43 protein-coding genes and 6 pseudogenes (2 of these 49 cut by a window edge) are annotated in these 57,671 nt (G+C 69.4%); 25 read left to right on the top strand and 24 right to left on the bottom strand.

Going from position 1 to position 57,671, the window contains the following annotated elements:
• A protein-coding gene (locus ACZ69M_RS39110; RefSeq protein ID WP_470057584.1) for a hypothetical protein crosses the window boundary here: on the top strand, positions 1–385 show its 3' portion. It extends 80 nt beyond the left edge of the window; 385 of the gene's 465 nt are visible here — the last part of the coding sequence; the start codon falls outside the window, past its left edge; its stop codon occupies positions 383–385.
• 994 nt (positions 386–1,379) lie between these two features.
• The gene (locus tag ACZ69M_RS39115; protein WP_470057586.1) at positions 1,380–2,069 is read left to right on the top strand and encodes a ribonuclease FAU-1 family protein; all 690 of its coding nucleotides are present in this window, start codon (positions 1,380–1,382) and stop codon (positions 2,067–2,069) included.
• Positions 2,070–3,574: 1,505 nt separating this feature from the next.
• Here ACZ69M_RS39115 and ACZ69M_RS39120 read toward each other — a convergent pair.
• On the bottom strand, positions 3,575–4,039 hold the full coding sequence (locus ACZ69M_RS39120) for a MarR family winged helix-turn-helix transcriptional regulator (RefSeq protein ID WP_470057588.1): 465 nt from the start codon (positions 4,037–4,039) through the stop codon (positions 3,575–3,577).
• Between the two features lie 354 nt (positions 4,040–4,393).
• Here ACZ69M_RS39120 and ACZ69M_RS39125 point away from each other — a divergent pair.
• Positions 4,394–5,392: pseudogene (locus tag ACZ69M_RS39125) on the top strand (MFS transporter); the annotation flags it as partial.
• A gap of 234 nt (positions 5,393–5,626) precedes the next feature.
• Here the strand turns inward: ACZ69M_RS39125 and ACZ69M_RS39130 are convergent.
• Both ACZ69M_RS39130 and ACZ69M_RS39135 read right to left on the bottom strand, forming a co-directional pair.
• Positions 5,627–6,406 carry a hypothetical protein gene (locus tag ACZ69M_RS39130; protein WP_470057590.1) on the bottom strand — a complete coding sequence of 260 codons (780 nt, stop codon included), beginning with the start codon at positions 6,404–6,406 and terminating at the stop codon, positions 5,627–5,629.
• A gap of 374 nt (positions 6,407–6,780) precedes the next feature.
• Positions 6,781–6,957: a hypothetical protein gene (locus ACZ69M_RS39135; RefSeq protein ID WP_470057592.1), complete on the bottom strand. Its 177-nt coding sequence runs from the start codon at positions 6,955–6,957 to the stop codon at positions 6,781–6,783.
• A 902-nt stretch (positions 6,958–7,859) separates the two neighbouring features.
• On the opposite strand from ACZ69M_RS39135, the gene ACZ69M_RS39140 reads away from it, so the two are divergent.
• Entirely contained in the window at positions 7,860–9,029 is a 1,170-nt protein-coding gene (locus tag ACZ69M_RS39140; protein ID WP_470057713.1) for an RNA-guided endonuclease InsQ/TnpB family protein, read from the top strand.
• 93 nt (positions 9,030–9,122) lie between these two features.
• Here the strand turns inward: ACZ69M_RS39140 and ACZ69M_RS39145 are convergent, their stop codons facing one another.
• On the bottom strand, positions 9,123–9,743 hold the full coding sequence (locus ACZ69M_RS39145; RefSeq protein ID WP_470057593.1) for a TetR/AcrR family transcriptional regulator: 621 nt from the start codon (positions 9,741–9,743) through the stop codon (positions 9,123–9,125).
• 436 nt (positions 9,744–10,179) lie between these two features.
• On the opposite strand from ACZ69M_RS39145, the gene ACZ69M_RS39150 reads away from it, so the two are divergent.
• The 3 genes from ACZ69M_RS39150 to ACZ69M_RS39160 all read left to right on the top strand — a co-directional run bounded on the left by ACZ69M_RS39150 (position 10,180) and on the right by ACZ69M_RS39160 (position 13,694).
• The gene (locus tag ACZ69M_RS39150; RefSeq protein WP_470057595.1) at positions 10,180–11,616 is read left to right on the top strand and encodes an aldehyde dehydrogenase; all 1,437 of its coding nucleotides are present in this window, start codon (positions 10,180–10,182) and stop codon (positions 11,614–11,616) included.
• Between the two features lie 127 nt (positions 11,617–11,743).
• Positions 11,744–13,345 carry a GMC family oxidoreductase gene (locus ACZ69M_RS39155; protein ID WP_470057596.1) on the top strand — a complete coding sequence of 534 codons (1,602 nt, stop codon included), beginning with the start codon at positions 11,744–11,746 and terminating at the stop codon, positions 13,343–13,345.
• A gap of 16 nt (positions 13,346–13,361) precedes the next feature.
• Complete coding sequence (locus ACZ69M_RS39160) at positions 13,362–13,694, top strand: hypothetical protein (protein ID WP_470057597.1); 333 nt, start codon at positions 13,362–13,364, stop codon at positions 13,692–13,694.
• 492 nt (positions 13,695–14,186) lie between these two features.
• Here the strand turns inward: ACZ69M_RS39160 and ACZ69M_RS39165 are convergent, their stop codons facing one another.
• Positions 14,187–14,735 carry a DUF1062 domain-containing protein gene (locus ACZ69M_RS39165; RefSeq protein WP_470057598.1) on the bottom strand — a complete coding sequence of 183 codons (549 nt, stop codon included), beginning with the start codon at positions 14,733–14,735 and terminating at the stop codon, positions 14,187–14,189.
• A gap of 467 nt (positions 14,736–15,202) precedes the next feature.
• Positions 15,203–15,778 carry an AMIN-like domain-containing (lipo)protein gene (locus ACZ69M_RS39170; protein ID WP_470057715.1) on the bottom strand — a complete coding sequence of 192 codons (576 nt, stop codon included), beginning with the start codon at positions 15,776–15,778 and terminating at the stop codon, positions 15,203–15,205.
• Positions 15,779–15,815: 37 nt separating this feature from the next.
• On the opposite strand from ACZ69M_RS39170, the gene ACZ69M_RS39175 reads away from it, so the two are divergent.
• Positions 15,816–16,052 carry a hypothetical protein gene (locus ACZ69M_RS39175; RefSeq protein ID WP_470057600.1) on the top strand — a complete coding sequence of 79 codons (237 nt, stop codon included), beginning with the start codon at positions 15,816–15,818 and terminating at the stop codon, positions 16,050–16,052.
• A gap of 288 nt (positions 16,053–16,340) precedes the next feature.
• On the opposite strand, the pseudogene ACZ69M_RS39180 reads toward ACZ69M_RS39175, so the two are convergent.
• The 3 genes and pseudogenes from ACZ69M_RS39180 to ACZ69M_RS39190 form a co-directional block, all read right to left on the bottom strand.
• Positions 16,341–17,420: pseudogene (locus ACZ69M_RS39180) on the bottom strand (IS630 family transposase); the annotation flags it as partial.
• A 40-nt stretch (positions 17,421–17,460) separates the two neighbouring features.
• Positions 17,461–17,997 (bottom strand): AAA family ATPase, encoded by a 537-nt coding sequence (locus ACZ69M_RS39185; protein WP_470057601.1) that lies wholly within the window; start codon positions 17,995–17,997, stop codon positions 17,461–17,463.
• A gap of 143 nt (positions 17,998–18,140) precedes the next feature.
• On the bottom strand, positions 18,141–18,713 hold the full coding sequence (locus ACZ69M_RS39190) for a hypothetical protein (RefSeq protein ID WP_470057602.1): 573 nt from the start codon (positions 18,711–18,713) through the stop codon (positions 18,141–18,143).
• A 188-nt stretch (positions 18,714–18,901) separates the two neighbouring features.
• Here ACZ69M_RS39190 and ACZ69M_RS39195 point away from each other — a divergent pair.
• Positions 18,902–19,323, top strand: a pseudogene (locus tag ACZ69M_RS39195) (IS6 family transposase); the annotation flags it as partial.
• A gap of 202 nt (positions 19,324–19,525) precedes the next feature.
• A pseudogene (locus tag ACZ69M_RS39200) lies at positions 19,526–20,390 on the top strand (IS110 family RNA-guided transposase); the annotation flags it as partial.
• A gap of 249 nt (positions 20,391–20,639) precedes the next feature.
• Here the strand turns inward: ACZ69M_RS39200 and ACZ69M_RS39205 are convergent.
• Entirely contained in the window at positions 20,640–21,752 is a 1,113-nt protein-coding gene (locus ACZ69M_RS39205; protein ID WP_470057603.1) for an aminotransferase class V-fold PLP-dependent enzyme, read from the bottom strand.
• A gap of 736 nt (positions 21,753–22,488) precedes the next feature.
• Here ACZ69M_RS39205 and ACZ69M_RS39210 point away from each other — a divergent pair.
• From ACZ69M_RS39210 to gap, 6 genes are all read left to right on the top strand, one after another.
• Positions 22,489–25,038 carry a glycoside hydrolase family 127 protein gene (locus tag ACZ69M_RS39210; protein WP_470057605.1) on the top strand — a complete coding sequence of 850 codons (2,550 nt, stop codon included), beginning with the start codon at positions 22,489–22,491 and terminating at the stop codon, positions 25,036–25,038.
• A gap of 62 nt (positions 25,039–25,100) precedes the next feature.
• Positions 25,101–28,511, top strand: coding sequence for a glycosyl hydrolase (locus tag ACZ69M_RS39215; RefSeq protein ID WP_470057606.1), 3,411 nt, complete (start codon positions 25,101–25,103; stop codon positions 28,509–28,511).
• 28 nt (positions 28,512–28,539) lie between these two features.
• Positions 28,540–31,800: a family 78 glycoside hydrolase catalytic domain gene (locus tag ACZ69M_RS39220; protein ID WP_470057608.1), complete on the top strand. Its 3,261-nt coding sequence runs from the start codon at positions 28,540–28,542 to the stop codon at positions 31,798–31,800.
• Positions 31,801–32,316: 516 nt separating this feature from the next.
• On the top strand, positions 32,317–32,493 hold the full coding sequence (locus tag ACZ69M_RS39225) for a hypothetical protein (RefSeq protein WP_470057610.1): 177 nt from the start codon (positions 32,317–32,319) through the stop codon (positions 32,491–32,493).
• A 156-nt stretch (positions 32,494–32,649) separates the two neighbouring features.
• On the top strand, positions 32,650–33,606 hold the full coding sequence (locus ACZ69M_RS39230; RefSeq protein WP_470057612.1) for a GlxA family transcriptional regulator: 957 nt from the start codon (positions 32,650–32,652) through the stop codon (positions 33,604–33,606).
• Between the two features lie 114 nt (positions 33,607–33,720).
• Positions 33,721–34,719: a type I glyceraldehyde-3-phosphate dehydrogenase gene (gene gap / locus ACZ69M_RS39235; RefSeq protein ID WP_470057614.1), complete on the top strand. Its 999-nt coding sequence runs from the start codon at positions 33,721–33,723 to the stop codon at positions 34,717–34,719.
• Between the two features lie 141 nt (positions 34,720–34,860).
• Here gap and ACZ69M_RS39240 read toward each other — a convergent pair whose 3' ends face one another.
• Both ACZ69M_RS39240 and ACZ69M_RS39245 read right to left on the bottom strand, forming a co-directional pair.
• The gene (locus ACZ69M_RS39240) at positions 34,861–35,502 is read right to left on the bottom strand and encodes a DedA family protein (protein WP_470057615.1); all 642 of its coding nucleotides are present in this window, start codon (positions 35,500–35,502) and stop codon (positions 34,861–34,863) included.
• Positions 35,499–36,224, bottom strand: coding sequence for a class I SAM-dependent methyltransferase (locus ACZ69M_RS39245; protein ID WP_470057617.1), 726 nt, complete (start codon positions 36,222–36,224; stop codon positions 35,499–35,501). Before ACZ69M_RS39245 ends, ACZ69M_RS39240 begins: the two co-directional genes overlap by 4 nt.
• Before the next feature lie 132 nt (positions 36,225–36,356).
• On the opposite strand from ACZ69M_RS39245, the gene ACZ69M_RS39250 reads away from it, so the two are divergent.
• Both ACZ69M_RS39250 and ACZ69M_RS39255 read left to right on the top strand, forming a co-directional pair.
• On the top strand, positions 36,357–37,505 hold the full coding sequence (locus ACZ69M_RS39250) for a sensor histidine kinase (protein WP_470057619.1): 1,149 nt from the start codon (positions 36,357–36,359) through the stop codon (positions 37,503–37,505).
• Positions 37,502–38,152, top strand: coding sequence for a response regulator (locus ACZ69M_RS39255; protein WP_470057621.1), 651 nt, complete (start codon positions 37,502–37,504; stop codon positions 38,150–38,152). The genes ACZ69M_RS39250 and ACZ69M_RS39255 overlap by 4 nt, the downstream gene beginning before the upstream one ends.
• 798 nt (positions 38,153–38,950) lie before the next feature.
• Here the strand turns inward: ACZ69M_RS39255 and ACZ69M_RS39260 are convergent.
• Positions 38,951–40,444: an MFS transporter gene (locus tag ACZ69M_RS39260; protein WP_470057622.1), complete on the bottom strand. Its 1,494-nt coding sequence runs from the start codon at positions 40,442–40,444 to the stop codon at positions 38,951–38,953.
• A 97-nt stretch (positions 40,445–40,541) separates the two neighbouring features.
• Between ACZ69M_RS39260 and ACZ69M_RS39265 the strand changes: the two genes are divergently transcribed.
• A complete protein-coding gene (locus ACZ69M_RS39265) occupies positions 40,542–41,081 on the top strand; it encodes a winged helix-turn-helix transcriptional regulator (RefSeq protein ID WP_470057624.1) in 540 nt (179 codons plus the stop codon).
• A 175-nt stretch (positions 41,082–41,256) separates the two neighbouring features.
• On the opposite strand, the pseudogene ACZ69M_RS39270 reads toward ACZ69M_RS39265, so the two are convergent.
• Positions 41,257–41,349 (bottom strand): annotated as a pseudogene (locus tag ACZ69M_RS39270) (zinc-binding dehydrogenase); the annotation flags it as partial.
• Positions 41,350–41,974: 625 nt separating this feature from the next.
• Here ACZ69M_RS39270 and rox point away from each other — a divergent pair.
• Positions 41,975–43,519, top strand: coding sequence for a rifampin monooxygenase (gene rox, locus ACZ69M_RS39275; RefSeq protein ID WP_470057626.1), 1,545 nt, complete (start codon positions 41,975–41,977; stop codon positions 43,517–43,519).
• A 293-nt stretch (positions 43,520–43,812) separates the two neighbouring features.
• Positions 43,813–43,968, top strand: a complete 156-nt coding sequence (locus tag ACZ69M_RS39280; RefSeq protein ID WP_470057717.1) for a Z1 domain-containing protein — start codon at positions 43,813–43,815, stop codon at positions 43,966–43,968.
• A gap of 261 nt (positions 43,969–44,229) precedes the next feature.
• Here ACZ69M_RS39280 and ACZ69M_RS39285 read toward each other — a convergent pair whose 3' ends face one another.
• The 3 genes from ACZ69M_RS39285 to ACZ69M_RS39295 form a co-directional block, all read right to left on the bottom strand.
• The gene (locus ACZ69M_RS39285) at positions 44,230–45,165 is read right to left on the bottom strand and encodes a UTP--glucose-1-phosphate uridylyltransferase (RefSeq protein ID WP_470057628.1); all 936 of its coding nucleotides are present in this window, start codon (positions 45,163–45,165) and stop codon (positions 44,230–44,232) included.
• A 114-nt stretch (positions 45,166–45,279) separates the two neighbouring features.
• The gene (locus ACZ69M_RS39290) at positions 45,280–45,603 is read right to left on the bottom strand and encodes a hypothetical protein (RefSeq protein WP_470057629.1); all 324 of its coding nucleotides are present in this window, start codon (positions 45,601–45,603) and stop codon (positions 45,280–45,282) included.
• Positions 45,604–45,608: 5 nt separating this feature from the next.
• Positions 45,609–46,001 (bottom strand): class I SAM-dependent methyltransferase, encoded by a 393-nt coding sequence (locus ACZ69M_RS39295; RefSeq protein WP_470057631.1) that lies wholly within the window; start codon positions 45,999–46,001, stop codon positions 45,609–45,611.
• Between the two features lie 39 nt (positions 46,002–46,040).
• On the opposite strand from ACZ69M_RS39295, the gene ACZ69M_RS39300 reads away from it, so the two are divergent.
• Entirely contained in the window at positions 46,041–46,337 is a 297-nt protein-coding gene (locus ACZ69M_RS39300; protein ID WP_470057632.1) for a hypothetical protein, read from the top strand.
• A gap of 13 nt (positions 46,338–46,350) precedes the next feature.
• Here ACZ69M_RS39300 and ACZ69M_RS39305 read toward each other — a convergent pair whose 3' ends face one another.
• The 5 genes from ACZ69M_RS39305 to ACZ69M_RS39325 all read right to left on the bottom strand — a co-directional run bounded on the left by ACZ69M_RS39305 (position 46,351) and on the right by ACZ69M_RS39325 (position 52,911).
• Entirely contained in the window at positions 46,351–47,442 is a 1,092-nt protein-coding gene (locus ACZ69M_RS39305) for an integrase core domain-containing protein (RefSeq protein WP_470057634.1), read from the bottom strand.
• 983 nt (positions 47,443–48,425) lie between these two features.
• Positions 48,426–48,809: a fic family toxin-antitoxin system, toxin component gene (locus tag ACZ69M_RS39310; protein ID WP_470057635.1), complete on the bottom strand. Its 384-nt coding sequence runs from the start codon at positions 48,807–48,809 to the stop codon at positions 48,426–48,428.
• Positions 48,806–49,084: a hypothetical protein gene (locus ACZ69M_RS39315; protein ID WP_470057637.1), complete on the bottom strand. Its 279-nt coding sequence runs from the start codon at positions 49,082–49,084 to the stop codon at positions 48,806–48,808. The genes ACZ69M_RS39310 and ACZ69M_RS39315 overlap by 4 nt, the downstream gene beginning before the upstream one ends.
• Before the next feature lie 164 nt (positions 49,085–49,248).
• Complete coding sequence (locus ACZ69M_RS39320; RefSeq protein WP_470057639.1) at positions 49,249–49,428, bottom strand: DUF3761 domain-containing protein; 180 nt, start codon at positions 49,426–49,428, stop codon at positions 49,249–49,251.
• A gap of 639 nt (positions 49,429–50,067) precedes the next feature.
• Entirely contained in the window at positions 50,068–52,911 is a 2,844-nt protein-coding gene (locus ACZ69M_RS39325) for a tetratricopeptide repeat protein (RefSeq protein WP_470057641.1), read from the bottom strand.
• A gap of 130 nt (positions 52,912–53,041) precedes the next feature.
• Between ACZ69M_RS39325 and ACZ69M_RS39330 the strand changes: the two genes are divergently transcribed.
• Positions 53,042–53,692: a hypothetical protein gene (locus tag ACZ69M_RS39330; RefSeq protein ID WP_470057642.1), complete on the top strand. Its 651-nt coding sequence runs from the start codon at positions 53,042–53,044 to the stop codon at positions 53,690–53,692.
• A 389-nt stretch (positions 53,693–54,081) separates the two neighbouring features.
• Here ACZ69M_RS39330 and ACZ69M_RS39335 read toward each other — a convergent pair.
• Both ACZ69M_RS39335 and ACZ69M_RS39340 read right to left on the bottom strand, forming a co-directional pair.
• A pseudogene (locus tag ACZ69M_RS39335) lies at positions 54,082–54,510 on the bottom strand (GNAT family N-acetyltransferase); the annotation flags it as partial.
• Between the two features lie 284 nt (positions 54,511–54,794).
• Positions 54,795–55,505, bottom strand: a complete 711-nt coding sequence (locus ACZ69M_RS39340; protein ID WP_470057644.1) for a TetR/AcrR family transcriptional regulator — start codon at positions 55,503–55,505, stop codon at positions 54,795–54,797.
• Positions 55,506–55,717: 212 nt separating this feature from the next.
• Between ACZ69M_RS39340 and ACZ69M_RS39345 the strand changes: the two genes are divergently transcribed.
• Both ACZ69M_RS39345 and ACZ69M_RS39350 read left to right on the top strand, forming a co-directional pair.
• On the top strand, positions 55,718–57,151 hold the full coding sequence (locus ACZ69M_RS39345; RefSeq protein ID WP_470057646.1) for an MFS transporter: 1,434 nt from the start codon (positions 55,718–55,720) through the stop codon (positions 57,149–57,151).
• A 48-nt stretch (positions 57,152–57,199) separates the two neighbouring features.
• A protein-coding gene (locus tag ACZ69M_RS39350; protein ID WP_470057647.1) for a CocE/NonD family hydrolase crosses the window boundary here: on the top strand, positions 57,200–57,671 show its beginning. It continues 1,193 nt past the right edge of the window; only the first 472 of its 1,665 coding nucleotides appear in the window; the start codon lies at positions 57,200–57,202; its stop codon lies off the right edge, out of view.

Genomic DNA, 57,671 nt, shown 5'->3' on the forward strand with positions numbered 1-57,671 from the left:
GGCACAGGCTCAGGTGCCCGGTGGGCCCATCACGTACTCGATCGTGTTCTCCAACCCCCGGGAGAGCGACGACAACGACCTGCCCGAGCCCTACGGTGAAGTCGTGGTGAGGGCCCCGTGGGGCCAGCAGACCGCCTTGTGGGAACACCCGGACCGGGACATCAACACCCCCACCCTGCCCCGCTATCCGCTGTTCGGCGGTGCCGAACACCGGTTCGTCCCGCATCCCGTCACCGAGGTGTGCGCCTTCGTGGGCGAGGACGACACCGGCATCAACGACGACGACATCCTCGCCGACGGCTGCGTGCCCTACACGGGCCCCGGCGAATACACCATCAGCGCCGAAGGCGGGTCAGTGACCGTCACCGTGTACAACTTCGGCTGACGTTCCAGCACACCGATGCTCTGGTGCCCCGGGGAGACGTGTCTACCTCGGGGTACCAGGCCAGTCGGGCGACGAATCCGGCCGACACCCGGGAGGCCGCGCCCTTGGCCCGGGCGTCAGGATCACGAAGCCCGGTTCGCTCTTTGGCCTGCTTACGGTCTTGACCGCTGGAAATGGACGCGCACGGCCGAAGCCATCGGCCACCGGTCTGGCCAGTCCGCCCCTGGGCGCGTAGCCGTGACGGGCGGCCGGATGAGCACGGCGGACTCGTCTCCGCGCAGGAGACGAGCACGGTGCGCGAGCGGCTGATGGAACGTACCTGCGAGTGGTGTGGCGCCCCGATTGCGTACGCGGGCAGTGGCCGGCCGTCGCGCTACTGCCGTCCCGCGCACCGCCGACGCGCTGGGAGATGCGCACGGCGCGGGAGCGCGTGGCCCGGCCGGTCGGCGAGGGAGGCCAGGTTCAGCAGCCGGTGCGCGAGGCGTGGCACGCGCTGTAACGGTCGTACGCACCGTTGCGCGGCAGGGTCGGATGCAGGTCCCCAAGTTGCCCGCACAGAGACTGAGCGGACAGCCCTCGCGTATGTGCGCCGCGCGGCGGGCGATCCGCAGATGCACCGAGGAGTAGCCCTGCGCCGACACCTTCTCCCACGCGATAGCGAAGCAAGAGGTGTTCTTCGGTCTCGCGTGGTCGGCGCGATGGTCGGCGTGCGCTGTCCCCGTGGTCGGGTTGGCCAGGCCGATCATGGGAAGGGACGAGGAACGCTCGCCGGTCCTACGCGTGGGTCCGGCGGGTTCCTCGAGGAGGCCCGCGGCATCACCATCGTGGTCCTCGCCACCCCGCTGCCCGGTGTGCAACGCGGCGATCCCTGGTATGAGATCGGTGTCGATGATCCGTCCCGCAGGCGTGAGCGCGACCCAGAACCGGCCGGACGCTGAGTCCGTGCGCAACTGGGCAAGCCTTCCTGTGGGCTTGCCCAGCGCAGCATGTCGGGGTGAGGGAACGAGGTGACCAGGTGCGGGTGTTCGACGCCGGGGAGACAGTCGTGCGGCGGGACGTCTACCGCGGACGGGTGTGGAGCGCGCAGGCGCTGCGCGTCATCGAGGACACCGACGTGGCGTTGGTCACCGCGTGCTGCCCGGGTGCCCAGGTGGTGTGGCCGTCTCCGTACCTCAGGGCCCGTAGTGACGGCGACCGTTCGGCGCGCATGGAGGCGTTCGATGTGATGGCGACGGGGGAGTGGGAGCTAGCCCCAGGGCTGTGGCAGGACACGGAGTTGCTGCTGTGGAAGCCGCCCGGGGCCTGGTTCAGTGTCAACGCCTTCTATGTTCCCGACGGGGAGGGGCGCCGGCTGCGGAACTGGTACGTGAACTTCGAACACCCCACAACCCGCGCTCCGGGCGGGTTCGACACCTTCGACCTGGCCGTGGATCTCGTCATCGCCCCCGACCTGACCACGATCGAGTGGAAGGACGTGGACGAGTACGCCCACGCGCGGCGCCTGGGCATCGTCTCCGACACCGAGCACCAGGCAGTGGAGCTCGCCCGCACCCAGGTGCTCGCCCTGATCGAGGACCGGGCGGGGCCGTTCGCGCATGCCGACCGGTGGACGGCCTGGCACTGGGACGCCGCCTGGCCGCCTCCCCGCCTGCTCCAGCGCCCGCTGGAAGAGTTGCTCCCCTAGTGTGCTGGACCGTTGGCCGGAGGGTTCTCTCCGGTGGGGGACCGAAAGGCGCACCGAAGGCAGGACCCCTACGCCGGACACCGCTCGATGACGCGCAGCTGACCCGGGAGTTGGCTACCAGTGCAACGTGATGCTGCCGTTGGTGATCGCGTCCACTACAGCCCGAACCCGCTGCTTCGGCGTCATCAGGCCAGGTTCATCCCATGCCGCCGGCCACTGCTCCGTCGGCAATGGCATCGCTGGGCTCTCGTCTTGGCGTCGCTGCCACCACATCTGGCACCCCCCACCCTCTCTGTGATCGAGAGCCGATGTGTGCTCCGATCCGGCCCGGATTCCGAGAGCCTCACTGCCGCGGTCGCCGCCTTGGGTACGATCGGCTTGATCCCGTGACCGCAGTGATCGTTCCTCTCGTCGGCCTCCCGCGTACTCGTCGACCACGCTCCCTCTCGAAACTCATTGCTGGACCACCAAAATCGGCCGGGCTATCCCGGATTTGCCGAATGCGAGTGACTCAGGCCCGGCGCGTGCCGCGTAAGGTGCAGCGAATGGCCTGGTGGCCTGTTGATCCAGATGGCAGGCTCTTCCCCCTCGTGAAGGGAGTGCCGCGGTGAGCGGGAAGCAGGGACGGAACGCCTGTGACCTGGGGGCAGTAGTGGCGCTCGCGGGATGCATCGTGGTGATCGTTGCCACCCGGCGGACCCGGGCGGTCACCCGATGACCGGCCCCACTCGTTTGCGGCGGCATACATGGTCGCTCACGGTCTGGTGGCTGCTGCTCGCCCTTGCTTTATGGCTCCTTGGGCAGGCCGTCGACCAGGCTGCTTCTTTCACCGCGTGCGCCGCATCCTCCGCGTTCCTGGTCGGAATCGGGGAGACCGGTGACTGGTTGCGCCGACGCTGGGCAGCTCGCCGTGAGCAGGCAGGGACCGCTGCGAAGAGGTCTCGTTCGCGGCACATGCGGGGATAAGCCGGTGCTTTCTCGTTGGTGGCATGCCCTGAATCAGCGTTGTGTGCCTGCTGGGATTCCTTCGTTGCCGCGAGCGTGCAGGCCTGGGCCGGTGGGTGGAAGATCGGCTGGTGGACTTCCGGCTGCATTGCCGGCGGGGGTGCCATGTTGGGCGTCGGGCTGGTCATGGCGGGCCGGGCCCTTGTCCCCGGTCGGCCACGGCGGACGATGTTCCGAGTGCCTCCTCCCGAAGGACGGCACCGACGACCGGGTCAGCCCCGCTGAACTGCCCGCAACGGCGGGCGCGGGAAGGTTCGCTGTTGAGCGACCGCGCTGGCACGCGGTCGCGGCGGCCGGCTCTGTTCACCAGACTCCGCGGACGGCCCCGCATCACGCGCATCCGTGATCCCGACCAGCCGCAGGCGCGGAACGCCGCCCCTGTCCATGCGGCCACCATACGTACACCTGCCTCATCCGCCCACCACGGGACAGCACGGTAAGAAGAAGCTCACTGTGCGGCAGATCGCGCTGATGACGAGCGGCTCTGGTCCGTCCGTCGGTCAGTCCGGCTGCTTCTCCATGTGCTCCAGCACGCGGTTCGAGAGCTGGGCGAGCGTGCTGAGTTCCTCTGGTGTCAAGGCGTCGATGAAGAGTCGGCGGACGTGCTCGACATGGAGGGGGGCGGCGGCTTCGATCGCCGCGTATCCGGCCGGGGTGGCGACGATGAACGCTCCGCGTCCGTCGTCGGGGCATTCCTCCCTGGCCACCAGTCCGCGCTTGGTCATTCGTGTGACCTGGTGGGACATCCGGCTCTTCTCCCACTCCACCAGATTGGCCAGTTCCAGGAAGCGCAGCCGTCCGCCGGCTTCGGTGAGCTTGGCGAGCACGATGTAGTCGGCGGCGGACATCTTGGAGTCGGTCTGCACCCGGCGGGACAGCCGGCCGATGAGCTTCTCCTGCATGCGGATGAAACTGTCCCAGGCAGCCTTCTGCTCGGGGTCGAGCCAGCGCTGTGTCTCCTTCATGGACCGAGTGTAACGAAATGGTTGACAGCTCATCTATTTGTCTCGCTCGGAAGCCGGCGCCGTTGACGTGGCCGACCGACCACAGACCGGGCCGGCCACCGAAGAAGCACACCATGAGCAGGGTGTGCAGCGCTTCGGTAAGAGTGGTGTCCTCGGGGTCGAATGGTTCGGACTGTAGGGCGATCGCGCCGGACAGGAGACTGCGGGCGGTGTCGATGTCGTCGGCGCCGTTGAGCAGGTAGGCCGATCCGGCCACCGCCGCGGCCAGTGATCCCGGCCCGGGGGCAGCGCGGCGGGCGTCGTCCAGCAGGCGCGGCACGTCCCGCAGGTCGCCGGTGAGGTTGGCGCCGGACCGAGGAGAAACACACCGCGCCCGAGACGATCCTCGCCGCCCTGCACGCCGGCGGCCGCTATGTGCGCTATGCCCCGGGCGTACGCCGGATCCTGTTGCGGGCCGCCCTGTTCGTCGTACCGGCCAGCGTCCTGTGGGCCCTGCTGCCCGTGATCGCCAGTGAGCACCTGCATCAGGGCTCTGGCGGCTACGGCCTGTTGCTGGCGGCGCTCGGGGCAGGCGCGGTCGGCGGAGCGCTGGGCATGGGGCGGTTGCGCAAGGCACTGACGGCTAATCAACTCCTGCTGTTCTCAGGTCTGTTCTACGGCGCTGGTGCCCTGGTCACCGCTCTGTCCACGAGCCTGCCCATCGTCGCCGCGGTGTCCGTCGCCACCGGAGCGGGCTGGCTTGTCACCCTGTCGACACTCAACACCTCCATGCAACTGACCCTTCCCGCCTGGGTCCGGGCCCGCGCGGCCTACCTGATCGTCTTCCTCGGCGGCCAGGGTCTCGGCTCACTGCTCTGGGGTCTCGTCGAGCGCCCGCTCGGCACCCAGGGAACGCTGGTGCTGGCCGTCTCTCTGCTGGTGGTGGGTGCGGCGAGCCTCCCGTTGCTCCCGCTGCTGTCCGACACCGGTACGCTCGACCGGACCGTCTCGGCCCACTGGCCGGAGCCGGCCCTGGTCTTCGACGCCGTCGGCGACACGGGACCCGTCCTGGTGGAGATCGTCTACGAGGTGGCCCCGGAGGATCTGCCCGAGTTCCTGGAGGCGACCCAGCGGCTGTCCCGCTTCTGCCTCCGTACCGGTGCGACCCGCTGGCGCCTGTAACAGGACACGTCGGACCCGGCGAAGCTGTACGAGGTCTTCGAAGTGCCCACCTGGGACAAGCACCTCAGGCAGCATCACGAGCGCACCACCGGCTTCGACCAGCAGGTCCTGGACCGGGTGCGGGCCCTGTCGCGCACCGAGCCCCGGTCGCGCCATCTGCTTCTGGCCCGCTCGGCGGCGGCTCGCTACTGACCCCGGCCGGGACGCCGGGGTCGACAGCGGGGCGAGGTCCGGGGCTCGGCGGCGCAAGCGGTGGTGGCTTTTCTACGTGTCCCCTACGGGGCCTCGCCGGTGGACGAGTGGCGCTTTGCAGTTGCTCGGCCCCCCGACAGGTACGCCCCCGAGCACGATCGCGACTGCCAGGTGGACCAGTACCCCCGCGCGTCACGTCCCTCACACGAGCACACCGACATTCACCGGGGCTTGTCATACTCCGCCTGCGGCTCGGGGCCGTAGGCGGTTCTGCATGAGCCCCGCCGCGCCCACGACCAGGGGTACGGCGACGGCGGGCACCGTCCACCATGGGACGCCGATCCACGTCGCCGGCAGGCCCACCCCGAAACAGACCGCGGTGATGGCGATGAGCAGCCGCTTGCCGTACGGATTCCACGTGAAGGGCTCATAGTCACGTGGCCGGACAAAACGCACCGCACCGAACACGAAGGTCTGAGCCGCGACGAGCGCGGCGAGCACGCCGATGACAGCGTTCATCTGGAGCTCGTCACGGGGCGCCTCCGAGGCGTTCTGCCGTACGCCGTCCTTGCTGAGCACCACGATGTCGCGGCGCCAGGCGATGGCCGTGACCTGGTCGCCGGGTGTGAGCCGCTCCAGGAGAGGCCCCGGGTCGCCGAAGGACACGGTTCCCCGCCAGTCCCGATCCGTCAGGGTTGCCTCGTAGGAGGAGTTCTTCCCCGAGGTCTTGTTCACCGTCTTCTCCACCGTGAGGTGCCAGGTACTCAGGCAGTCCGTCTCCCCCCGCTCCATCGCCCGGGAGGAGCACGCCTCGGCCGCGTGGTAGTCCCGATAACGCTCGCTGTCGGAGGGTAACCACCAGGAGAACACCAAGTAGCAGCCTGCCGCCGATATCAGGGACAGCAGGATCAGCAGCATGCCCATGAACCGCGCCCGACCGGTCGACCGCCGGTCGGCATCGCCCTTGCGCGGCAGTCCGCCCGTGCTGTGAGCCCTCGCCCGCGCTGTTGTCATCGCCTACCCCCTCCGCCTCAGCTTCCATCAGCCACAGAGGGGAATACACCCAGGTCGCACGGCAGTCTGTGAGAGGGGTCGGCTTCCGCATCCCGGCAATCCCAGCACCATGGGGGCGCAGGGTGAGGTGAGGTCTGTCCCTGGTTGCCGGTGGCCGCGACGAACAGCCCGCGAAGGCCCCTGCCGGGACACACCCACCGTTCCGGCAGCGGCACGCGCCGCCTCAGACAGCGGTCGGCAGATCAAACGCAAGGCACCAGGGCCGGTCGTATCACGGGCCAGTCGTATCGAGGGACGGACCACCGCCCGAGGCAGCACCCCAACATCCGCCTACCGCTCTTCGTCGAAGCCTGGCGGCCGTTCGCCGCGTGAACCTATGCGCAGGCGGCAGCCTGGCTGTCGGTCGCTTCCGGAATCGTGTGCCGGATGCCCCGGCGCCGCAGGCAGTCGCGGCACAGCCCGTTGCTGTAAGCCTCGTCCGCCGCAAGGCTGTTGGCCTTCTTACGGGGCCTGCCGGGCCCGATCCGCGGGACGCGGATCTTCTCCAGCACGGGTTGAACTGGGTGCAGTCGGCCCGGTGTTCTGGCGTGACGATCAGGCACAACGGGCGGCTGTGGCCGTGCGCGCTCAGAGGGAATCTGGTGGTGAACCCGCCGCGCGTGCGGTCCAGGTCCTCACCTCCTGCACCACCTCCACCAGGCGGACCACGAGGCTCTGCCACGGCAACTCGTCCAGGCGTTCTGCCGGTCCGGCCCCTTGAGAAGCGGGGGTCGGCGGCGGATCGGTGCGGGCGCCGGTCGCATGATGGTGAGCGCGGACGATGGGGGAGTCGACCGAGATGTCTCAGTCGATGTCACCCGCGATGTCGGCCTGGGCTTGGACGTGCTGGAGCAGGGGTGTGGGCACGGCTCCGACCGTTCCTGCCCATCAGCAACAGGCGTTGTGGCAGGTGGCGGGACCCGCGATGGCCCCGGTCCGGGCATTCTGCTCGAATTGAGTGGTCGGCTATCAGCACCCCTCCGTTCACGGCAGGGAGCAGTTGCACGATGCGGCAAGCAGCACGCCGACCAGCGATGGGCGCCCACAGACGTACGTCGGACACAACACCCTGCATAGTGTCGGCACCGCCGCTAGCGTGATTCATTCGTAGTGCATCGGCCTTCAGGCCGGTGGTGAGGCGAATCTGTCATGGTGGCGCGGAGCGTCACGGATGTTGTCCTGCGGAGCAGGAGAGCGCAGGCGTCACCACGGCCGACGCGGAGCGTCACGGGGTCCGATCCGGCGAAGCCGGGCAACGCCTGGCTCGTTCGGCTCGTTCCGCTCCCCGGTTCAAGGAGGGGTATCGACCGTACATACGTTCCCTCTGGCAGCGGGCGGCACTCGTTCGTACGATCACCGCATGCAGCTTCGGTACGCCTTCAGGCTGTACCCGGAACCGGGCCAACGCCGCGCGCTGGGCAGGGCGTTCGGGTGCGCCCGCGTCGTGTTCAACGACGTGGTGCGCGCCCGCGAGGACGCCCGCAGGACGGGCGAACCCTTCCCCACGGCGGGTGTGCTGTCCCGGAAGCTGATCACCCAGGCCAAGCAGACACCCGGGCGGTCCTGGCTGGGCGAGGTCTCCGCGGTCGTGCTCCAGCAGTCCCTGCGTGACGCGGAATCCGCGTACCGGAACTTCTTCGCCTCCCTCAAGGGCGAGCGGAAGGGCACGAAGAGCGGTGCGCCCCGCTTCAAGTCCCGCAAGGACAGCCGTCAGTCGATCCGGTTCACGGCCAATGCCCGCTGGTCGATCACCGCTTCCGGGCGGCTGAACCTCCCGAAGATCGGCGCGGTGAAGGTGAAGTGGTCCCGCGCCCTGCCCGCGCAGCCCTCCTCGGTCACCGTGATCAAGGACGCGGCCGGACGGTACTTCGCCTCGTTCGTCATCGACACCGACCCGGCCGCGGACGCCGCCCGGATGCCCGACACCGGCCAGACGGTCGGCATCGACCTGGGCCTAACCCACTTCGCGGTCCTCTCCGACGGGACGAAGATCGACTCTCCTCGGTTTCTGCGCCGGGCGGAGAAGAAACTGAAGAAGGCCCAGCGGGAGCTGTCCCGCAAGCAGAAGGGATCCAAGAACCGGGAGAAGGCCCGCCTCAAGGTCGCCCGCGCCCACGCGCAGGCGGCCGACGCGCGCCGCGAGTTCCACCACCAGCTCTCCACCCAGCTGATCCGCGACAACCAAGCGATCGGCGTGGAGGACCTGGCGGTCAAAGGACTCGCGCGCACCAGGCTGGCCAGGAGTGTCCATGACGCCGGATGGTCGGCGTTCGTGCACATGCTGGAGTACAAGGCCGCCCGGTACGGGCGGAGGCTGGTCAGGACCGGCCGGTTCGAGCCGACCTCCCAGACCTGTTCGGCCTGCGGCGCCAAAGACGGCCCCAAGCCCCTGAACGTCCGGGACTGGACCTGTGCCGCCTGCGGCACCGTCCACGACCGGGACCACAACGCCGCGAAGAATGTCAAAACGGCCGCCGGACTGGCGGTGACAGCCTGCGGAGCGCCGGTAAGACCAGGACTCGTCCCGGCACAGCGCGAAGAAACAGGAAGCCACGGATTCCCGCCCGAACCCCGCGCCGCGTAGCGGCACGGCAACGGACGAGACGGCCAGAATCCTCGGGCTTCAGCCCGAGGAGCAAGTCAACTCTCCTCCGATCCCTTTCGACCCGTACATGCCCTACGCGACCGACGGGGTGCCGCCGGGCATGCAGGTGATGGCCTCGAAGAGGAGAAGGCCTTGGTCCACCAGCTCCTCCCTCGAGAGGTCCAGAACCCCGTTGAACCAGCTCAGCAGCATCTCGCTGACCGCGCCCACGACGGCCACGGACATGGTGGCGGTGTCGATCCGGGGATCGTGAAGCCCTTCCCTTAGGAGGGAGTCCACGAGGCCGCTCATGCGCTGCAGGCCCAGACGTCGTTCGCGTGCTGTGAGGGGACCTGCACCCATGGATTCCGCGAGTTTGACGCGCCCTTTTCTCGGGTCTTGCAGAGGAAGCCCGACGATGACGTCGATCATGTTTCGAGCCCGGTCGCGCAGCGGCTGGTCTGTGCCGATCGCCTCGGCGCATCGGGTGATCTGTTCCTCGTAGATGTCTCTCATGAGCGCTGCCATGAGGTCGTCGAGGGATGAGAAGCTCTCCGTGAAGTACCTGTCCTTCACTCCGGCGTGGCGCAGTACCGCACTGATCGACGTGTGGGCGTATCCCTGGCTGGAGAAAAGTTCGAGACCGCTTTCCATGAGGCGCCGACGGCGGAGCGAAGCGCGCTGTTCCGCCGTCGCTCCGCCATATGTCCTCATGATGTGCCACCTCTCCTTGAGGCGTCCTGGTCACGGTGCGTTGTCGCGAACCGGGGCCCGGTCTGCCGACCTGGATGCCCACCGGCATCGCGTGAGATCTTGAGCCGTCGGTCCGGCCTTCCCTCATCGGGCGGCGACCAAAGTTTTTCAGTCCAGATTCTACCCATCTGGTGACGAATTACCCCAGATGGGTGTAACGTCGCATTTATTCAGTCGTGAACCGTGAAAGCGCCCCTCGCGAGGCCGGTACCAGTCGCAGGGAGCGTCGCAGATGTGGCCCGCCCGCAGGTTCGACGCGTCGGGCCACGGCCTAAGAACGTTACGACCGGTAGCGGTCCGCGTACCGCGCTGAGCGCCCTCGTGCCCCCCGGTCATCCACGTATCCAACACCACGGAGTGCCGTGGTCCCACGGCCATGCCGAGGGGAGAGTTCACCATGAATCCCAACCATCTGTTCATCGGCGGACGCTGGGTCCACGCGTCCGGCGATCGCGTCATCAACGCCATTTCCGCGAATACCGGCGATCAGCTCGGTTCTGTACCGGACGGTTCCCGGGACGACATCGACCGGGCGGTCAGGGCCGCTCGTGCCGCATTCGACGCACCGACCGGCTGGGCCTCCTGGGGCTCGGAACGTCGCGCGTCCGCCATGATCCGTCTCGCGGATGCGCTCGATGCCAGGAAAGGGGCGACGTCCGCCGCCGTGAGCGCACAGAACGGCATGCCGATCACAGTCGCCCGGTCCTTCGAAGGTGTGGTGCCGTCAGCACTGTTGCGCTACTACGCGGGTCTGGCCGACAGCATGCCGTGCGAGGAAACGCGCACCGGACTGCCCCGTGGCACCACCCTGGTCCGCCGGGAACCCGCAGGCGTCGTAGCCGCCATCATGACCTGGAACTTCCCTCAGACCATCGCTTTCTTCAAGATGGCCCCGGCTCTGGCGGCCGGTTGCGTGCTCGTCCTCAAGCCGGCGCCGGAGACGGTCCTCGACTCGGTGCTGCTTGCGGAGGCGGTCCAGGAAGCGGGTATCCCCGACGGAGTGATCAACGTCGTTCCGGGCGGCCGCGACACCGGCGCGTATCTGGTCTCCCATCCTGGCATCGGCAAGGTGTCGTTCACCGGATCCACCAGAGCAGGGCGTCAAGTGGCTGCCACATGCGCCGAGTTGCTGCGGCCGGTGACCCTGGAACTGGGAGGAAAGTCCGCCGCCGTAGTTCTCGACGACGCCGACCTCGCCGCGAACCCAGAGCAGTTCTTCATGGCCAGTCTGCTGAACAACGGTCAGACCTGTTACGCGAGTACCAGGATCCTGGCCTCGCGCAGCAGGTATCGGGAGGTGGTCGAGTTCTGTACGGCGATGGCCCGTGACGCCGTCGTCGGTGACTCACTCGACCCTGACACCCAGATCGGCCCGCTCGTCAGCCAGCGCCAGCGTGAACGTGTGCTGGGTTACATCAAGACCGGCCTCAACGAAGGGGCTCGGCTCACCACCGGAGGAGGCCGGCCGCCCGGCCTCGATCGAGGCTGGTTCGTCGAACCCACCGTATTCGCCGACGTCGACAACTCATCGACCATCGCGCAGGAAGAGATCTTCGGCCCGGTCCTCACGATCACCTCCTACGACGGCGAGGACGAGGCAGTGCGCCTGGCGAACGAGTCGGCCTACGGCCTCGCCGGCACCGTCTGGACCACGGACTTGGACCACGGTGCCCAGGTGGCCCGCCGTTTCCGGACCGGCACCGTCGGGCTCAACGGCTATCTGCCCGACCTCACCTCCCCCTATGGAGGCAGGAAGGCCAGCGGGCTCGGCAGCGAGCTGGGGCCCGAAGGGCTTCATGCGTACCAGCAAGTCCAGTCGATCTACCACCCCTGATGCGACCACGACCCCTGATGCGACCACCACCCCTGATGTGACTACCACCCCTGATGCGACGGCCGGCATGCGCCGCCCGGCTCGGCCGAGTCCAGGCGACGACCATCCGGCGGGCGAGGGAGCCAGCATGACTTCCACCGGAACCGAAGGATTCGATTACATCATCGTGGGCGCCGGCAGCGCCGGTTGTGTGCTCGGGGACCGCCTGAGCCGCGACGACCGCGTCCGCGTGCTGCTCCTCGAAGCGGGCGGCCCCGATACAGACGAACTCATCCACATCCCAGCCGCGCTCGGAATGCTCTTCGGATCGCATACCGACTGGAGCTATCGGACGGTCGAGCAGCCCCAGCAGGGCCGCACCTTCTTCTGGCCTCGGGGCAAGACACTGGGCGGGTCGTCATCCACCAACGTCATGATCTACACCCGGGGCAACCGGCACGACTACGACGGCTGGCGTGACGAGTACGGTGCGAAAGGCTGGGGCTACGACGATGTCCTGCCGTATTTCGTGAAGTCCGAGTCGAACCGCCGCCTTGGCGAGCCGTACCACGGTGCGGACGGACCCCTGCACGTAGAGGACCGCGTCTACACCCACGAACTCTCACGGTCCTGGCTGGACGCCGCCGTGCAATGGGGACTCGACCACAACGACGACTTCGCGGGTGCGTCCCCGGTCGGCGCCGGCCTGTACCAGGTGACATGCCATCACGGGCGACGATGGTCCGCGGCCGACGCCTATCTGCGCCCGGCCCTTGCCCGACCCAATCTCACGGTACGCACCGGCGCCCTGGCAACAAAGATCACATTCGAGGGATCACGCGCGGCCGGCGTCACCTATCTCCGGGACGGACAGGAGCGGACGGCCCACGCCGACCGGGAGATCCTGCTCTGCGGCGGATCCATCAACTCGCCCCAGCTGCTGCTCCTGTCGGGCATAGGCGATCCCGGCGACCTGCACGATGTGGGGATAGACGTCCGCGTCCCCCTGCCCGGGGTCGGACACAACCTGCAAGACCATCTGATGACTCCCGTCGCGTGGGAGACCCGGAACTCCACTGACATCATCCGGGACCTGCTCACCCCTGACAACCTCGAACGGTGGCGCGCCCACGGCGACGGGCCCTTCGCCTCCAACTACGGCGAGGTCGGCGCGTTCCTCAACGTCACGGACGGCACCGGCCGTCCTGACGTCCAGCTAGTGGGAGGGGCTACGGCGCTCATTCTCAGCGGTGAGGAAGTACCCGACGGGCCGGTGTTCACGATGAACTGCTATCCCATGAACCCGCGGACTCGTGGCACCGTCCGTCTCGCGTCGGCTGATCCGCAGGCCCCGCCGCTGATCGATCCCCGGTACTTCGACGTACCCGCGGATGTGTCGGTCATGGTCGCCGGGCTCAGAGCGGTCATGGGCATCGCCCACTGTGCACCGTTCGCCGCACACCTGGCGCGGGCGTACCTGCCGGCCGGTGACGACCTGGACTGTCTGGACGGCATGGACGACGTGGCGCTCGAGGAGCACGTCCGCAGGTGGGGTGCCACGGCCTATCATCCGGTGGGCACCTGTGCCATGGGAACCGGGGACGACTCAGTCGTCAATTCGGACCTGGAGGTCTACGGAGTAGAGCGACTCCGTGTCGTCGACGCCTCGGTCATGCCGACTGTCATCAGCGGAAACACCAACGCACCCACCATCATGATCGCCGAAAAGGCGGCCGAGCGGATCGGGTAGCAGCGTCGGCGTCAAAGTGGCGAACCACACCGGGTGGCCGGAGCCCAAGCATTTGATCAAGGGCCTCCAGCGGACGGTGGATCAGGCCAAGGCATCCGGACCGCCGTCCATCGTCCTGACCGGCGCCTGCCTGGGAGAGAACGCTGATCTCTACGTGGCGGTCGAAGCCGCCGCGAGCCAGGGGCTGTTCATTGTCGTTCCGGACGGTGGCGGTGACGGTGACGAGAACATGGACGCGCGCGAGTACTCGCCGCCCGCAGGCGCCTCCGGTGCATTTTCACCCACCACGGACAGCCGCGCCTTGACCGAGCCGCCCCCGCATTCCCGACGGCGCCGACGAGTGCGCTGACGACGGCGACTCCTACGCCCAGAGTTGCGGCGTCCGTCTACGTGGCCCGCATGTGTGATCAACAGTCGCACCAGCAGGGCGAGGAGGAGCACCAGGCGCAGTTCCTGGTGGTCGCGGTGCTGAAGACGAGGTCATCAGAGGCGGCTTCCTGCGCCGGTGCGGGCGTGCAGCAGCGGTGCCGGGAGCGGGCTCCGCTGCAGCGGTTCAAGTGCTTTCGCACGCCGCTGGTCGGCGACGGCAGGGGTGGCCGCCACCAGTTCAACGTCCAGGCAAGCGGTCCCGGTCAGTGCCTGCGCCCGTCGCGGGACCGGATGCCGTCGAGGACGAAGAGTGACGCTCACGGTGGAAGTTCCGCCTCGGGTGTTCCGCTTGTGCGTCATCCGACGGGTACGACGTCCTGCCCCCGAAACAGTTCCCAACACCCCAAGGCAGCTGTGAGCCAGGGCCTGTCCGGCGGATCTTGCCGGACAGGCCCGTGGTCCCGAGGAGGGCTCAGCGCTTGAGCGTGAAGGTGAAGTCGCCGGAGAGCTTGCCGCTCAGCCGGACTGCCGAAACGAGCTTCCCCTCCGTGATCAGTCGCTCGACCTCGGCCCGCGAAAGACCGCACCCTTCAGTGATCAGTCGCACCGGCCGGACAGGGATCCGCGCCGCAAAGCGGACCGAGACGTCGATCACCTCGCGGTCCAGGTGATCCGATCCGCCGGTGTCGAGGCGCCAGGCATCGTCCCAGTCGAGGGCGATGCGATTACGACGCCGCACGACCGGATCCTGGAGCAACTCGGCTGCCAGACCGGGGTCGTTGTCGTGCAGCCGGTCCAGCAGATCAGGTCGTACGGAGCGCACATTCATCCGCTCCAGGACCGTGAGCTTCGCCGTTTCCCCGCAACCGGTACAGAGTACGAGGAGCCAGGCGTCGAGGAGCTTGTGATGTGCGTTGACGCGGAACTTGCCGTTTGCCTGGAATCGCTCGGACGTGCACGTGTGGCAACGGCGGAGAACGAGGGGCAGGCAGGTGGGCATGACAACCCAGTTTTCGAGCACAGAAGTACACCGGTTTCAGTGAGAAGTCCGCAGCGAAAAGCAGCGCGGCGCAACAAGCGCGACGCGCGACGAATCAGCACTCGGGAGGTCTCACACGGTGTACAACGGGACGTCCTTGCCTAGACGACTTGGTTCGACAGCACGGTAATGGCGCACAGTGGCGCTGCTCCACTGGTTTTCGAGCGCTTCACCACCAGGTTCCAGCCGGCGGATTGAGGTTCCGACTTGTCCGGCTGTAGCGGAACGCGGTCGGGTTGGCCGCTCGTAGCGTCTCCGTAGGACGCCGGCTCGGATGGCTCGTGAGGTTCCTGCCGCCCCTCGCGGCCGGCTCTCCGGCGGTGTGCCACCGGCCCGGCGTCCGTCCGTGGTCTGACTCAACAGAGGCGTGTTCCCGACCTAGCGGTGGTTTGTTGACGCCTTCACCTCACCGTGTACTCCCGCACGGATCCGCCGTGAACAAACCACCGCTAGCTCGTCCAGCTGTGGGCCACGTCGACCACGACCCGGTCGTCCAACTGGGTAACGCGGAACGGCAGTCGGGCGCGCACACCGAGACCGACCTGCGTCTGGCCCTCGGAGGTGCCGCCGAATCGGGTGTCCCGGAAGGTGCTGTACCCGCTGATGTTCACGCCGGGCAGGGGCTCGCCCACCTCGCCCGGGTAGGTCGGCACGCCGGCCTCCAGGTTGTAGCTCCACGCGCCGACGCGGATGTCGAGGATCGCCCCGCCGGTGACCGGTATGTACTCGCCCGAGGGGTCCGCGTAGAGCCGGTCCACGTACTGGACGTGGTAGCCGATCTGGCCGCCGCCGCCGGGCACGTCGAACACGATGCGGTCGTAGCACTCGTGCTGTCCGGTCCTGATGTCCTCCAGGTGATCGGCCCCCATGGCGGCACCACCCTTGGCGCCGCTGCCCCATCCCGTCGGGCAGGCCGCCGCCGCTCGCGCGCCCTCTGCCGGGGCCGCGCCCGCGGTGCTCGCCGCCGTCCCCAGCGTGGCGCCCGCGAGCACGAGCACCGCCACTGCCGCTCCGATACGTCGCATCATGTCCCCCTTGGTCGCGCTTGGTCGCGTAACTCTGATGCCGGGTGAGACGGCCCGCAGCACCGGAAGGTTGTACGCCAGACGGGGCAAAGCGGACTGGGTGGAGTTCGCGGAGTGGGAGCGCATCGGCCAGCTGCTCACCGAGCTCGCGCGCTGGGCCCCAGAAACCGCCGTCGGCCAGCTGGCACTCGCGGCTCGGCTCGCTACCGCCGCCCCTGAAGCCGCTGTCGGGCTCGCCGCGTTCCTCACTCGCGTTCCTCACCCGCGCCACTGAGACGACGATCGGCGCGGCCGGCGTCGATGGGTACGACGCGGGGCCGACCGCATCCGCTCCTGGCGGATCTGACCACCGGCCCCGGCGCCGGGAGGAAGGGGAACGGCCGTGGCGGACCAGGATGACCCGCGGGAAGTCGCGCGGCTGCGCTACCGGCTCTACGTGGACGCGCTGCGAGCCCGGATGCCCCAGGGACAGTTCGACCTCCTCATGGAGGCCATCCGGCGGTGGGCCGTGAACGGCGGCGGCGCTGCCCGGCCGAGCTTCGACACCGAGGAGGAGAGGGAGCTCTGGGGTGAGGGACAGCCCGGTCTCGGTGAGGCAGCCGTCGATGAGTTCGGGATGGCGCTGGATGTGGGCGAGTCCTCGGCGGAGGGTGCGGGTGAGGTGATCAGGGTCGGTGAATGCGGTGTTGGCCATCCGCCCGCGTCGGAGCGGAGGTCAGATGCCTCGACAGGATCCAAGTCAGGGCTGTAGGAGGGCAGTTGGATGATGGCGAGCCATTCGAGGTCGGCTGCGTACTTCCTCATTCCGGCGGCACGGTGGGTGTTCAGATTTCCCAGTCGACAACGATCGGGGCGCCGAGTTGCAGGTGCGCGCGGACCAGGAGGTCACGGGAGTCCTGCGAGGAAAAGGTCTTGCGTGCTCCTTTGAGGAGCGAGTGGAAGCGGGGCCGGTGGATCAGCCGGGACCTTTCGCCGGGCCGGTAGCAGCACATCGCGGCGACCGGGATCCGTCGCCGGGAGCGTCCCCGCACTCTGACCACGGGAGTGTGTCCGCGCCGGCCCCACGTGCGGGCGCGTGGCGGAGTCATCGCGAACCCGGCCTCGTCCTCGAAGACGATCCAGGCCCCGAGCGCCGCCGCGGTCCTTCCACCTGCGGCCACACGTCCTTCTTCCAGAGCTCGACTGCGTGTTCGGCGCGTTCCAGTGCGCGACGGACGGGGCTCTGCCAGGACCAGCCGTGGCGGTGCGGGAGCCGCCACACTCCCGCGATGGAGCAGCTGATGTGGAAGTGGCGGCCGACCAGCGTTCTGACGCGTTCCAGTGTCCACCGCTGGTCTTCCCAGTCATGTGCGGCCGGCCCTTCGGCCGGCTCCTTTTCCAGCTGGGCGAACCGTTCGTCCGACAGCTTCGGTCGTTCCGCGGGTCCCTTCGACGTCAGACCCGTCATGCCGCCTTCACGCCAGTCCCGGCGCCAGTGCTCCACCGGACACTCGCTCACCCGCAGGTCCTTGGCGATGCCCGAGGTCCCGTCACCTCGTGCGAACCTCTGCCCGGCCTCCAACCGGATCCCTTCAGGCGCAGCCCGCCGCTCAGCCGTCAGGCCCCCGCCATCCGCATACCGCGTATCACCGGCATACCGCAGGGATCACCCGGCGTCCCCACCCGAAGGCAACCCGAAAAGGTCAGTAACCGCCCCAGCCGGTGGCGGCCACCACCTCACGGGCGATGTCCACGACGGACCGCCCGTCCGTCACCACCCGCACAGTGTCAGCACCTACCCGCTCGTCCAAGAGCCGTGCCTTGCGGACGCTCGCCTTCAGCTCCTGCTCCAGTTCCGAGCCGAGCTCTCGGCCCGCCAACCGCTCGCCGGCGGTGGTGTCGGATGCGGTGAGCAGAACCCGTAGGATCCGCACGCCTGCCCCCATGGCACGCTCGAACATGCCCGTCGTCTCGGGCAGCACACTCAGGGTGTTCGTATAGATCAGGCGGCGGTAACCGCGCTGGGCGAAGTTTCCCCATACGGCAGTCAGATTGCTCTCGGTGATCTCCGAGCGGTGCGGATCCCCGGCTGGGGCCGGATGCACCTGCCCCATGAAGTCACCCTCGATGACTGCGTGAGAGACCGCCACGGCTCGCAGCCGTGCCGAAACCTCCCAGGCCACCGTCGTCTTGCCGACACCGGCACGCCCTCCGATGAGCAGTACCTCCGCGTGATCCATGAAGGCAGCTTGCCAGCTCGCGACCACGTCACGCGATCCGATATCGCTTTATGCCTATGGCCGCAGCCCTACCCCACCAGCAAAATCACGATCTACGGCTGGAGTAGTACTCAAGCCGTAGATCGTGACTGGCTGGAGTTGGCTCATGCTCTCCTGGGCTTGCGGGGCTTGGTCCAATTGCCGTGCGGCCGGTTTCGTTCTTTGGCCAGCATTGCCGCGTCGAACTCGAGCTTGCTGGTGACCGCTCGTGGTTCGGGTTCGAGCACGGTCGTAGTCGATCGCCACGGGACGGCCGAGGCCCAGCCGACGAGGGGCATGGTCTCGTTGTAGTGGGGGGCGAACTGTGCGGTGATGAGGACCGGCATCTGGTAGTCCAGGTCGCGCGCGTGCTCGATGAACGCCTCGGGGAGCAGGACGTGGTGCGTTTCCACGTAGTGCGGGAAGTCCTGGCGCCAGAGCCAGGTGCCGTCGGTGACCAGCGATGAACAGCCCAGGGAGTGGCGGTGCGCGCTCCCCGTGATGACGTCACGGCCCCCTTCCATCACGTCGATGAGCATGTGGCCGGCATCCAGGTAGGCCACGAGGTCCGCCTCATCCGGCTCTCCGACTGGCTGGACGGCATCGCGTAGGCATCCGTTCGGCCGGCCGGGACGAACGTCGATTTCGTCGTAGAAACCCAGCAATCCCAGCACCGCATCTCCCTCCACGACGGGCATTTACATCCCACTGGCGCCCATGCGCGCGGCCACCGCTGATCATCGGTGTGTGAAGACTGAAGATCGTGCGGTGGCCGCGGGTCACAGCGTAGACCCTGTCCGCTGGCAGGAGGCGTTCGAGGGGCATGTCTCGTTTGACTGACCGGGTGGGATGATCTTCTGGCTGGTCACGCTGGGAGGGGTCGTCCGTGGGCAGCGCGTCGCCGTCGTACAAGGGGCACCGGTACCCGGTCGAGGTGATCTCCCACTGCGTGTGGCTGTACTTCCGCGTCCCGCTCAGCTTCCGCGAGGTGGAGGGGCTGATGCTGGAGCGCGGTGTGATCGTCTCGTAGGAATCGGTGCGGCGGTGGTGTCGGAAGTTCGGGCAGGCCTACGCGAACGGGCTGCGCCGCCGCCGGCCCCGGCCCGGTGACAAGTGGCACCTGGACGAGGTGTTCGTCAGGATCAACGGCGAGCTGAAGTACCTGTGGCGGGCCGTCGACCAGGACGGCAACGTCCTGGACATCCTCCTGGACGTCCTCGTCCAGAACCGGCGGGACAAGGCCGCCGCCACCTGATGAAGAAGCCGCGTGCAATGCCGCAGGTGGTCGTCACGGACAAGCTCCGCTCCGTAAGTTGCTGGGTGGCCCGGGAGGGCCGGATGTCGCTGAAGCTTCCTTGCCGTCAGTGGCTCCGTAGGAGTGGCCGTCCGGCTCTGCGGGGCGCCCTGGCTGCTGATTGAGATCTGCGCGCCTTGTGCGGTGGCTGTTTACGGAGATGACAGCGGGGTGTTCCTCGGGCCGACGGCATGCTGTGCGGACGAGGAGGGACGAGTGAGTAAACGGCCTGGCTGCGTATGGTGCGGCATCGATGGGGGCAAGGGGCATCACTGGGCGGCGGTGGTTCACGAGACCGGTGCCACGGTGTGGTCGAAGAAGATCGACAATGATGAGTCGGCCATCTTGGCTGCGCTGGTCGGGATTCTCGACCTGGCCGACGAAGTCCGCTGGGCGGTGGACATCTCCGGGACCCCCTCCGCGCTGCTGCTGGCGCTCCTTGCGGCTCACGGCCGGCGGGCCGTCTACGTACCTGGCCGCACCGTCAACCGGATGGCCGACGCCTATCGGGGCGAGGCCAAGACCGATGCCCGCGACGCCTACGTGATCGCCGAGACTGCCCGCCACCGACAGGACTTGGCGACCATCGATGTCCCCGCCCAGCCGGCCGCCGACCTGGCGCTGCTGACCTCGCATCGAACCGACCTGGTGGCCGATCGAGTCCGGCTGGCCAACCGGCTCCGGGACGTGCTTACCGGTATCTTCCCCGCGCTGGAACGGGCCTTCGGCCACTCCAAACACAAGGGTGCGCTGGTGCTGCTGACCGGCTACCAGGCTCCAGCCGCGATACGCCGCCGCGGACACGCCCCCTTCACGGCCTGGCTCGCCGCCCGCGGGGTGCGCAGTGGCGGCAGCCGCCCTGGAAAACGGCCGGGCACAGGTGACCGCGCTGCCCGGCGAAGACGTTGCAGCCACCATCGTCGCCGACCTGGCCGTGCAGATTCTGGCCTTGGAGGAACGGCTCAAGCGCATCGACCAGCAGATCCGTGACACCTTCCGCGCCCACCCGCAGGTCGAGGTCATCGAGTCCCTGCCCGGCATGGGCCCCATCCTCGGCGCCGAGTTCGTCCGATGTCGCGGGGCAGCTCGGTGGCCTGGATGCCGGAGCCGACCACCACCAGCAGCCCGGTCCCGATCGCCTCGGCTGCAATACGGCGGCCGAGCGGGGCGCTCACGCGCTCGCCCCGGCGGGCTGTGTGGTGGTCAGGAACGCGGGTCCGCCGACGAGACCGACTCGGTGGAACCCTCCACGAGTACCGACACAGCGCTTGACCAGGATGGAGGATTTTTGGGCCCTGGCAGGCTCGTCGTGTTCGTGGGCCGGCCGGGTTCAGTTCCGCAGGGACGAGAGGGCGGCGGCGACACCTTGGGACGCTTCTGGCGGGGTCGAGGCGTGCGGGGAGAGCCTGAGGGAGTCGGTGCGCACCGTCGCGGTGACGCCTTCGGCGTGCAGGGCCTTCGCGACGAGGGACGGATCGTGGTCCGGCATCGTGAAGGAGAGGATGCCCGCGCTTCGCGCCGGGTCGGTGGGGGAGAGGACGCGGCCGCCGTGCCCCCTGACGATGTCGGTGAGTTCGGTGATCCGCGCGGCGATCGCTGCCTCGATCGCCGCGACGGTGTGTTGCTCGACGAGGTCCAGCGCCGCCGCGAACGCGGCGGCCGTCACCGGGCTCAGATTGGTGATCGACCACCGCCGTGCGTCCGGGGCGGGCGGGTGTTCGGCGTTGTCGAAGAGGCCGACGTCCTCGACGCCCGTCCAGCCGGTGAGCACGGGCTCCAGGGATTCCAGCGCGCGATCGGACAGTGTCGCGAAGCCGGTGGCCCATCCCGCGCGCAGCCACTTCTGACCGCCCGCGACCACCACGTCGGCCGCGTCCCAGGGCAGCTCGGCCACGCCGAATGCCTGGATGGCGTCCACGATCAGCAGCCGGTCCGGTCCGATCGCCTCGCGCAGCGCCGCCAGGTCGGCGCGGAAACCGGTGCGGAAATCCACGGCGCTGACGGACACGGCAACGACGTCGTCGGTCAACGTGGCGCGCACCAGGTCGGGGGTGATCCCGCCGTCGGGTGCCGGGTCGAGCCAGCGCGGCGTGGCCCGTCCCAGGTCCGCGGTGCGGCGCCACGGATAGTGGTTGGCGGGGAAGTCGGTGCGCGGCGCGAGGACCACACCCTCCCGGATGCCGAGAGCGGCGTGGAACAGGCCGGTGGAAGCGTTCGGGAGCAGCACGGTGTGACGGGCGTCGGTACCGGCAAGGCGGGCGGCCGTATTTCGCGCAGCTTCTTCCGCGCGCATCAGTCCGTCCACGGTGGTGTGGTCGGCGCGGGCGGACTTCTCCATGGCTCGCGCGGTCGCGGCTACGGCGTTCCGCGATGGCGGACCGAACCGTGCGAAGTCGAGGTACCCGGCGGGCGTGTCGAAGTGGGCTGCGTATGACGTGAGCACAGGGGCTCGTCCTTCCGGGACGGTGCGCATCGAGCGGCGCGGGTGGGGCGGTGTGATGGCGTGTGCGCCAGGTGAGAACTGCCACGTGTTGGATGCACGGCGTCCCACCGTCCATTGTGCGTGCGCGTCCCCACCCGCTCGCACAGTACGTGCCGCCGCACCGCGCGGACCGCGCCGGGGTACCGGCACGGTCCGCGGTGGGTGTCATCACGCACGCGGTCGCCGGCGGGGCCCTGGGGACGCCGGGGACGCGTGCCTCCCGCGCCGGTCAGGGGATCCCCGCGTCGGCGGTGTAGCGGCACCCCCCCCGGGGGGGGGCGTCCGTCCTGTCACCCCCGAAGCCGCCGCAGGACGGCGCACGGGGCCGTGTCGGTTCAGATGGCCGTCTGCTCGCGGACCCGCTCGCGCCAGGTCCCGGTCGGTGAGACCCACGCCCACGCCCCGGGACGTCCCCATCCGGCCGGGACCGGAATCCCTCGCGCTCACGTCCTCCGTCCGGCCCGGGCCGACAATGAATTGAACGTTTCAATCTCTCACTTTTGAGACTTCCGGTGACGTCTTTCTCGTCCAAAGCCGCTCGGATAACCGAACCATGCTGCCTCACCTGCGACTTCATGCTTTTGGGTGAGGGTGATTCGATCGACACCTGTGAAAAGTCTTGACGCTTGCCATGGTCGACCCTAGCGTCAGCGCCTGCATTGTAAAACGATTCACTACGCCGAAGGAGTTCCGTACGTTGCCCGCACCTCGCGACACCTCCGGCCCGTCCCGCCGTCGGATACTGGTCACCGCCACGGCCGCGGCAGCCGTCACCGCGATCGGCCCCGCCACCACCGCCCGCGCGTCCGGCTCCGGAACCGCCGGCGGCCCCGCCCTCGCCGCCTTCGACCTCCCCGACGTCCGGCTCCTGGAGAGCCCCTTCCTCGCCAACATGCGCCGCACCTGCGCCTATCTGCTCTTCGTGGACCCTGACCGGCTGCTGCACACCTTCCGCCTCAACGTCGGCCTGCCGTCCACCGCTGAGCCCTGTGGCGGCTGGGAGGCCCCCACGGTCCAACTGCGCGGCCACACCACCGGACATCTGCTCAGCGCCCTCGCCCAGGCACACGCCAACACCGGGGACACGGCGTACGCCGACAAGGGCCGCACCCTCGTCGCCGCGCTCGCCGAGTGCCAACGCGCCGCTCCCGCAGCCGGGTTCACCCCCGGCTACCTGTCGGCCTTCCCGGAGTCGGTCTTCGACCAGCTGGAGGCGGGCGGCAAACCCTGGGCGCCGTACTACACCCTGCACAAGATCATGGCCGGTCTGCTCGACCAGTACCGGCTCAGCAGGAACGCACAGGCCCTCGACGTGCTGCGGGAGATGGCCGCATGGACAGACGCGCGCACCGAGCCGCTGCCCTACGAGCGCATGCAGAACCTGCTCAAGGTCGAGTTCGGCGGCATGAACGACGTACTCATGCGGCTCTCCCTGGAGACCGGTGATCCGGCGCACCTGCGCACCGCCCGTCGCTTCGACCATGAGGATCTGTACGCGCCGCTCGCCGCCGGGCGTGACGAACTCGCCGGGCGGCACGCCAACACCGAGATCGCCAAGATCGTCGGAACCGTGCCCTCCTACGAGGCCACCGGCGAGACCCGCTACCTCGACATCGCCGACACCTTCTGGACGACCGTCGTACGCCGCCATTCCTACGCCATCGGCGGCAACTCCAACCAGGAACTCTTCGGACCGCCCGACGAAATCGTCAGCAGGCTGTCCGAGGTCACCTGCGAGAACTGCAACAGCTACAACATGCTCAAGCTCGGCCGGCAGCTCTTCCGGCACCGCCCCGGCCGGTCGGCATACATGGACCACTACGAGTGGACCCTCTACAACCAACTGCTGGGCGAGCAGGACCCCGACTCCGCGCACGGGTTCGTCACCTACTACACGGGACTGTGGGCCGGTTCCCGACGCGAGCCGAAGGGCGGGCTCGGCTCCGCCGCCGGCAGCTACAGCGGGGACTACGACAACTTCTCCTGCGACCACGGCACCGGACTGGAGACGCACACCAAGTTCGCCGACTCCATCTACTTCCGCGCCGACGACCCGCGTTCCCCCGCCCTCTACGTCAACCTGTTCATCCCGTCCGAAGTCCGCTGGAATCAGGGTGGAGTGACCGTCCGTCAGGAAACACGGTATCCCGCCGAGGATCACACACGCCTCACCGTCACCGCCGGCCATGGGCACTTCACGCTGCACATCAGGATTCCCGGCTGGGTGGCCGACACCGGGCGGGACCCCTTGCTCAAGGTCAACGGCCGTCACGTCACGGCCCGCGTCCACCCCGGCGCCTACACGGCGATCGAGAGGACCTGGCGCTCCGGCGACACCGTCGAACTCACCCTGCCCCGACGGCCCGTGTGGACCCCGGCGCCGGACAACCCGCAGGTGACAACGCTGTCGTACGGCCCTCTCGTGCTGGCGGGCGAATACGGTGACACCGAACCCGCCACCATCCCGACCATCGCGCCCACGTCGCTGCGCCCGGTCACCGGCACCACCACCCGGTTCACCGCGCTCGCCGACGGCGACCCGGTGGCGCTGCGGCCGTTCCACGAGGTCCAGCACCAGCGCTACAACGTCTACTGGGCGGTGTCGCCGCGCCCCGGCCGCGCACGAGACGTCGCCCACTACCCGCTGGACGAGGGCGCAGGCACCCCGGCCGACTCCACCGGCCAGTTCGCCGACGCCGCACTCACCGGCGGAGCGGACTGGGCCGACGACGGCACCGGACCGGCCGTCCTGCTGGACGGCACCGGAGGCCATGTCGCCCTGCCCGCAGGCCTGTTGACCGGCCTGGACGCGGTGACGATCAGCGTACGGGTACGGGTCGACGCCCTCGCCGCCTCAGCACGCGTCTTCGACTTCGGCTTTCACAAGGACACCTACCTCTTCCTGGCCGCCACCACCGGAGCGGGCCGTGCCCGGGCCGCGCTGAAGATCATGGGGATGGAGCGGGAGGACTACATCGACGCCGCCGGGCCGCTGCCGGTGGGCGGCTGGACCCATGTGGCGCTCACGCTGGTCGGCGGTACCGGTGTGCTCTACCTCGACGGCGCTGAGACCGGCCGCAACTCCGCGATGGTCGCGAGCCCGTTGCTGCTCGGCGTGACCGCCCGCTCCTACCTGGGCCGCTCGCAGAACTCCACCCACCCCTACCTGAAGGGTGCCGTACGCGACCTGCGCGTGCACAACCGCGCCCTCACGGCGGCCGAAGTGGCCCGCCTCGCCGCGGGCTGACCGGCCCCCGCTGAAGCCCCACCCTCACCTCCACTTCCACTCGCATTCGCTGGAGCACCCGCATGCCCGAGCCCACTCCCGAAGTCCCCCTGTCCAGACGCGGATTCGTCGTCGCGGCCGGTGCCGGCACCGCCCTCGCCACCGGACTGACCGGCCTCAGCCTAGCGGTACCACAGCCGGCCTCCGCCGCGGCGGAGCACCCCGCCCCCGCCCCCGCCACCTTCACCTCCCGCCGCTTCACCGACCCGCCCAAGGACAGCCGCCCCACCGTCTACTGGTACTGGAACGGACCCGTCACCCCCGACCTGGTCGACCGCCAACTGGCCGACCTGCGGGACAAGGGGATGTACGAGGTGATCCTCTTCTCCTTCGACAACGACGCCATGCGGCCCGTCTTCTTCACCGAGGAATGGTTCGACATCGTCGAGCACGTGCTGCGGACCGCGGAACGCACCGGCATGCGCGTGTGGCTGTTCAACGACGACCACTTCCCGAGCGGCCGGGCCGGAGAGTTCATCGTGAAGGGCGGCACGGTCGGCTCCCGGATCTACGAGCCCCGCCCCGACCTGCGGCTCAAGGCGCTGTGGCGGTCCACCACGGTCGTCGAGGGCCCGGGCCGCGCCGACCTGCGCCGCAGCACCGGCGTGGGGGTGGAAGCCGGACACCTGGTCGCCGACGCCGCCGTGCTGGCCGGCGCCACCGTGCTGCGCGGCGGCGACCACTGGACCGACCTGACCGTCACCGCGAGCGCCAAGGCCGACCACACCGCCGCCGGGCTGGTGGTCCGCGCCGGCGCCGACGGCCTCGACGGCTACGCCGTCACCTTCGACCAGACCGGCGTGGTCACCGTACTACGGCTGGCCCGCGACGCGGACCCCGTCGAACTGCTGCGCAGCACCCGCACCGACGGCTTCAACAAGACGAAGTACCACACCCTCGTCGTCACCGTCAGCGGCACCGCCCTGACCGTCACCCTCGACGGCCGGGCCAAGGGCACGGTCGAGGACGGCGCCCACCCGGCCGGCGGGGTCGGGGTGCGCGCGGTCGGCGACGAGCGCGGTCTGTGGGACAGCCTCGCCGTCACCGCGCCCGACGGCAGCACGCTGTACACGACGGCCTTCGACGACCCGGCCGCTGCCGGTGACTTCCCCGAGCGGGCCGCCCTCGCCGTCGACGCCGTCGCCGCCGCCGCGCGCCCGGCGGGAAGCACGGACGCGTCCGCCGTCGTCGACCTCACCGACCGCCTCACGAAGGGTGCCCACTGGCAGGTCCCCGAGGGCCGTTGGCAGCTCGACCTGTTCGGCGGCGTACCGCTCGTCGACGACACCCAGGGCTACAGTCGCAGTTACGTCGACCTCCTCGACGACGAACCCGTGCGGCTCTTCCTCGACATCGTCCCCGGCGAATACCACCGGCGCTTCCGCCGCTGGTTCGGGACCGTTATCCCCGGCTTCTGGGACGACGAGCCGTTCTTCGCCTCCGCCGAGGCCCACTTCAAGCGGCTGCCGTGGTCGCCGACGCTCGACCGCGCCCTGCGCGACATCGGTGTCGCGCCCGGTGTCGCCTACGCCGCCGCCTCCGACGACCTCGGCCGCACCGGAAGGATCGCGCGCGGCCGTTACTGGCAGGCGGTCTCCAACCGGTTCGCCGGCTACTTCCGCGCACAGGGCGAGTGGTGCGCACAGCGCGGGGTCGCCCTCATCACCAATCCGCTCTACGACGAGACGGCCCCCGCCAAGCGCGTCCCCAGCACCGGCGACCTGCACAAGGTCAACCAGTGGGCGCAGGTGCCCGGCGGTGACATCATCACCGCCGAGTACGTGGCGGGCCAGCAGACCATGCTGCCCCGCAACCCGGTCTCGGTCGCCCACCAGATGGGCCGGGAGCGGACCCTGATGGAGATGTTCGGCAACATGGGCTGGCAGGTCACCCCCGGCTTCGTGCACGCGACCGTCGGCGCCCAGGCCGCCCGCGGCGTCAACCTGACCGTCCTGCACGCCCTGTGGACCGACGAGACCGTCGTCTACTTCCCGCCGCCCTTCGGGCCCCGCGCCCCCTGGTGGTGGTCGATGCGCCCGCTCGCCGAGTGGATCGGCCGGGTCATGGAGGCGGCCCGCGGCACCTCCGCCGCCCGCACCGCGCTGCTCCAGCCGCAGCGGGCCGCCGAGCAGTGGACCGGCACCGACAAGCAGGGCACGGTCGACGGAGCGCTGAGCGACGCCGCCTACGCCCTGGAGCGCGCCCAGGTCGACTTCGACCTTCTCCACGAGGGCGCCCTCACCGGCGACCCCGATCTGCTGGCCCACGCCCAGGTGCGCGCCGGGCGGCTCGCCGTGGGGGAGGCCCGCTACGACCTCGTCGTACTGCCCGAGACGCCGACCCTGGACACCACGACCGTCCGCGCGCTGACCGGATTCGTCAGGGCGGGCGGCACCGTGGTGGCCGTGGGCGCACTGCCCGTCGACGAGGCCGACGCCGACGACCGCTCCCTCACCCGCGCCCTGAACGACCTGTTCCCCGACACCGTGCCGGGCAGCCGCGCCCTCGGCCGGGGCAGCGCCGTGCGCGTCGCCGACGCCGGTGGATTGGGCGGCGCCGCGCACGACGCGGGAGCCGCCGCGGCCGTCCTCGAACCGGCCCGGGACTCGATCCGCGCCCTGCGCGTCACCAGGGGCGACGACACCGCCTTCCTCCTCAACAACGAGAGCGGCACCGCCGTGACGACCACCGCGGTACTGCCCGCCGACGGCGTCCCGGAGCTGTGGGACCCGACGACCGGCGAGACCGCACCCGCCCCGCTCTACCGCACGGGCAAACGGGGCCTGCTGGTGCCGCTGGCCTTCGCACCGTACGAGACCCGGATCGTCGTCGTCCGCGCACACGGGACGGTGCCGCCGCACCTCACGGACGCACCGGTCGACGTGCTGGCCGTCGAGCGGCACGGCCGCGTCCTGCGTGCCACGGTCGAGACAGCCGAACCGGGCAGTCACCCGCTCGGCGGCACCGACGGAAGCCGCACCTACCGGGGCACGGTCCGCGTCGACGACCCCTGCACCCCGGTCCCGGTCACCGGCGACTGGACGCTCGCCCTGGAGCGGGACGCGGACACCCCTGTCACCGGACCGCTCGGCAGCTGGACGATGTACGCCCCGCTCTTCTCCGGCAGCGGCACCTACACGAAGGACCTCGACGTGGACGGTGCCACCCTCGACGGGCGGCGCGTCCTGCTCGACCTCGGGGACGTCCGGGACGTCGCCCGAGTGACCGTCAACGGCACGACGCTCGCCCCGCTGCTGTGGGCGCCCTTCGTCACCGACGTCACCGGACTGCTCGTCCCCGGGCGCAACCGCATCGCCGTACGGGTCGCCAACACCCTCTCCAACGAACGCAACAAGCCCCTGCCCTCCGGCCTGCTCGGCCCGGTCGCCCTGCGCTTCAAGCGCCGCGTGACCGTCGACCTCGACCGCGTCTGACGATCCCGCCCCGCCAGGAAGGACCGCCATGCCCCGTTCTGGACCCCGCGCCGGAGGCCGACGCCTCACCGCCCTGCTGTCCGCCACGCTGACCGCCCTCGTCACCGCCGTGGCCGCCACCGTCCCGGCCGCCGCCGCGACCACCGGCACGCTCACCCCCGTCCAACTGCGCACCCAGCACCTGGACCAGGCGCTCGGCATCGACGACACCACCCCCGACCTCAGCTGGGGGACCACCGCCGACACCGCGAACACCCTCCAGAGCGCCTACCGCGTCCAGGCCGCCACCTCGCCCGGCCGCCTGCGCTCCGGCCGCCCGGACCTGTGGGACTCCGGGAAGGTCGCCTCCGCCGTACCCGAGACCACCTACGCCGGCCACACCCTCGGCTCCCGCACCCGCGTCTACTGGCGCGTCCAACTGTGGTCCGGCACACACCGGGCCTCCGGCTGGAGCGTCCCGGCCGCCTTCGAGACCGGCCTGACCAAGGCCACCGACTGGCAGGCCCAGTGGATCACCCACCCCGAATGGCGCCTCGGTGAGAGGGAGATCGAACCCGTCGTCGTCAAGGTGCCCCGTACGACGGCCCGTTACCTCCGTCTCGACGTGACCCGCCTCGGCCTGCCCCTCAAGGAGAGCGTCGACGCCCGCACCTGGCGCCTCCAGCTCGGCGAGATCGACGTACGGGACGCGCAGACCGGGACGACCGGGCTCGCCAAGGGCGCCGCGGTCACCGCCTCCGAGACCTACACGATCCGCAAGACCTACGAACCCGCCCTCGCCGTCGACGGACTGACCAACAGCGCCCTGCAGACGGCCGCCGGCTACTCCAGCGCCGCCCACACCTCCGCCGACACCTCGGCCACCCCGGTCACCCTCACCCTCGACCTCAAGTCGGCCAAGACCTTCGACCAGGTCGCCCTCTACCCGCGCGCCGACATCCTCACCGACGACGGCAAGGTCCCCGACTTCCCCGTGAACTACGCGTTCTCCGCGGCCGATGCAAGCACGGGGCCCTTCACCACACTCACCCAGGTCACCGGCCAGCAGCCCCCGAAGCCCTACCTGCCCGCCGGACTCCCGCTGCTCGCCGACGACTTCACCCTCCCGCACGGTATCCGCAGCGCCCGCCTCTACATCGCCGGACTCGGCATCTACGACGCCACCCTCAACGGCGAACCCGTCGGGGACGCGGTACTGGAACCCGCCAACACCGACTACCGCGACCGCGTCCAGTACGCCACCTACGACGTCACCGACCGGCTGCGCACCGGCGCCAACACCCTCGGCGTGGCCCTCGGCAACGGCATGTCAGACGTCATCAGCACCGCCGACCGCTACCGCAAGCTGTACGGGAACATCAGCGACCCCAAGCTCGTCGCGCAACTGGAGATCACCCTCGCCGACGGCAGCCGCCGCGTCGTGAGCAGCGGCGACGACTGGCGCACCATGCTCGGCCCCACCACCTCCAGCAACTGGTACGGCGGCGAGGACTACGACGCCCGCCGCGAGATCCCGCACTGGAACGACGCGAAGGGCGACCCCCGCACCTGGGAGCACGCGGTCACCGTGGCCGCCCCCGGCACCGCCGACGCCCCCGCCGCACTCAGCGCCCGCGAAACCGAACCGATCCGGGTCGTTCAGACCCTCACCGGCAAGGAGGTCGCCGGCGCCGCCGGCAGCCGGGTCTTCGACCTGGGCCGCAACATCGCTGGGTGGCCGGAGATCACCGTCAGCGCGCCCGCCGGCACGGAGATCCGCGTCTATCCGGCCGAGAGCCTCAAGGACGGGCACGCCTTCCAGTCCATCAGCAACGTCGGCGCACCCCTGTGGGACAGCTACACCACCCGGGACGGCCGCACCGCCACCTGGCACCCCACGTTCAGCTACCACGGCTTCCGCTACCTGGAGCTGAAGGGCCTGCCGGACGGCGTGACGGTCTCGGTACGCGGCCTGGTGCTGCGCACCGACAACGCCTCCGCCGGCGACTTCACCAGCTCCGACCCGCTGATCAACGGCATCCATGGCATCATCCGCCGGGCGATCGAGGGCAACATGATGAGCGTCCTCACCGACTGCCCGAGCCGTGAGAAGCTCGGCTGGCTCGAACAGGACCAACTCGTCTTCCCGGCCCTCGCCGCCAACTACGACATGCAGGCCTACCTGCGCAAGATCGTCCGTGACATGGCCGACGCCCAGACCGCCGAAGGCCTGGTCCCGAGCACCGTCCCCGAATACACCAGCCTGCCCGGCGCCTACCGCAACGACTCCAACTGGGGCGGCTCCTTCGTCCTGGTGCCCTGGCAGCTCTACACCACCTACGGCGACCGCGACACCCTGAGCACCTACTACCCGAGGATGCGCCAGTACGCGGCCTTCCTGAAGACCCAGGTCTCGGCCGGCATCCTCGACTACGGCCTCGGCGACTGGTTCACCCCGGACCGCACCTTCCCCCGCGCGGTCGCGGGCACCTACGGCTACTGGCGGGTCGTGGACGCCCTGTCCCGGATTGCCGCAGTCCTCGGCGACGACAGTGCCGCGGCGGACTACCGGACCGAGGCCGACACCTCCGCACAGGCCCTCGCGGCGAAGTACTACGACACCGCCACCGGGACGTTCGGCGGCGGCGGGCAGGGCGCGGAGGCCCTCGCCCTCGACATGGGCGCCTACCCGGCGGGAGAGAAGAACCGGCTGCTGGCCCACTTCACCGCGTCCGTCGAGGCTGCCGGCTACCACCTCCAACTCGGGGAGATCTCCCTGCCGTCCGCGTTCCACGTGCTGACCTCGGCCAGCCGCGACGACATCGTGTACCGGATCGCCACCCAGACCTCCAGCCCCAGCTACGGCTACCAGGTGCTCGCCGGCAACACCACCCTCGGGGAATCCTGGGACGGCGGCCCCGGCCAGTCGCAGAACCACTTCATGCTCGGCGCGATCGACTCCTGGTTCACCGGCCGCATCGCCGGCCTCGGGCAGACGGCCGACTCCGTCGGCTTCCGCGAACTCCTCGTCGATCCGGCGGTGGAGGGCGACCTGACCTCCGCGTCCGGCTCCTACCGCACTCCCTACGGCCTCGCCCGCACCGACTGGACCCGCACCGGCGATGCCTTCCGCCTCACGGTCGACGTGCCTTCGGGCAGCACCGCCGAGATCCACGTGCCCGCCGCCGATGGGCGCGCCACCGCTCCCGCCGGGGCCAGACCGGTCCGCACCACGGCCACCGAGGCCGTGTACGAGACCGGCTCCGGCCACTGGACCTTCCGCTCCACACTTCCGCCCGCCACGCCCTGACTGAGGGGCCCCGGCACACATGCCGGGCGGGAGCCGACGACCGGCCCCCGCCCGGCACGGGCGCGGACCGGTCGTTGGGAGTCCCACCTCAATAGGCCGGCTTCCCAGGGGACTTCCCCCGGGCGGGCTTCGGCCTGCCACGGAAGTGAGTCCTTCTTGCCCGACCGCAGTGCTGTCGCTCGACGAGCGGGACTGCTCGGCCGATCGCAAGCAGCACGGGATCCAGTCCCAGCTCGTTCCGGCATGAGTCGACGACCCGGGCGACCCAGCCAGTCACGGCGTCACGATGAGTCCGGCCTTCGCCCCTCGCGGCCGCGGGGATGTCCCGGCCGACGAGCGGGCTGCGGTCGATCGCGCGCAAGCGGCTCCTGGACTTCGGTAGACGGAAGGGATCGGCCGGCCTGAGCGCGCTCACCCTCCACGTCCGCGGCCGACCTGCATGTGCCCCTCCTGCAGTTCCTGGTGGCGGCGGCGGAGGCCACGCCGGATTCCGGTCGCAGAGTCCCGACCGCGAACGTGGGCGAGCCGGCCGGCGGCAGGGTGGACTTCGTCAACACCGGCCATGTGCCGACGACCTTGCGGCGCTTCGCCGCCGCCACCGATACCGGTGAGACCTCGATCACCGAGAACGGCTGCGAGAACGTCGAGCTGCAGCTCGGCGAGAATTTCACCGGTTGCCCCGCCCGCACGTGAGGCGAGTCCGCTCGGCCGGACGGTCGGGAGGTACCGGAGGGGGCGGGCGTGGTCCTGGAGCCGCTCTGATTCCTTCAGGCCTGGGCTTCACCCGGACCCTGCGCGCCCGGCCGACCTATCCAGGTGCACCGAGGCACCCCTGCGTACCCTGTCTCCGTGTCAGCCTCCCGCCTGCGTCGCGTCGCCGTTCTTGTGCTCGAGGGTGCGAAGCCGCTCGATGTCGGAATCCCCGCGCAGGTGTTCAGCACGCGCGCGAGCATGCCGTACGAGGTGCGGCTGTGCGGCGCGGCACCTGGTCTCGTGGCCGGTGGCGACGGCCTTTCGTACCACGTCGCCCATGGCCTTGACGCACTTGCGTGGGCCGACATCGTCTTCATCCCCGGCTATCGGTTCCCGGACCGTGACGATCCGCCGCAGGCCGTCGTCGACGCGCTGATCGCTGCCCACGACCGGGGCGCGCGGCTCGCCGCCATCTCGACGGGCGCCTTCGCGCTCGCCGCCACGGGCCTGCTCGACGGCAGGCGTGCCACGACGCACTGGCACTACACACGGGCGCTGGTGGCGAGGCATCCGCTCGTCGAGGTCGATGAGAACGTTCTGTTCGTCGACGAGGGCAGCGTGCTGACGTCGGCCGGCGCCGCCTCGGGCATCGACCTGTGCCTGCACATCCTGCGCGGCGACCTCGGGGTGGCTGCGTCGAACCACGCGGCCCGACGATTGGTCGCAGCCCCCTACCGCAGCGGCGGTCAGGCGCAGTATGTGCCGCGCAGCGTGCCTGAGCCGCTCGGTGAGCGGTTCGCCGTCACCCGCGAGTGGGCGCTGCACCGGCTCGACGAGCCCCTCAGCCTCGAGGTACTGGCGCGGCAGGCAGCGGTCTCGCCGCGCACGTTCTCGCGGCGCTTCGTGGCGGAGACCGGGTACACGCCGATGCAGTGGGTCATGCGAGCCCGCATCGACATGGCCCGCGAGCTGCTCGAGCGTTCGCAGCGCAGCATCGAGCAGATCGCCGCCGACGTCGGTCTCGGCACCGGTGCGAATCTGCGGCTGCACTTCCACCGCATCCTCGGCACCACGCCGAGCGAGTACCGGCGCACCTTCGCCCAGGGCGAGTAGTCCCGCCGCCACCGGCGCACGTGGCGCGATCCTTTTGAACCGTGGCGATCCCGCCACTGTCACCGGGTGAGTGCCGCGAGTGAGCCTTGGTGGCGAACCGAAGGGACAGCACTTATGACTCGCATCGCCATCAACGGATTCGGCCGCATCGGACGCAACGTGCTGCGCGCACTGCTCGAACGCGACAGCACCCTCGACGTCGTGGCCGTCAACGACCTCACGGAGCCCGTCGCCCTCGCGCGACTGCTCGCCTACGACACGACGGCCGGCCGGCTCGGTCGCCCGGTGACCGTCGACGGGGACGCCCTCGTCGTCGACGGCCGTCGCATCAAGGTGCTCGCCGAGCGTGAACCGTCGCAGCTGCCGTGGGCCGAACTCGGTGTCGACATCGTCCTCGAAGCGACCGGCCGCTTCACGTCGGCAGAGGCTGCCCGCGCCCACGTCGATGCGGGCGCGAAGAAGGTGCTGGTCAGCGCGCCGTCTGACGGCGCTGACGTCACGCTGGCGTTCGGGGTCAACAGCGACACGTACGACCCGACCCTGCACACGATCGTCTCGAACGCCTCGTGCACGACCAATGCGCTCGCACCGCTGGCCGCGGTACTCGACGAGCTCGCCGGCATCGAGCACGGCTTCATGACGACGGTGCACGCCTACACGCAGGAGCAGAACCTGCTGGATGGTCCGCACCGCGACGCCCGTCGCGCCCGAGCTGCCGCCGTCAACATCGTGCCGACCACGACGGGCGCCGCCAAGGCGATCGGCCTCGTGCTGCCGAACCTGGCCGGCAAGCTGTCGGGCGACTCGATCCGTGTGCCGGTCCCGGTGGGCTCGATTGTCGAGCTCAACACGACCGTCGCCCGTGACGTGACGCGCGAGGACGTGCTGAGCGCGTACCGCGCCGCGGCGGATGGGCCGCTCGCCGGCATCCTCGAGTACTCGGACTTCCCGCTCGTGTCCTCCGACATCACGGGCAATCCGGCCTCGTCGATCTTCGACTCGGCCCTCACCCGGGTCGACGGCCGGCATGTGAAGGTGGTCGCCTGGTACGACAACGAGTGGGGCTTCTCGAACCGCGTGATCGACACACTCGAGCTCCTCGCCGGCCGCTGACCCGAGCGTGTCCTGCCACTTCGGGACAGGAGCGCGTCGGTACCCGACCGGTCAAGACGCGCTCCGCACGCGGGCCTGCACCGTGCCGGACCGCCCTGGGGTCGGCTCCCATCGGCGAAGGGCAAGACCGGCCGACTGGAGTCAAGGGGTGCGATGACGGCACTCATGCCGGTCAGCGGCAGCGTGTTGTGCGTTGTGCGTAGAACGACGCAGGAGCGCCACTCCAACGGCCGTCAGGGCGGCCACGGCTACGGCGGGACCGCCCAGAGTGAGGATCCGCTGGAGCGATGTCGCGGCCGCGTACCCGACGCCGGCCTCGGCTGTGGCCCACAGGCAGGCGGCCGTGACGCTGTACGGAGCGATGCGGCGGTACGGCAGTCGGGTGGCGCCTGCGAAGTGGGGGGCGAGCGTGCGGACCACGGGCAGGAACCGCACCAGGAAGACGGCCCGGCCGCCGTGGCGGGTCATGAGTGTCTCGGCCCGGTGCCAGGCGGCGCCGGGGATACGACGGCCCACGCGGCCGGTGCGCAGGTGATCACCGAGGAGCCTGCCCGTGCGGTGGGCGAGGAAGTCGCCCACCACCACGGCGCCGGCCGCGGCGGCGATGACGAGGGGAAGGCTGATGTGGCCGGTGCGGGCCAGGGCGCCCGCGGTCAGGAGCAGGGTGAGCGTGGGGACGAACGCGCCGACCAGGAGGAGCGACTCGGCCAGGACGGCCAGGGCCACCACCGTGTAAGCGGAGGCAGGGGGGAGGTGGTCGAGGATGTCGGACAGGATGTTCATCGCCTTGCTCCGTCCGTTGTCGGCTGCGACTCGTGGGGGACCGCGTGGGGCCGTTGCAGGTGCCAGACGTGGGCCGGGGGCAGGTTCGCCCAGACGGTCCAGCGGCCGGTGGCGTAGCTGCGCTGGTAGGCGGCCATCACCTCGTCCACCTCGGCGTGGCGGCTCGCTTCGGCTCGTGATGCCGTCAGGGCACGGGCTTTGCGCGTGCCGACGTAGGCGAAGTAGGTCAGGGTGCCGCCGGGGTGCAGTAGCTCCAGGTAGCGGGCCATGATGCGCTCGACCTGTGCGGGGGCGAAGTTGGTCAGCGGCAGCCCGGAGACGATCACGTCGTAGCGTTCGTCGGTGCCGAGGTCCTCGACGTATGCCTGGTGCACGTTCACCTGCGTCGGCCGACTGGCCGGACTCGGGTGTGTGCCGACGAGGTGACGGAGCTGCGCGGTGAAGCGTGGGTTGGCCTCGACGATGTCCAGGCGGCTGCCCCTCGGCAGTTGGGGTATCAGGGTGCGGGTGACCGCGCCGGTGCCGGCGCCGGCTTCCAGGACGGAAAGGGGTTGGGGTGCCTGGACCCGCACCGGTTCGGTCAGGGCGCGGGCCAGGGCCCTGCCGCTGGGGGCGATGGCACCGGTGGTGCGCAGATCGCGGGCCGCTTCGATCAGGAACATCCAGCCCTCGGCATGGCGCTGCGCCAGGACACGGTCGTGTGAGGTGGTCCAGTCGTTCATGGTTTCGACGCTAGAAACCGATGCCCGGCATTGGATCCGTCGTTGTGCGACGCTTTCCCCCTACGAAAGTAGGGGGCGTTCAGAGAAGATCGTCGGAGGGAACGGCACAACCGTCCTCCTAGGATTGGCGGGGTGAGCAAAAGAGAGGGCCGGAGGTGGGCTGCCTACGGACGGGTGGGCTTGGTGGCGTTGTGCGTGCCGGCCGCCGCGCTGAACGCGGCGTCGCTCAGCGATCACCGCTACTTGATCCCCGTGACCGTTGTAACCCTGCTGTGCGGAGCGGCTCTGCTCGTGCCCCGGCTGCGGTGGCCGGCGGCGCCGCTGCTGATCACCGCGGCCACCGCGTGGTGGGGATCGCCGCTGCTGCCGCTGTTGGTGATCGCCCTGTTCGACCTGGCGGTGAATCGCCGGGCGCGGGTGGCGGTGGGATGCGCCGTGGCCGCGCTGGGCGCCAACCTGCTCAGCTACCCGGCCACCTCACTCTGGACGGGGCAGAGTTACGCCTCCACTCTGCTCCTGCCGCTCCTGGCTGTCGTTGTCGGTCTGTGGCTGGGCAGTCGGCGACGCCTGCTTGAGGTCCTGGCCGCCGACGTCGAGCACCTGCGCGTCGAGTCGACGCTGCGTGAAGAGGCGGCCCGCGCCGCGGAACGCTCCCGTATCTCCGCGGAGATGCACGACGTGCTGGCTCACCGGCTGAGCCTGATCGCCCTGCACACCGGTGTCCTGGCGACCAGGGGCGACACGCTGCCCGCACCGGTCGCCGAACGTCTCCGTCTGCTGCGCACCACGTCCGTCGAAGCCCTGGCCGACCTGCGTGACGTGCTCGGTGCCCTGCGCGGCCCCGACGCCGGGGAGACGGGTTCCGCACTCACGCCGGTTATGAGGGACGTACAGGAACTCGTCGACGAGGCCCGTTCTGCCGGGCAGCACATTGAACTGACCGCGGACGGCCCTGCGGAGCAGGCTCCCACCACCCACCGACTGGCGGTGTACCGGATCGTCCAGGAAGCACTGACCAACGCCCGCAAGCACGCAGACGGGGCCGAAGTGACCGTACGCATCGACTACCGGCCGCCGGCCACGCTGGTCGAGGTCACCAACTCCCCTGGAGCACCCCGCACAGACACCGTCGGCTCCGGCTACGGGCTCGTCGGTCTGCGCGAACGCGTCACCGCCCTCGGCGGTCATCTCACCGCCGGACCCGCCGGGGCCGGCGCCTGGCGGCTGGCCGCCCGCATTCCCCACCCCACCGGCGACGGAAAGAACGGCACCCGCACATGATTCGCACCTTGATCGTCGATGACGACGCTCTGGTCCGCCTCGGTCTGGCCGACCTCCTCGACGGCGACGAAGACATCGAGGTGGTCGCCCAGGCCGCCGACGGCCTCCAGGCCATCGAGCAGGCCACCGCCCACCACATCGACGTCGCCCTCGTCGACGTACGCATGCCCCGCATGGACGGCATCACCGCCACCACCCGGCTGCGGGCCCTTCCCCACCCGCCGAAGGTGATCACCCTGACCACCTTCGACCTCGACGAGTACGTCTACAACGCCCTCGCCGCCGGAGCCGACGGGTTCCTGCTCAAGGACACCGACCCGGCCGAGATCCTGCGCGCCGTCCACCTCGTGGCCGCCGGCTCGGCGATGCTCCACCCCACCGCGGCCCGTCGCCTCATCGACCGCTACCACGCGACCAACCAGCCCCAAACCGCCACAGCGCAGGCCCGATTGGACCGGCTCACCCCCCGCGAGCGCGATGTGCTCGCCCTCCTCGCGCGTGGCGACACCAACGCCGACATCGCCACCCGCCTCGCCATGCGCGAGAGCACCGTCAAGGCCCACGTCAGCCGCATCCTGACCGCGCTGGACGTCACCAACCGCGTCCAAGCGGCCCTCATGGCTCGCGACGCAGGACTCACCACCTGACCGGAGCAGCACCGGCCACGGCGCCACTGTCCACACGGGCCATGGCGACTTGATGCGCCATCAGGCTCGCGCGGCCTCGTCGGCGGGTGGCCTCATCGATGGGGTCGACGGAATCTCCTGTGTCCCGGGAACAAAATGCCCAGGCCGGAGCCGTTTGCCTGGCCTCGTTCGGCGATGACCGCACGGGCCGTCCTACGCTGCCACAGCAGCCGACGGTACTGGTCGTGGTCGTGGTCGTAGCCACGGTCCGCAAGGAGCGTGTCGGGTCGGCGTCTGCGCCGGCCGACGACATCGCTCACGCCAGGGACCTTGCCGAGCAGAGACGGGAGTTGAGTGATGTCGCCCCGCACATGAAGTCGGGGGCCGACCAGTCCCGGTTCGGTTCCGCCCGCCGGAGATGCCGTCGACGGGCGGAGCCGGACCGAGCGAGCTGGTCTCCCGGGTTACCCACGTGTGAGATCAAGGACTGAGCCGTACAGAGGCGTTCCGCACGACACCCCGGGGCGCTCGACGGGTGGGAGCAGGCGCTCCACACGGCGCGAGCGCCGGGCTGATCCGCTTCATCGGCCGGCTGACGGCGTTCAGTTGTCGGCCTGGCCGCGGGTCTCTCCGGGCAGCCCGTGACCACCGCAATCGGCTTGGCGGCGGTCGGCGCGCCCCTCTCCACGGCGAGTCGGCGACCTCGCCGATTCCCGGCACCCGAGGAAACCCCACGGAATCCCTCATGCCGCCCGCAGACCGTGGCTGCACCGCACAGAGACGGGTACAGCGTTGGTCGCCCCTCGGCGTAGAGCTCGGTCAGTGGCCGCTGGTCCCGTCGGGAGTGCCGTATGCCGGATCGTGGCCGGTTGCCCCGGCGTCTCGGCGGCGGCTCGGTGTCCAGAGGACGGCGCCGGCGGCCAGGCCGAGAGCGGCGAAGAGCCACCAGACGCGGTGGAAGGAGTCGACGGCGGTGGCCGCCGTAGGCGTGCCGAGGACGGCCACGAAGAGGCTGATACCGAGGACCGCGCCGAGTTGACGGAGGCTCGCGTTGATCGCCGAGCCGAGCGCGAACCGCCCCGGCGGCAGCGTCTGGACGGCCGCTCCGGACTGGACGGGCAGGGTGAGCCCGATGCCGAGTCCGATGAGCAGCGCCGCGGGCAGCCAGTGAGTGCTCCAGTGGGGGGTGGCGCCGACGAGGGTCGCGTTGAGGGCGAGGCCGGCCGTCCAGAAGACCGCGCCCAGGGTGAGTACACGGCGTGCCCCGTAGGTGTGGGAGAGGCGGCTGGCGGAGCCGGCTGTGGCGGTCACCACCAGCGGGGTCGGTGCGGTGGCGAGCGCGGCGCGCAGCACCGAGTAGTGCCACACCGTCTGCAGGAAGATGATGTTGCTCAGCAGCATGCCGAAGAAGGCGGCCGCGAACACCAGCGTCGCGGCGTTCACGAGCCGGAACTGGCGGACGTGGAAGAGGGCGAAGTCCATCACGGGCCGCGCGGCGGAGCGGTTGCGCAGCACGAAGACGGGGAGCAGCAGCGCGGCGAGCACGAAGGCACCGATCACGCGTGGGTCGGTCCATCCCCAGTTCGGTCCCTCGATGATGCCCAGACTCAGCGCCGCGGGCATCGCGGCGACCAGCAGTACGCCGAGGGGGTCGGGCAGGCCGTCGGCGTGCGGGTCGCGGGCTTCGCGCAGCAGGCGCAGGCCGAAGGCGGCGATCAGCGCGCAGATCGGCAGGTTGACCAGGAAGATCCAGCGCCAGGAGGCGTACTGGGTCAACAGCGCGCCCAGGGTGGGGCCGAGGGCGGCCGCCGCCGCGCTCATGGAGCCCCAGGTGCCGATCGCGACCGCTCGCCGGGCGGCCGGAAACTCCGGGAGGATCAGGGCCAGTGATGTGGGAGTGACCAGGGCGGCGAACACCGCTTGCAGGGCCCGCCCCGCGATGAGCGTCCCGGCGTTCGGTGCCAGGCCGCACAGGGCGCTCGTCACCGCGAAGCCGATGATGCCGGTGAGGAAGACTCGCTTGCGCCCGTAACGGTCGGCGAGCCGCCCGGCCGGGATGAGAACCGCGGCGAACACCAGGCTGTAGGCGTTGAGCACCCACGCCAGATGGCCGGCCGTGTCATGGAAACTGCGGCTGATGGTCTCGAACGCGACGTTGACGATCGTGGTGTCGAGGAACACCACGAACGCGCCGAGGCTGCTCAGGGTCAGTACCCGCAGCGCGTGCCGTCGGGCCGCGGCGTCCTGGGCCGGCTCGCCCGCCGTCGGTGACTCCGCAGGCGCAGCTGTGGAGCCCCCGTCGGATACAGCCATGGATTCCTCGCAAGTGAGTTGTGATTTCCTACTGACGTGCCGGGACGCTAGCGTGAGTGAGTCGTGAAACGCAACCAACCAGGGGTAACGTGGGATCATGGACGTACAACCCCAGCAGGACAGGGAGCAGCCGGTGGGTGGGACCGGGACCGGGGCCGTCGCAAGGCCCCTGACCTCGGCGATGGCGGGCATGCCCGTAGGCGTGCGCCCCTGCTCGATGGCTGCCGCACTGCAGATCGTCGGTGAGCGGTGGTCGCTGCTCGCGCTGCGGGAACTGGCTTACGGCGTGCACCGTTTCGCGAAGATCGTCGGCTACACAGGCGCGCCGCGCGACATCCTCGCCGACCGGCTGCGCAAGCTCGAAGCGGCAGGTGTGATCGAGCGGCGGCAGTACAGCGAGCACCCCCCGCGCCACGAATACCACCTGACCCAGGCGGGGAAGGAGCTCTTCCCGGTCATGATCGGATTCCTGCAATGGGGCGACAAGTGGGCAGTCGACGCGCCTGCGGTCGCCTTCGGGCACGAGTGCGGTCATCCGCTGCGGGTGGACTCCGGGTGCCGGCACTGTGCTGGAGAGATCACTCCGGAGTCCCTCTCCTTGCTGCTGCGCGATGCGGGCGGGTCCGACGGCGCATGACGCGCATCGGGGAAGCTGCCGGCACTCCGCCCGGCTTGTGGTCCATGCGTGCCGAAGCCGACGCTCCGGAATGGAGAAGACGTGGATGCCAGGGCGCGGTCAGGACTGTCCTTGTGCTGCGAGGCGTCCGGATGTGAACCGGTGGACCACCGTCGCCATCCGGGCCGGTTGGGTCCTACGGTGTGACCAGGACCTTCAGCGCCTCGCGCTGGTCCATCGCCCGGTAGCCCTCGGGCACTTCCTCCTGGGAGACGGTGCGGTCGAAGACGCGACAACGACCTCGGTCTCCCGGCAGGTGACGGCCTCCGTCGCACGCGGGAGTTGCCCCGAGAGGAGTTGGCCACGCTCGCCATTATCAGCATCGACTCCTGCGCGTGCCTGGAGCGCGGCACGGAGACCCGGCCCGTCCGTGCTTGACCGGGCGGACGGCACCGACCACTTCCTCGCTGAACTGCCGGTCATCCGGGCCGCCCACCCCGTCGTCCTGCACCTGGGCCCCGCCGCGTACCGCACGCTCGCAGCCCGCGTCCCCACCCTCGCCGAAGCTACAACCGAGGCCGAACCGGAGGAGATCCGTCACTCGGGGCAGCCAAGAGCAGACCGTCGACAGCGACAGCGACAGCGACAGCGACCGTGGCCGGCCAGGCCGCCACGCCGGATTCGCCCGGCAACCGCACGGGCCCGCTTGGAGTCGTGATCACGTGGCTGGGAAATGATTGGACGGGGTGATGCACGGGCTTGTAGCTTGCAGTGGACCGCGACACCGCCCGAGGAGGTGAGACCCATGAACGCTGTATCGACGTGGGTGCTCCCCCTTCCCGTCACGGCCGGCGATTGACGTAGGTGTCGCCGGGAGCGCCTCGACAACAAGGCCCTCCCGAAAGGCAACACCTATGCGCTCTCTGCGATTCACCTCCGAGTCGTCGTCGAACGATACGGTCGAACGCCACTTCACCGTGGGCGACGTCCCCCGACTCCAGTCGTCGGCCCCCGGCGGCGATCGCGCGCCCCTCATGTTCGACGTGATCATTGCCGGGTGCGGGCCGACCGGCGCGATGCTGGCCGCCGAGCTGCGGCTGCACGATGTGCGGGTACTCGTTCTGGAGAAGGAAACCGAGCCCGTGTCGTTCGCCCGCATAGTCGGTCTGCACATTCGTAGTATCGAGCTGATGGCAATGCGCGGTCTGCTGGATCGCATTCTCGAACACGGAAGGAAGCGTCCGGCCGGCGGATTCTTCGCCGCCATCACCAAACCCGCGCCCGAGAACCTGGATTCCGCGCACGCCTATCTGCTGGGCATCCCACAGCCGGCCATCGTTCGCCTTCTCGAAGAACGTGCGATGCAACTGGGTGCGCAGGTCCGGCGCGGCTGTGCGGTGGCCGATTTCGAGCAGGACGACGAGGGTGTGACCGTCGAGCTGGCCGACGGCGAACAGCTGCGTTCGCGCTATCTCGTCGGCTGTGACGGCGGGCGCAGTACGGTGCGCAAACTGCTCGGCGTCGGCTTCCCCGGCGAGCCCTCGCAGACCGAGACGCTGATGGGCGAGATGGAAGTGAGTGTGCCACAGGAGGAGATCGCCGCCAAGGTGACCGAAATCAACGAGACCAACAAGATTTTCAGTCTCAGGCCCTTCGGCGAAGGGGTCTATCGCGTCGTAGTCCCCGTCGCGGGAGTCAGCGATCGCGCGGAACCGCTCACCCTCGAGGATTTCAGACAACAGCTGCGCACCATCGCCGGAACCGATTTCGGCGTGCACTCCCCGCGCTGGTTGTCCCGCTTCGGGGACGCCACCCGGCTGGCCGAACGTTATCGGGTCGGGCGGGTGCTGCTGGCAGGCGATGCGGCACACATCCATCCACCCACCGGGGGACAGGGCCTCAACCTGGGCGTTCAGGACGCATTCAACCTCGGCTGGAAACTGGCCGGACAGATCCGCGGCTGGGCGCCGGAAACACTGCTGGACACCTACCAGGCTGAGCGTCATCCGGTCGCCGCGGACGTGCTGGACAACACCCGTGCCCAGATGGAACTGCTGTCCACCGAACCGGGCCCGCAGGCCGTGCGCAGGCTGCTCACCGAACTGATGGACTTCGACGAGGTGAACCGCTATCTGATCGAGAAGATCACCGCGATCGGCATCCGCTACGACTTCGGCGAAGGCCCCGACCTGCTCGGCCGCCGCCTGCGCGACATCGACGTGAAACAGGGCCACCTCTACGGTCTGCTGCATCGCGGCCGCGGACTGCTGCTGGACCGCACCGAACGCCTGACCGTCAGCGGCTGGTCAGACCGGGTCGATCACCTCGCGGATCCCGCTGCGGGACTGGATGTTCCGTGTGTCCTGCTACGCCCCGACGGCCACGTCGCCTGGATCGGCGACGATCAGCAGGACCTGGACGACCACCTCTCCCGTTGGTTCGGCAAGCCCGCCGACTGATTTCGCCTCAGTAACCGAAATGGCCCGTGAGGAGGATCGAACGGCCAGTAGCGACTGACCATGGGAAAGCTGGAGGCAGCCGTGGTGCTCTGGCGCCAGGGTCGGCCCTGCTAGGAGGTTTATCCTCCAAGTGACGACCGGAAGACGGCGAAAGAGCTTCGCGGAGCTCGCCCCCTACGTGGCCCTGTCTGCCTGCGGATCGCCGCCCCCGCCGACGCTTTGAACCCCCTCATCTCCGTCCGGGGCGACCGGGTCGCTGGTGGGCCGGCTTCGACCGGGACGCCATCTGGAAGATCGTCGTGCGCGGGGGCCGAGCACCCCGCTCCCTGGTCATCAACGGTCTCACCGTCAGCTTCTACGGCTATCGCGCGGACCACGCCGAGACCTTGGCGCAGATGGGCCGCTGGGCGGGATTCTGCAGGGGGTACCAGGCCAGCTCGGGGTGGTAGTAGCGGTGGGCGAGGAGCTGTTCGAGCGTGTCCTCGGGCGTGGCGAGGACGGTGGGCTTGGCGCGGGTGAGGCCCAGGTCCTGCAGGTAGCAGTAGGCGCAGCCCTTGGGGCAGCCCTGGACGGGGTTGACGGCCAGCCAGGTGTCGTGCCGGTCGATGACGGGTTCGTAGGCAGGTTTTCGTAGACAGGTTGGGGTGCCACGGGCGCTCCCTCGGGGCCGACCGCTCGCCGTGGCCGGGCGGCCCGAGGGGAGCGGCGGATCAGGTCGTGGTGGTGCTCTGGGTGCCGGATGCGGGGTCCTGGCCGTCGCCGAGCTCGCGGGCGAGGCGGCGCAGGACGGGCCCGTACTCCGGGTGGGTCAGGGCGGAGGCGAACTGGGCGACGAGGTAGTCGGCCGGGTTGCCGGTGTCGTACCAGCGGCCCTGGATGACCTGGCCGTACACCGCGCGGCCGGCGGCGTAGGCGTTGATGGCGTCGGTCAGGTAGACCTCGCCTTCGCGGTGGTCGTACCAGCGCTTGGTCTGCTCGCGCAGTTCGTCAATGATGCCGGGGGTGATGACGTAGCCGCCGATGGCCGCGTACGAGGAGGGTGCATCGGCCGGTTTGGGTTTTTCGACCAGTCCGGTGATGCGCAGCAGCCCGTCGTCCAGGTCCTCCTTGACCACGGGTACGCCGTAGCGCTGGGAGTCGGCGGGGTCCATCGGCATCAGGGCCAGTACCGGGCAGTTGGTCGCCTCGTACGCGCGGATCAGCTGCTGGGCGCGGGGCACGTCGGCCACGAACACGTCGTCGGGCCAGAGCACCAGCATGGGCTCGTCACCGAAGTTCCTGGCGGCGTTGAGCACGGGGGTGCCGTTGCCGTACGGGCCGTGCTGGTCGAGGTAGGTGATGTGGCCCTTGCTGGCCAGCTCTGCTACCTCATCCACGGCGTCCGCGTAGGCGGTCTTGCCGTCGGCGCGCAGCTGCTCGACCAGGGCGGGGTTGGGCCGGAAGTGCTCCTGGATCAGCGCCTTGCCGCCGGAGACGACGATGGTGATGTCCGTGATGCCGGATGCCACGAGTTCGCGCACGGTGTGTTCGATCACCGGCTTGTCGCCGACTGGCAGCATTTCCTTCGGCGTGGCCTTGGTCAGGGGCAGGAGGCGGGAGCCGAGTCCGGCGGCGGGGATCACAGCCCTGCGGATCGTCGGGGGCATCAGGTCTCTCTCGGTCGAGCGGCACACCGGGCCGGCTGGCACGGCATCCCCTGACGCTACCAACGCTCCGGGCCGCCTCCGGACGGCAGCCGTTCATCGGCTCTTCTGCAGGGTTCACCGGCACAGGAAGGAGCCGGTGAACTTCGGCACCGCGAAGTAGCCGGTGGTGGCGATTGCCGCGGTGACCTGGGCGCGGACGCGATCGCGCAGTTCGCGGAAGAAGCCGTCGTCCAGGAACTCGTCGGGCTCGGAGGAGGCGCAGCAGTGGTTGTGGCCGACCTCGTAGAAGCGCATGAAGGGGTCGGGTTCGGTGAAGCGCAGCTGGTCCTGCCAGGAGACGACCTGCACGTGCTCGAAGTGGGCCCGCAGCTGGGGGGCGTTGTCCAACGAGAGCCGCCCCTTGGGGGTGGCCTTGAACAGGTCCTCAGGGGCGTTCATGTCCCTCAAGGCGGTGAAGTGCAGCTGGTACATCTCCAGGATCTGTCGGTGCGGTCGGTGGTGAGCTGGAAGATGCCGCCGGGGCGCATCACGCGGCGGACCCCGGCGAAGCAGTGGTCCAGGTCCGGCACGTAGTGGATCATGTAGTTGGCCATGACGCGGTCGAACGTGTCGTCGCCGAGGCTGGACAGGTCGTCGGCGCTGCTCTCGATCCATGTGCACGGGGTGGCGGTGCCGTGCAGCCGCTGCCGGGCGGCGTCCAGGACGGCCGGGGCGATGTCGAGTCCGGTGATCGAGCCGTCGGTGAGGTGAGGGCGCAGGCCTTCCAGGATGAAGCCGTTGCCGCATCCGAGGTCGAGCAGATCCTCGGTGCCGGTGAGGGCGAGGTTGCCAAGCATGTGCTCAAGCATCGGCGTCGGGTTGGTCCGGAATGTGTTGTGGACCCACTGCCTGACGATGAGCATGCGGCTCTCGTCGAAGAAGCGGTCCCGGCGGTCCCGGCGGAGAACTCGAAGTGCTCCCCGGGGATGATGGTCTTCGCGAGGGCGTTCAGGGCAGGGGCCTCCCACCTCGGCCACGACCACGTCTACACCCTCAGCGCCCGGAGCACCCTCGCCTATTGGTGGGGCCGGGCAGGGGGTGTGGCCGGGACCGTCACCGCGTACGCCGAGCTGCTGGACGACTGTCTGCGGGTCCTGGGCCCCAACCACCCCGACACTGCGGGGGCCGAATAATCATCCGGCCTGGTCAAGCGGTATGTCGGTACTCGCGGAGGGTTCCACCGAGTCGGTCTCGTCGGCGGACCTCCAGGTCCCCGAGCTGTGGTGGGCCGTTGACCGGTTGGGGGAGTGGGCGGAGTGGTGCGGCTTGCTTGAGGGTCCGGTGTGGTCGGTGCTCGTTGTCATGGGTCTCGAACTCACGTAGTGCGTAGAGGAGGTGGCTCTGGTTCCAGATCAAGGTACGGTCCAGGAGCTCGCGTCGGCAGGTCTGTATCCAGCGCTCCATGAGGGAGTTCATCCGGGGCATCTGGATGCCTGTGGTGATGACCTTCAGGCAGGCGTCGGCCACCAGGGCGTCGAAGGCGGTTGTGAACTTCGAGTCGCGGTCGCGGATCAGGAATCTGGCTTTGCTGCCGGCGTCCTCGAGGTCGATGAGGAGGTTACGCCCGAGCTGCACGATCCACTGCGCGGTCGGGTGGGCGGTGGCGCCCAGAACCCGGATGCGCCTTGTCGTGTGCTCGATGACGGCGAAGACGTACAGCCGCGCCCCGGCCAGGGGGCGGACCTCGAAGAGATCGCAGGCGAGCAGTGCGTCGGCCTGGCTACGCAGAAAGTCCGCCCAGGTCGTGCTCTGCCGTTCGGGCGCGGGCGGAATGCCGTGCTCCTTGAGGATCTCCCAGACGGTGGAGGCGGCGACCTGGATGCCCAGCGCCGCAGGCTCACCGTGGATCCGGCGGTATCCCCACGAGCTGTTCTCCCGGGCCAGGCGCAGCACCAGGGCGCGAATCGAGCGGACGGTCGGCGGGCGCCCGCGACGCTTCGGCGCGCAGGTCGCAGCATGGCTCCGCGTGAGCAGGTCGCGGTGCCAGCGCAAGATCGTCTCCGGGCGGACCAGCAGCAGGAGATGCCGCAGCTTCTCCCTCGGCGGGCGGCGGAGCAGGTCGGCCAGGATCTCCCGGTCGGTGTCGGTGAACGTCGGCTTGCCGGCCTGGCGTTGCTGGACCAGCAACTGGTGCCGCAGGGCGAGGATCTCGATGTCCTTGTCCCGGTCGCTCATCGGCAGCAGACGTAGCAAGGCGAAGGCGTTGGTGGCGGCGAGGTAGGCCATGCGCAGCAGCACGAGAGATCATGATGCCGTCCGCATTGGTCCGCGGGAAGACAATCAAAGGTCGGCGTGCGCGGCTCGCCGCTAGGCAATCAAGGCTGGGAGCTGGGCGGATGAATTATCGGCACCCGCAGTGTCGGGCGTCGGTGCCCGCAAGGCGGGCGGCCGTGTCCCGCGCAGCTTCTTTCGCGCGCATCAGACCGTTCACGGTGGTGTGGTCGGCGCGGGCGGACTTCTCCATGGCTCGCGCGGTCGCGGCTACGGCGTTTCGCGATGGCGGACCGAACCGTGCGAAGTCGAGGTACCCGGCGGGCGTGTCGAAGTGGGCTGCGCATGACGTGAGCACAGGGGCTCGTCCTTCCGGGACGGTGCGCATCGAGCAGCGCGGGTGGGGCGGTGTGATGGCGTGTGCGCCAGGTGAGAACTGCCACGTGTTGGATGGCACGGCATCCCACCGTCCATCCTGCGGGCGTGTCCCCACCCGCTCGCACAGTACGTGGCGCCGCACCGCGAGGACTGCGCCGGGGTACCGGCCCCGCACCAGAACGTCTCCCGGGCGTGGGCTCGCCGGAACAGGTCTGCCTGCTCGGCCTGCATCGGCAGCAGGGCGGCCATCTCCGACTCCGCGCTGCCCGTCACCGCGGTCTGCACCAGGCGCTGGTCTCGGGGCACGCCACCTCCCGCATAGTCGTCCTGGTCCTCCGGCGCCCGCCACCGGGAGCGGTTCGAAAGAGAGCGTTCGTCCCGCTTCCCCTCCGCACCGATGGCGGCGGGGGCGCCGGCGCAAGCTGGTGTACGCCGACGAGAGAGTGCCGGGTCCGGGTGAGGGCGCAGCAAGGTTCCCGCACCCGCTTCTCATGACTGCGCTTTGACGACCGGCAGTGAGGGGGTGATTACCCTCCTCACTGCATGCGTGCTAGGCGAGCAGTCCGGTCCTGAGGGGGATGCGGGCTGGGCGCCGGGGGCCACGGCGACTCCCCGGTACTGGACCGTCGGGATCAGGCGACGGTCCAGTCGCGCAGCTGGCGGGCGATCCGGGCGACGCCCAGCGCTCCGGAGGCCGCGTCGCGCACGAGCGCAACGGCCGCCTTGGGCGGGTAGGCCAGTTCGCGCGCGTTGAGGATCAAATAGGCCTCGGTCGCGTGCCAGGCGAAGGCTTCGTTGGAGTGCTCCAGGCACGGCAGTTTCGCCAGGGTCTGCAGAAGGGCTGCGGCTTTGAGGTGCAGTGATCCGTAGACGTCGTGCTCCATCGCCCTGGCATTGACGCGGGCGGCAGCGGCGTAGAGCGGCCCGTAGTCGTCGACCTGCGGATCGCGGTCGAGCAGCTCGGCGGCGTGCAGCAGAAAGGTGACGTCGAGCGGGAGGGGTTCCGGCTGGGTCACGCGGCGTGGCCTCGCTCCTGGTGCTCGAGTTCCCGTCGCGCCTCCTGTTCGGCTGCCTGATGTTCGGTGCTGGGGTCCAGGCTGCTGGGCTCGGCCGCGAAAGCCGCGCTGCTACGGGCCATGGATGTCTTGAAGCCTTCCAAGAAGCGCTGCTCCACGGCGGTCGCACGGTCGTAGGCCGCCGAGAGGATGTACTCCTGCATGCTGACCCCCGCTTGTTTCGCGGCTGCCGCGATAGCGGCCCGCTGGGCAGGGTCAGGAAAGCGCAGACTCATCGCTTTAGGATCCGACATGGTATCTACGGTATCAGTGATACCGTCTGTGCGTCTCGAGGAGCACCACAATCGTCGCGGCCATCCCCGGGAACCCTGTAGCCACCTGCCGCCGAGCATGAAGCCCCCGCCCTGGGCGCGGCCGGGGGCTTCATGCGGACTGGGATCTACCGGTACCAGTACTTGACGCCCCGGTGGTGCGAGCAGATGCCGCAGGCGTGGGCGCTGTAGGACCAGGTGCCGTCCTTGCACGTCGCCGCTGCTGCATCGGTCGCCACCGCGACCGGGACGACGAGCGCGGCCGCCAGTACGGCTGCCGCGACTGCGCTGCGGAATGTGGTCAGCATCAGAGCTTTCCCCTCCTGTGGATTCGGAGAGGCGATCACGGACCTGGGTGTCGGGAAGAGGCGGCCGGCCGGGTGAGCGGTCGCCTGGCTGTGACGGTCGTGTCCGCACGTTCGAGTCGTGCGTACACACGCGCGACCCACACGGATGGCGATCAGGCGCTGTGCTCGGGCTTCGGCGTCCGGGACATGAGCGCGGCGGCCGCGTCCGGGACGCTGGTCGTGCCGTCGATCACCGCGGCGACGACCTCGGTTCGAAGACCAGGCTCCAGTGCTTGCGCACGAGCCGCCGCTCACGTCTGATGCCGGTGACCGCGACGGCTTGGTGGATGCGGCCTTGGGACTGGTGGGCTCGCATGTTGTGGTGTCGCGTATTCACGAGCCGCTGGACGCACCGGACACGGTAAGTAAGTGATCGCTTGGGCATCGTGGCGCATCGCCGCAGCCACCCTGGGACGACATGCGGCGCCCCGACGCCGGCGTGGAGGACCTGCTGGACGCCGCGCTCACACGTGTCTCCGCTCACGTTAAGGTTCCACGCGCGCTGCCCTTGTTGTGAAGCTCCGCCGATGCCCCAGACGATCCAGCGGCGTGTAGCTGGCGTATGGGGCTGGCGACCATGTTCCTCGACGCAGCCGGTGCTCAGCCTGGTTCCCGGTGTGTGGGAGATCTCCAGGGAGCGAGGGCACGCAGGATGGGGGTCAGGAGTTTCCGCGTCCAGGTGATCCGCTTGATGTCTGCGCCTTCGAGTGGGTCGTCGAGTGCCGTGGCGACGCGAGCCAGTATCCGGGAGCCGCCGGTCAGCAGCCCGAGGCTGGGGCGCAGGGCCAGGACGGAGGCCGCCTGCCGCGTCACGCCGGGCCACTGCACTTGGTGGGTGAGGAGTGCTCCGAGTCTGATCGCGGCCGTGACGGCGGCACGGTTCGCAGGCAGGTGCTGCCGCAGCAGTTCCACCAGAGGCCGGGCGATCTCGCTCTCCGCGTCGGCGATGCCGAACTGGATGGTGAAGGCCCGGGCGAAGTCGTCAACGGCGTCTTCGTACCGCCCGGCGTACAGACGGACCGCGCCGCGGCCGCCGAAAGGCCACGGCCACAGCTGAGCGTCAGAAAGGGCCCGGTCGAAGTCCCGTTCCGCTTCCGCGAGCCGCCCCGCCTCCCACAACAGCCATCCGCGCATCGCGAAGGAGAGCGTGTACCCGTCATCGACGGAGATCGCGCGATCGAGGTCGGCCAGGGCTTCGGTCTCGCGGCCGAGTCCGTGCAGGGCCCAGGCCCGGAGTGTGTGGGGCCAGGCACGGTCCCGTGGCCCGTGTTCGTACGGGGCGGCCAGGGCCCGGTCCACCTCCCGGAGTGCCTCTGCGTGCCGGCCGAGGTCAAGAAGCAGGCCCGCGAAGTAGGCACGGTGCCAGTGCGAATCGGAGTCCAGGTCGGCCGCCCGCGCCATGTCGTGGAGCGCTTCGTCCCACCGCTCCAGGCCGCTCAGGCACCGGGACCGCTCTGCGTGGGCCCAGGTGTACTCGGGGTCGATGGCGAGCGCCCGATCCAGATCTGCTAAAGCGTCCTCGTAGCGTCCCTCGATGCGGTAAACCTCGGCGCGGCTGGCGCGTGCCCACTCCTGCTCGGGCTCGAGTTCGAGGGCATGGTCGAAGTCGGCGAGCGCCGCGGCGAGGTGCCCGGCCGACAGGTTGATGTGCCCCCGCACCACGTGCGTCCAGGCATCGGGCCGGACGCGGATCGCCTCGTCCATGTCAGCGAGTGCGTCCGCTGCGTTTCCCATCTCCTCATGGGTGAAGGCGCGCTCCACCAGGGCGTCGTCGTGCCGCGGCTCCAGGGCCAAGGCCGCGGTCAGGTCGGCGAGCGCTGCCTCGTTCCGCTCGGCACGCCGATGCAGTCGCCCGCGCACGACTCGGGCGTGCAGCTGCCCCGCGGTGTCCATGCCGGAGTGGGCGAGCAACGCGTCGAGAATTGCCAGGACGGCTGCAGTGTCATCCCGGGAGGCGCCGGTCAGTCGTCCTCCCCAGGCCTGCAGGCCGTCGTCCGCGGTGTCCGTCCCGGCCTGGGCGAGCAGTTGTGTCCAGCGCCGGGCCGTAGCGCTCCCGTGCTCGCAGGCGTGAACGGTCTCGCTGAGCGCGTCCGGTAGTGCGCGGCGCGGGTCGGCGCACAGGCGGTGGTACGTCTCGTTGTACCGGTGTTCGCGCCAGGCCGCGTCGCCCCAGCGTTCCGCGCTCGGCAGGCTCTCCTCCCGCTTCGTCCGCCAGGTACGGAAGGTCTCCGCGAGCAGCTCGTGCGCGGCGCGCCAGCGGGTCGGGGACTGCAGGCGCTGCAATCGCAGCATGGGAGCGCGTACGACGTCGTGGTAGCGGCAGCGCCCGGCCTGGTCGGTGACGAAGGCGAGCCGACGCACCCACCCGTACTGCTCGGCGGCCTCCGGCGGGGCGACGGCACGGTAGACGTCCTCGTCGAACTGAAGAGGAAGGGCCAGGGCCAGGGCGGCTGCCCGCCGCGCCGGGTCCGTCTCCCATTTCAGGAACCGTTCCACCGCCGTCCCCGAGGGGTCGCGCACGGTACGGTCGGAGTCGGGCCGGGCCTGCGCCAGCGTGTGCACCAATACGGGGAGTCGGCCGGACAGGCGCAGTACGACCTCGACGATCCGCTCGTTGGTGACGCCCCGCAGCGCCAGCAGCGAGCGCGCCTCCTCCTCGGTGAACACCTCCAGCGGCACCTCCGTGATCAGGTCGAGCCAGTCGCTCCAGCTCTGGTTGGCCAGTCGGCCCTGTCCGGACACCACGATCTGGACATTCGCCGGCAGGGCGCCGTGGATGTCGCCGAACGCTATGTCGCGCAGCCACTCATCCAGCACCGGGCCGGTCCGCTCGTACACGTCGAAGAACAACACCATCCGTGGCCGCCGCCGCGCCGCCTCCGCCAGGTCCTCCAGGAACACCGGGGTCAGGGCGCGCACCGGGTCCATGACGAGCCGTACGTCGTCGTGGGATCGCAGCCGTGCGCCCAGCGCGGCCCGCAGCCGCTCCGCGCCCTGGACGACTTGTTGTGGATCGACGGCGCCGGCGAACGCCCCGACGACCGGGACCATCCCAAGGCCGACCAAACCCACCTGCGCGGCGACCGATGCCGGGAGTGAGCCCGCGGGCGGCTGCGCGGCGCCGACGCCCTCCGCGGCCGTTTGAGGGTCCCGACCCGACTGCGCCTCGTGTTCGCGCTGGCGGAACGTCGCCAGCAGCTTGTCGAAGCGACGCAGCTCCAGGCCCTGAAGGCCGAGCCGGGCGCCAGTCTCCGCCATCGCCTCCGGGGCGCTGTGCACACCGTCGTCGAGATACACCGTGGCCGCGCCCTGTTCACGGGCGACCGCCTCCCACTGCCGCAACAGCGAGGTCTTGCCCACGCCGGCGTTGCCCCGGACATGGAAGAAGAACTGGTAGTCGTCGCCTAACGGATCCCGGGCGAGGTTCTCCCGGAACGCGCTCATCTCGCCGCGTCGGCCAACGAAACCGCTCCGGCGGCGGCGCCGGATCAACTCCTGCCGTGACGGCCGCTGTTCTGGCATCCCGTACCCCCGGCCGCCAGTATGGCAAGGGTGCCCCGCGGTTGGGGCGCGGGTGACGATGCCTCAGTGGTTAGTGCTTCTTCCTGCCCTCAATTCGTCGGCGATCCACCTCGCCCACTCCTCGATCCGTTCGAAGTCCCGGAAGTCACCGATCTTTCCGTTTCCCGAGGCGCTGACGGCCGCCCCGGCTCCTGCTGCCTCGTACGGCAACGAAGGCACCGCTCCCGCCGACGACGCGGGCGTGTCGGTGCTGCCGGTACGGCGGTTGCACCGGAGCAGGGAACATCGCCGGGGTTTCTGCTGTACACCTGGCGGTGTGAAGCTAACTGACCTCGGCCTGTTGATGGCGCGCCGTGAGGACGGTGGCCTCAGCTTTGATCGTTTCCGCGTTGATCCTTCGCTGGCCTCGCTTGAGTGGCCAGATGACGTCCTCGAACAGTTCCTCTTCGATCACGGTGACAACGGCGCTTTCATGCGAGATTACGGAAGCGTCGACCTTAATGAGGTCGCATGGCAGCTTGAGACGATCCCGACCGAAGTTTTCAGCGAGATGCCGACCGGAGCGTCCGATGTCGGCTGTATCGAGTACTTCGCCAAGAACCACTGGTTCCTGGCGAAAGCGGCGATGTGCGGCATGGTGTTTGGGATCCCGTCTCTGGGTCGTGGCGATATCGTCTGGACGGGCTGCACGGGGGCGCAATAGGGCTTCCGTGTCACGGAAGAGTGCTTGGAAAATCCCTGGTGAGAGCGCTGATACGAGGCGTTGTGCTGCTGCCCGCCGGCCATGGAGACAGCGGCCATGCCGTCTGCCCGCGGTGACGGGTGTGTTCATCGGTGACCATCTGATTGAGAGATAGGTTCGGCAGGTTGTTGCAGGTCAACAGCATGATCAGGCGCCATGAGGCCTGAACGCGTGAGCGGCTGCCGACCCGAGAGCCGAGGGACGGCACCTTGCAGGTTCTTGGGCCCCGACGCATCTCAGAGGCCGAGGCCGAGTTCTTCGCGCGCTACACGGCGGACTGACCTTCGTCCTGCGCTCCGAGGGCGGGCGTTTCCTCAGCACACCTCGTGGTCTGAAATTTGGCCCGTTCGTCAGTGTCGGTCGCTCACCGTGGCCCGGACGGCGGACGGGCCGGTGAAGTCCTTGGCGAGGGCGTCCATGAGGACCTCGTCGCAGACCTCGCCGAGCCAGTACCCGGCCTCACGCAACGCCCCGACCGTGTGGAAGCCGGCGTTCTCGCACGCACGGATGCCCGCACTGTTCGGGGCGAGGACCTTGAGCCACACCATCCGCAGGTTGGTGATGTGGAAGGCATGGTCGAGAGTGAGCTGGGTTGCTGCGGTGCCGAGGCCGCGGGCTTCCGGTGCAAGCATGATCACGTACTCGGCAGTGCGTACGGAGTGGTCCGGCAGGAGCGTCGCGACGCCGGCGGGTTTCGGGGTGGCGTTGCTCAGGTCGTAGATGGTGAAGCGGATGTTCTCGCCGCGCAGTTGGTGGGTAATGCCCTCGGTACGGGCTTCGAGGGACTCGGGACTCCGGCGGCCGCAGCCCGCGAAGAGGCTGCCTCCTTGGGCAGTCGGTTTCGTTCATGGTCTGGGTTGGGTGTGGCTCTTCTTTTGGAGTGACGGAGACCCATAGCCACAAGAGGCATTCTTGACCTCGAAACTCGCCCAAGTCGCGTGGCCTGCGAAGCCGAGGTCCGAGCGGGACATCGGGATCTCCGTCACTCCAGAGGAGCCGCACCCGTTGCCGTTGTACGTGCGGGTAATGGCCCGGAGATGCCGAAGGCGCTCCTCGTAACTGTTCAGGACGGAGTGGGGCCACGATCGGGCTGGGTGCGGCTGTCGGTCCTGAGCTCTGATCCTTCCAGGTATGGGGCAATGAGGGTTTCGAGGAGGTCGAGGACAGCGTCGGTGGGGTAGTCGTCGCCGACGAGGGCGTGGTGCATTTCGATCCCGTCGACAGCTGCATAGACGAGTTCGGCAAGGGGGAGGGGTGGGAGGGGATCGGGCTGGGCGGCGATGGCTTCGCTGAACGCGGTGACCGTCCAGGTGAGAAGCCGACCGAGACGCACACGCAGTGCGGGGTCGCGTAGTGCGAGCGTGGCGATCTCGAAGTACGCCTGGGTTGCGGTGCGGTCTTCGTACATGTGGCGCACGCCCTGGAGGTACGCGCGGAAGCGTGAGGCGGGGTCGTCCAGGGTGCTGGCGCGCTGGGCAAAGTCGGCGGTTGGATCCGCGTAGAGGCGGTCCATGAGGGCTTCGATCAGTCCGGCACGGGTGCCGAAGTGGTAGGAGACGGTCGTGACGTCGACGTGTGCGTGGCGGGCCACGGCGACAAGGGTGAGGCCCTTGGTTCCTTCGCGCAGCAGGACGTACTGGGCGGCATCGAGGATGGCTGCTGAGGTGGGCTGATCGTCGGAGGGCCGGTGGCCGAGGGGCGTGCCCTGGCCTGAGGGTCGGCGCACAATCTCGGTGGGGCGGCCCCGGCGCCGACGGCCTGGTTCTTCGCTCATGATCGCCTCTCGATTTTTTCCCATGGCGTCATGACGCGTTCACAGTAACGTCCCCGCCACGCCAAAAACTCCCTTGAAGGAGGTGCCGTGCACCGTCCGTCGATAGACACTATTCCGGCCATTGCCTGGGGTGTAGCCCCTGCGGCCGTTGTTGTCGCACCGCAGCTCACCGCCCATGTCGCATCCGATGCCGAGATCAGCAGGTATCTGGCGTGTCCCTCTTCCAGCGGCGCTCGGGGTCGGCGTTGAGCGCCCTGGGTGTAGCGCCCCGTGTCGGGGTGCTGCCGCGGCGTGTGCGCTGGGGGTATGGCGGAGGTGAGTGGGCCAACGCGGTCATGTGGAGCGCGTTCTCGGGCCTGTACCTGTACTTCTTCACCGATGTCGTTCACGGCCGCCCCGCGTGGGGCGGTTTGATCATGACCCTGGGGTCGCTGTGGAACACGGTGCTCCAGCCGTACGTCGGGCTGCGATCTGACCGGCTGCGCGGCGCTCGGGGCCGGCGCAGGCCGTTCCTGATCGCCTCGGCTCTTCCGTTCGCCGTCACCTCATGGCTGCTGTTCACCGACTTCGGGCTGACCGGAGTGACAGCGGACGTCTACCAGCTGATGGTGGTGATGGCATGGTTCACGAGCCTGACCGTCTTCTACGTCCCCTACGGCGCGATGGGCGCGGAACTGACCACCGACAGCAGGCAACGCACCGCGCTGACGACGGTGCGAACGGCGTTCTCACAGATCGGCGCACTGGTGGGGGCCGTGCTTCCGCTGACGCTGCACGACTGGCTCCAGGATCTGCTCGGGGGCAGTGAGACCGCGGGCTGGTCCGCGGCCGCCGCGGTGGTCTCGCTCGCGGCGACGGCCGGCATCGTGATCACCTGGCACACCTCACGCGGCTTCGAGCGGGCGGAGGCAGAGGAGACGACCGCAACCTGGCGGGACACCCTCGGGCTGCTGCGCTCGCGGTCAGTACGGCTGCAGATGGGGATGACCGCCTTCGGATGGGCGCCACTGAGCGTGGTGGCCACGGTCGCGATTTACTTCGCCGTCCACGTCATGGGGTTCGAGAAAAGCACTGCGGGACTGGTGATGCTCGTCTGGTTCGTCTCCGGGCTTGCCTGGCTTCCGCTGGTCTCCCATTTGACCGGCAAGCTGGGCAAGAAGCACACCTTCGCTCTGTTCACCCTGGCCTGGACCGTTTTCCAGTTCCTTTTCCTCCTGGTGGAACACGGCGATCTGGTGCTGTATTGGGTGCTGCTCCTGCTGAGCTCCTCGGGCAGCATGGCTGTCGCCGTCACCGGATGGTCGATGCTGGCCGACCTGACCGATGCGGAGCAGCTTCGTACCGGGACACGCCGCGAAGGCGCGATCTACGGTCTGGGTGCGTTCGCGCAGACCGGTCTGGGCGCCATCGCCGTGCTCGTGGTCGGCCTGGTGCTCTCGGCCGTCGGCTACGACGGCGACGGAGAACCGAGCCCGGACGCGGTCTTCACCATCCGAGTGCTGATGTCCATCGGCGCGGCCGTGTGGATGGTACCGGCCCTGTTCTTCTGCCTGCGCTACCCGCTGTCGACGCAGCGTCACCAGGCCATCCGCGACTGCCTGGAGACGGGCGACGGCGACCGTGAGGCCCTCATCCGCGGCCTGTGACCTGGGACAGCTTCGGCGGCCGCCCCCTTCGCATCTTCTGGAGAACCGATGACTTTGCCCATTGTCCGCACCGATGCCGAGCCCGTTCCCGAAACGGCTGCCCAGCACCTGGTCGCGATGCGCGACCACGTCGAGCTCGCCACAGACGTGTACCTACCCCCGGGACCCGGGCCCTTCCCGACCGCGCTGACGCGGCTGCCGTACGACAAGAACAGCCGGTACGTCTTCATGGGCGCCATCGCCGCCTACTGGAACGAGCGCGGCTACGCCGTTGTCGTCCAGGACGTCCGTGGCAAGTTCCGCTCCGGCGGCGAGACCCGGCCCTTCGTCCACGAGCCGGCCGACGGCTACGACACCATCCAGTGGATAACCGAGCAACCCTGGTCGGACGGCCGGGTCGGGATGTTCGGCGACTCCTACTACGGCGCCACTCAGTGGGCCGCGGTCTCCTCCCGGCACCCCGCCTTGAAGGCAATCGCCCCACGGGTGACCGGAGCCGACGGCATCCGCCCCGACGCGT

It is taken from the genome of Streptomyces sp. NPDC107454 (assembly GCF_055582885.1).

Excerpts from the sequence above, each read along its gene's own strand:
- ACZ69M_RS39120 (WP_470057588.1), bottom strand. The coding sequence starts at position 4,039 with ATGAAGGAGACACAGCGCTGGCTCGACCCCGAGCAGAAGGCTGCCTGG.
- ACZ69M_RS39130 (WP_470057590.1), bottom strand. The coding sequence starts at position 6,406 with ATGACAACAGCGCGGGCGAGGGCTCACAGCACGGGCGGACTGCCGCGC.
- ACZ69M_RS39145 (WP_470057593.1), bottom strand. The coding sequence starts at position 9,743 with ATGAGGACATATGGCGGAGCGACGGCGGAACAGCGCGCTTCGCTCCGC.
- ACZ69M_RS39150 (WP_470057595.1), top strand. The coding sequence starts at position 10,180 with ATGAATCCCAACCATCTGTTCATCGGCGGACGCTGGGTCCACGCGTCC.
- ACZ69M_RS39155 (WP_470057596.1), top strand. The coding sequence starts at position 11,744 with ATGACTTCCACCGGAACCGAAGGATTCGATTACATCATCGTGGGCGCC.
- ACZ69M_RS39170 (WP_470057715.1), bottom strand. The coding sequence starts at position 15,778 with ATGCGACGTATCGGAGCGGCAGTGGCGGTGCTCGTGCTCGCGGGCGCC.
- ACZ69M_RS39175 (WP_470057600.1), top strand. The coding sequence starts at position 15,816 with ATGCCGGGTGAGACGGCCCGCAGCACCGGAAGGTTGTACGCCAGACGG.
- ACZ69M_RS39185 (WP_470057601.1), bottom strand. The coding sequence starts at position 17,997 with ATGGATCACGCGGAGGTACTGCTCATCGGAGGGCGTGCCGGTGTCGGC.
- ACZ69M_RS39190 (WP_470057602.1), bottom strand. The coding sequence starts at position 18,713 with ATGCCCGTCGTGGAGGGAGATGCGGTGCTGGGATTGCTGGGTTTCTAC.
- ACZ69M_RS39215 (WP_470057606.1), top strand. The coding sequence starts at position 25,101 with ATGCCCGAGCCCACTCCCGAAGTCCCCCTGTCCAGACGCGGATTCGTC.
- ACZ69M_RS39220 (WP_470057608.1), top strand. The coding sequence starts at position 28,540 with ATGCCCCGTTCTGGACCCCGCGCCGGAGGCCGACGCCTCACCGCCCTG.
- gap (WP_470057614.1), top strand. The coding sequence starts at position 33,721 with ATGACTCGCATCGCCATCAACGGATTCGGCCGCATCGGACGCAACGTG.
- ACZ69M_RS39240 (WP_470057615.1), bottom strand. The coding sequence starts at position 35,502 with ATGAACATCCTGTCCGACATCCTCGACCACCTCCCCCCTGCCTCCGCT.
- ACZ69M_RS39245 (WP_470057617.1), bottom strand. The coding sequence starts at position 36,224 with ATGAACGACTGGACCACCTCACACGACCGTGTCCTGGCGCAGCGCCAT.
- ACZ69M_RS39255 (WP_470057621.1), top strand. The coding sequence starts at position 37,502 with ATGATTCGCACCTTGATCGTCGATGACGACGCTCTGGTCCGCCTCGGT.
- ACZ69M_RS39260 (WP_470057622.1), bottom strand. The coding sequence starts at position 40,444 with ATGGCTGTATCCGACGGGGGCTCCACAGCTGCGCCTGCGGAGTCACCG.
- ACZ69M_RS39265 (WP_470057624.1), top strand. The coding sequence starts at position 40,542 with ATGGACGTACAACCCCAGCAGGACAGGGAGCAGCCGGTGGGTGGGACC.
- rox (WP_470057626.1), top strand. The coding sequence starts at position 41,975 with ATGCGCTCTCTGCGATTCACCTCCGAGTCGTCGTCGAACGATACGGTC.
- ACZ69M_RS39285 (WP_470057628.1), bottom strand. The coding sequence starts at position 45,165 with ATGCCCCCGACGATCCGCAGGGCTGTGATCCCCGCCGCCGGACTCGGC.
- ACZ69M_RS39290 (WP_470057629.1), bottom strand. The coding sequence starts at position 45,603 with ATGAACGCCCCTGAGGACCTGTTCAAGGCCACCCCCAAGGGGCGGCTC.
- ACZ69M_RS39295 (WP_470057631.1), bottom strand. The coding sequence starts at position 46,001 with ATGCTTGGCAACCTCGCCCTCACCGGCACCGAGGATCTGCTCGACCTC.
- ACZ69M_RS39315 (WP_470057637.1), bottom strand. The coding sequence starts at position 49,084 with ATGAGTCTGCGCTTTCCTGACCCTGCCCAGCGGGCCGCTATCGCGGCA.
- ACZ69M_RS39320 (WP_470057639.1), bottom strand. The coding sequence starts at position 49,428 with ATGCTGACCACATTCCGCAGCGCAGTCGCGGCAGCCGTACTGGCGGCC.
- ACZ69M_RS39325 (WP_470057641.1), bottom strand. The coding sequence starts at position 52,911 with ATGAGCGCGTTCCGGGAGAACCTCGCCCGGGATCCGTTAGGCGACGAC.
- ACZ69M_RS39340 (WP_470057644.1), bottom strand. The coding sequence starts at position 55,505 with ATGAGCGAAGAACCAGGCCGTCGGCGCCGGGGCCGCCCCACCGAGATT.